General features: G+C 57.2%; 53 protein-coding genes and 1 tRNA gene (1 of these 54 running past the window's edge). 24 read left to right on the forward strand and 30 right to left on the reverse strand.

Features of this window, described 5'->3' with window-relative positions; translation table 11 throughout:
- Both pheT and mgtE read left to right on the forward strand, forming a co-directional pair.
- On the forward strand, positions 1-370 hold the 3' portion of the coding sequence (gene pheT / locus F8A88_RS03595; RefSeq protein ID WP_151149711.1) for a phenylalanine--tRNA ligase subunit beta. Its footprint begins 2,033 nt before the window's first position; the window shows 370 of its 2,403 coding nt (coding positions 2,034-2,403); its start codon lies off the left edge, out of view; the stop codon is at positions 368-370.
- A gap of 258 nt (positions 371-628) precedes the next feature.
- Complete coding sequence (gene mgtE, locus F8A88_RS03600; RefSeq protein WP_151149712.1) at positions 629-2,008, forward strand: magnesium transporter; 1,380 nt, start codon at positions 629-631, stop codon at positions 2,006-2,008.
- A gap of 55 nt (positions 2,009-2,063) precedes the next feature.
- On the opposite strand, the gene F8A88_RS03605 is transcribed toward mgtE, so the two are convergent.
- The 5 genes from F8A88_RS03605 to F8A88_RS03630 form a co-directional block, all read right to left on the reverse strand.
- Complete coding sequence (locus F8A88_RS03605) at positions 2,064-2,912, reverse strand: glycine betaine ABC transporter substrate-binding protein (protein WP_241667325.1); 849 nt, start codon at positions 2,910-2,912, stop codon at positions 2,064-2,066.
- A 25-nt stretch (positions 2,913-2,937) separates the two neighbouring features.
- The gene (locus F8A88_RS03610; RefSeq protein WP_151149713.1) at positions 2,938-3,774 is read right to left on the reverse strand and encodes an ABC transporter permease; all 837 of its coding nucleotides are present in this window, start codon (positions 3,772-3,774) and stop codon (positions 2,938-2,940) included.
- Complete coding sequence (locus tag F8A88_RS03615; RefSeq protein ID WP_151149714.1) at positions 3,761-4,963, reverse strand: quaternary amine ABC transporter ATP-binding protein; 1,203 nt, start codon at positions 4,961-4,963, stop codon at positions 3,761-3,763. The genes F8A88_RS03610 and F8A88_RS03615 overlap by 14 nt, the downstream gene beginning before the upstream one ends.
- A gap of 683 nt (positions 4,964-5,646) precedes the next feature.
- Positions 5,647-6,774: an iron-containing alcohol dehydrogenase family protein gene (locus F8A88_RS03625; RefSeq protein ID WP_161598331.1), complete on the reverse strand. Its 1,128-nt coding sequence runs from the start codon at positions 6,772-6,774 to the stop codon at positions 5,647-5,649.
- A 26-nt stretch (positions 6,775-6,800) separates the two neighbouring features.
- Entirely contained in the window at positions 6,801-7,634 is an 834-nt protein-coding gene (locus F8A88_RS03630) for a DeoR/GlpR family DNA-binding transcription regulator (protein WP_241667326.1), read from the reverse strand.
- A 147-nt stretch (positions 7,635-7,781) separates the two neighbouring features.
- On the opposite strand from F8A88_RS03630, the gene glpA reads away from it, so the two are divergent.
- From glpA to F8A88_RS03655, 5 genes are all read left to right on the forward strand, one after another.
- Positions 7,782-9,347, forward strand: a complete 1,566-nt coding sequence (gene glpA / locus F8A88_RS03635) for an anaerobic glycerol-3-phosphate dehydrogenase subunit GlpA (RefSeq protein WP_151149719.1) — start codon at positions 7,782-7,784, stop codon at positions 9,345-9,347.
- Entirely contained in the window at positions 9,344-10,651 is a 1,308-nt protein-coding gene (gene glpB / locus F8A88_RS03640; protein ID WP_151149720.1) for a glycerol-3-phosphate dehydrogenase subunit GlpB, read from the forward strand. The genes glpA and glpB overlap by 4 nt, the downstream gene beginning before the upstream one ends.
- 94 nt (positions 10,652-10,745) lie before the next feature.
- Positions 10,746-11,054: a MerR family transcriptional regulator gene (locus F8A88_RS03645; RefSeq protein WP_151149722.1), complete on the forward strand. Its 309-nt coding sequence runs from the start codon at positions 10,746-10,748 to the stop codon at positions 11,052-11,054.
- Positions 11,055-11,076: 22 nt separating this feature from the next.
- Entirely contained in the window at positions 11,077-13,284 is a 2,208-nt protein-coding gene (locus tag F8A88_RS03650; RefSeq protein WP_151149724.1) for an AsmA family protein, read from the forward strand.
- Positions 13,285-13,362: 78 nt separating this feature from the next.
- On the forward strand, positions 13,363-13,782 hold the full coding sequence (locus F8A88_RS03655; RefSeq protein WP_151149725.1) for an arsenate reductase ArsC: 420 nt from the start codon (positions 13,363-13,365) through the stop codon (positions 13,780-13,782).
- Here F8A88_RS03655 and F8A88_RS03660 read toward each other — a convergent pair.
- From F8A88_RS03660 to flgB, 7 genes are read right to left on the reverse strand one after another with little or no spacing between them, the layout of a single operon-like run.
- Complete coding sequence (locus tag F8A88_RS03660) at positions 13,779-15,110, reverse strand: FliI/YscN family ATPase (protein ID WP_151149727.1); 1,332 nt, start codon at positions 15,108-15,110, stop codon at positions 13,779-13,781. The two genes, F8A88_RS03655 and F8A88_RS03660, sit on opposite strands and share 4 nt — an antisense overlap.
- 1 nt (position 15,111) lies before the next feature.
- Complete coding sequence (locus F8A88_RS03665; protein WP_241667327.1) at positions 15,112-15,948, reverse strand: FliH/SctL family protein; 837 nt, start codon at positions 15,946-15,948, stop codon at positions 15,112-15,114.
- Complete coding sequence (fliG, locus tag F8A88_RS03670; protein WP_151149731.1) at positions 15,941-16,939, reverse strand: flagellar motor switch protein FliG; 999 nt, start codon at positions 16,937-16,939, stop codon at positions 15,941-15,943. The genes F8A88_RS03665 and fliG overlap by 8 nt, the downstream gene beginning before the upstream one ends.
- Positions 16,940-16,942: 3 nt before the next feature.
- A complete protein-coding gene (gene fliF / locus F8A88_RS03675; RefSeq protein WP_151149734.1) occupies positions 16,943-18,535 on the reverse strand; it encodes a flagellar basal-body MS-ring/collar protein FliF in 1,593 nt (530 codons plus the stop codon).
- A 59-nt stretch (positions 18,536-18,594) separates the two neighbouring features.
- The gene (fliE, locus tag F8A88_RS03680; protein WP_151150252.1) at positions 18,595-18,939 is read right to left on the reverse strand and encodes a flagellar hook-basal body complex protein FliE; all 345 of its coding nucleotides are present in this window, start codon (positions 18,937-18,939) and stop codon (positions 18,595-18,597) included.
- Positions 18,940-18,957: 18 nt separating this feature from the next.
- Positions 18,958-19,395 (reverse strand): flagellar basal body rod protein FlgC, encoded by a 438-nt coding sequence (gene flgC / locus F8A88_RS03685; protein WP_151149735.1) that lies wholly within the window; start codon positions 19,393-19,395, stop codon positions 18,958-18,960.
- Positions 19,396-19,806: a flagellar basal body rod protein FlgB gene (gene flgB, locus F8A88_RS03690; RefSeq protein WP_151149736.1), complete on the reverse strand. Its 411-nt coding sequence runs from the start codon at positions 19,804-19,806 to the stop codon at positions 19,396-19,398.
- A 433-nt stretch (positions 19,807-20,239) separates the two neighbouring features.
- On the opposite strand from flgB, the gene F8A88_RS03695 reads away from it, so the two are divergent.
- The 3 genes from F8A88_RS03695 to hflX all read left to right on the forward strand — a co-directional run bounded on the left by F8A88_RS03695 (position 20,240) and on the right by hflX (position 23,288).
- A complete protein-coding gene (locus tag F8A88_RS03695; RefSeq protein WP_151149738.1) occupies positions 20,240-20,803 on the forward strand; it encodes a tetratricopeptide repeat protein in 564 nt (187 codons plus the stop codon).
- 156 nt (positions 20,804-20,959) lie between these two features.
- Entirely contained in the window at positions 20,960-21,556 is a 597-nt protein-coding gene (locus tag F8A88_RS03700) for an IMP cyclohydrolase (RefSeq protein ID WP_151149741.1), read from the forward strand.
- A gap of 289 nt (positions 21,557-21,845) precedes the next feature.
- Positions 21,846-23,288, forward strand: coding sequence for a GTPase HflX (gene hflX, locus F8A88_RS03705; RefSeq protein WP_241667328.1), 1,443 nt, complete (start codon positions 21,846-21,848; stop codon positions 23,286-23,288).
- A 99-nt stretch (positions 23,289-23,387) separates the two neighbouring features.
- Here hflX and F8A88_RS03710 read toward each other — a convergent pair whose 3' ends face one another.
- From F8A88_RS03710 to F8A88_RS03735, 6 genes are all read right to left on the reverse strand, one after another.
- Positions 23,388-24,356 (reverse strand): cation diffusion facilitator family transporter, encoded by a 969-nt coding sequence (locus F8A88_RS03710; RefSeq protein ID WP_151149743.1) that lies wholly within the window; start codon positions 24,354-24,356, stop codon positions 23,388-23,390.
- A gap of 115 nt (positions 24,357-24,471) precedes the next feature.
- Positions 24,472-25,068, reverse strand: coding sequence for a glycerol-3-phosphate 1-O-acyltransferase PlsY (gene plsY / locus F8A88_RS03715; RefSeq protein WP_151149744.1), 597 nt, complete (start codon positions 25,066-25,068; stop codon positions 24,472-24,474).
- Positions 25,069-25,138: 70 nt separating this feature from the next.
- Positions 25,139-25,645: a 4Fe-4S dicluster domain-containing protein gene (locus F8A88_RS03720; RefSeq protein ID WP_151149746.1), complete on the reverse strand. Its 507-nt coding sequence runs from the start codon at positions 25,643-25,645 to the stop codon at positions 25,139-25,141.
- Positions 25,642-26,700: an FAD-dependent oxidoreductase gene (locus F8A88_RS03725; RefSeq protein WP_151149747.1), complete on the reverse strand. Its 1,059-nt coding sequence runs from the start codon at positions 26,698-26,700 to the stop codon at positions 25,642-25,644. The genes F8A88_RS03720 and F8A88_RS03725 overlap by 4 nt, the downstream gene beginning before the upstream one ends.
- A 34-nt stretch (positions 26,701-26,734) precedes the next feature.
- The gene (locus F8A88_RS03730) at positions 26,735-28,780 is read right to left on the reverse strand and encodes a ribonuclease catalytic domain-containing protein (protein WP_151149748.1); all 2,046 of its coding nucleotides are present in this window, start codon (positions 28,778-28,780) and stop codon (positions 26,735-26,737) included.
- 142 nt (positions 28,781-28,922) lie between these two features.
- Positions 28,923-30,197: an IMP cyclohydrolase gene (locus F8A88_RS03735; protein WP_151149749.1), complete on the reverse strand. Its 1,275-nt coding sequence runs from the start codon at positions 30,195-30,197 to the stop codon at positions 28,923-28,925.
- Between the two features lie 237 nt (positions 30,198-30,434).
- On the opposite strand from F8A88_RS03735, the gene F8A88_RS03740 reads away from it, so the two are divergent.
- The 9 genes from F8A88_RS03740 to F8A88_RS03780 all read left to right on the forward strand — a co-directional run bounded on the left by F8A88_RS03740 (position 30,435) and on the right by F8A88_RS03780 (position 41,924).
- Positions 30,435-32,147 carry a methyl-accepting chemotaxis protein gene (locus F8A88_RS03740; RefSeq protein ID WP_151149750.1) on the forward strand — a complete coding sequence of 571 codons (1,713 nt, stop codon included), beginning with the start codon at positions 30,435-30,437 and terminating at the stop codon, positions 32,145-32,147.
- A 187-nt stretch (positions 32,148-32,334) separates the two neighbouring features.
- Complete coding sequence (locus tag F8A88_RS03745; protein ID WP_151149751.1) at positions 32,335-32,724, forward strand: hypothetical protein; 390 nt, start codon at positions 32,335-32,337, stop codon at positions 32,722-32,724.
- Positions 32,725-32,827: 103 nt separating this feature from the next.
- A complete protein-coding gene (locus tag F8A88_RS03750) occupies positions 32,828-34,102 on the forward strand; it encodes an adenylosuccinate synthase (RefSeq protein WP_151149752.1) in 1,275 nt (424 codons plus the stop codon).
- Between the two features lie 11 nt (positions 34,103-34,113).
- Positions 34,114-34,950 carry a DNA polymerase III subunit delta' gene (locus tag F8A88_RS03755; RefSeq protein ID WP_151149753.1) on the forward strand — a complete coding sequence of 279 codons (837 nt, stop codon included), beginning with the start codon at positions 34,114-34,116 and terminating at the stop codon, positions 34,948-34,950.
- 186 nt (positions 34,951-35,136) lie between these two features.
- Entirely contained in the window at positions 35,137-37,194 is a 2,058-nt protein-coding gene (locus F8A88_RS03760) for an acyl-CoA dehydrogenase family protein (protein ID WP_151149754.1), read from the forward strand.
- A 58-nt stretch (positions 37,195-37,252) separates the two neighbouring features.
- Positions 37,253-39,094, forward strand: a complete 1,842-nt coding sequence (locus F8A88_RS03765; RefSeq protein ID WP_151149755.1) for a 4Fe-4S ferredoxin — start codon at positions 37,253-37,255, stop codon at positions 39,092-39,094.
- A gap of 91 nt (positions 39,095-39,185) precedes the next feature.
- On the forward strand, positions 39,186-39,998 hold the full coding sequence (locus tag F8A88_RS03770; protein WP_151149756.1) for an electron transfer flavoprotein subunit beta/FixA family protein: 813 nt from the start codon (positions 39,186-39,188) through the stop codon (positions 39,996-39,998).
- Positions 39,999-40,027: 29 nt separating this feature from the next.
- The gene (locus F8A88_RS03775) at positions 40,028-41,038 is read left to right on the forward strand and encodes an electron transfer flavoprotein subunit alpha/FixB family protein (RefSeq protein ID WP_151149757.1); all 1,011 of its coding nucleotides are present in this window, start codon (positions 40,028-40,030) and stop codon (positions 41,036-41,038) included.
- Between the two features lie 172 nt (positions 41,039-41,210).
- On the forward strand, positions 41,211-41,924 hold the full coding sequence (locus tag F8A88_RS03780; RefSeq protein ID WP_151149758.1) for a hypothetical protein: 714 nt from the start codon (positions 41,211-41,213) through the stop codon (positions 41,922-41,924).
- 338 nt (positions 41,925-42,262) lie between these two features.
- Here the strand turns inward: F8A88_RS03780 and F8A88_RS03785 are convergent, their stop codons facing one another.
- Positions 42,263-44,365 (reverse strand): mechanosensitive ion channel family protein, encoded by a 2,103-nt coding sequence (locus tag F8A88_RS03785; RefSeq protein ID WP_151149759.1) that lies wholly within the window; start codon positions 44,363-44,365, stop codon positions 42,263-42,265.
- A 310-nt stretch (positions 44,366-44,675) separates the two neighbouring features.
- Here F8A88_RS03785 and F8A88_RS03790 point away from each other — a divergent pair, with 310 nt between their 5' ends.
- Positions 44,676-45,023, forward strand: a complete 348-nt coding sequence (locus F8A88_RS03790; protein ID WP_151149760.1) for a NirD/YgiW/YdeI family stress tolerance protein — start codon at positions 44,676-44,678, stop codon at positions 45,021-45,023.
- Between the two features lie 72 nt (positions 45,024-45,095).
- On the opposite strand, the gene F8A88_RS03795 is transcribed toward F8A88_RS03790, so the two are convergent.
- From F8A88_RS03795 to F8A88_RS03845, 11 genes are all read right to left on the reverse strand, one after another.
- On the reverse strand, positions 45,096-45,899 hold the full coding sequence (locus F8A88_RS03795; RefSeq protein ID WP_151149761.1) for a DNA/RNA non-specific endonuclease: 804 nt from the start codon (positions 45,897-45,899) through the stop codon (positions 45,096-45,098).
- 239 nt (positions 45,900-46,138) lie between these two features.
- Positions 46,139-46,888 (reverse strand): sulfite exporter TauE/SafE family protein, encoded by a 750-nt coding sequence (locus F8A88_RS03800; protein ID WP_151149762.1) that lies wholly within the window; start codon positions 46,886-46,888, stop codon positions 46,139-46,141.
- A gap of 65 nt (positions 46,889-46,953) precedes the next feature.
- A complete protein-coding gene (locus F8A88_RS03805; RefSeq protein WP_151149763.1) occupies positions 46,954-47,328 on the reverse strand; it encodes a rhodanese-like domain-containing protein in 375 nt (124 codons plus the stop codon).
- A gap of 82 nt (positions 47,329-47,410) precedes the next feature.
- Complete coding sequence (locus F8A88_RS03810) at positions 47,411-47,722, reverse strand: ArsR/SmtB family transcription factor (protein ID WP_151149764.1); 312 nt, start codon at positions 47,720-47,722, stop codon at positions 47,411-47,413.
- 96 nt (positions 47,723-47,818) lie between these two features.
- The gene (locus F8A88_RS03815; protein ID WP_161598332.1) at positions 47,819-48,598 is read right to left on the reverse strand and encodes a substrate-binding periplasmic protein; all 780 of its coding nucleotides are present in this window, start codon (positions 48,596-48,598) and stop codon (positions 47,819-47,821) included.
- A gap of 68 nt (positions 48,599-48,666) precedes the next feature.
- Positions 48,667-49,617 (reverse strand): AEC family transporter, encoded by a 951-nt coding sequence (locus F8A88_RS03820; protein WP_151149766.1) that lies wholly within the window; start codon positions 49,615-49,617, stop codon positions 48,667-48,669.
- 58 nt (positions 49,618-49,675) lie between these two features.
- A complete protein-coding gene (locus F8A88_RS03825; RefSeq protein ID WP_151149767.1) occupies positions 49,676-50,062 on the reverse strand; it encodes a hypothetical protein in 387 nt (128 codons plus the stop codon).
- A gap of 273 nt (positions 50,063-50,335) precedes the next feature.
- Positions 50,336-50,683 (reverse strand): cupin domain-containing protein, encoded by a 348-nt coding sequence (locus F8A88_RS03830; protein ID WP_151149768.1) that lies wholly within the window; start codon positions 50,681-50,683, stop codon positions 50,336-50,338.
- 468 nt (positions 50,684-51,151) lie between these two features.
- Entirely contained in the window at positions 51,152-51,736 is a 585-nt protein-coding gene (locus F8A88_RS03835) for a hypothetical protein (protein ID WP_151149769.1), read from the reverse strand.
- Between the two features lie 60 nt (positions 51,737-51,796).
- A complete protein-coding gene (locus tag F8A88_RS03840) occupies positions 51,797-52,486 on the reverse strand; it encodes a hypothetical protein (RefSeq protein ID WP_151149770.1) in 690 nt (229 codons plus the stop codon).
- Between the two features lie 223 nt (positions 52,487-52,709).
- A tRNA-Arg gene (locus F8A88_RS03845) sits at positions 52,710-52,786 on the reverse strand.
- Positions 52,787-52,895: 109 nt separating this feature from the next.
- Between F8A88_RS03845 and F8A88_RS03850 the strand changes: the two genes are divergently transcribed.
- The 4 genes from F8A88_RS03850 (at position 52,896) to F8A88_RS03865 (ending at position 57,542) form a co-directional block, all read left to right on the forward strand.
- The gene (locus F8A88_RS03850) at positions 52,896-54,122 is read left to right on the forward strand and encodes a bifunctional folylpolyglutamate synthase/dihydrofolate synthase (protein WP_241667329.1); all 1,227 of its coding nucleotides are present in this window, start codon (positions 52,896-52,898) and stop codon (positions 54,120-54,122) included.
- A gap of 25 nt (positions 54,123-54,147) precedes the next feature.
- Complete coding sequence (selA, locus tag F8A88_RS03855; protein WP_151149771.1) at positions 54,148-55,545, forward strand: L-seryl-tRNA(Sec) selenium transferase; 1,398 nt, start codon at positions 54,148-54,150, stop codon at positions 55,543-55,545.
- Positions 55,546-55,573: 28 nt separating this feature from the next.
- On the forward strand, positions 55,574-56,953 hold the full coding sequence (locus F8A88_RS03860; protein ID WP_151149772.1) for an aminopeptidase: 1,380 nt from the start codon (positions 55,574-55,576) through the stop codon (positions 56,951-56,953).
- Positions 56,954-57,092: 139 nt separating this feature from the next.
- Positions 57,093-57,542, forward strand: a complete 450-nt coding sequence (locus F8A88_RS03865) for an MCP four helix bundle domain-containing protein (RefSeq protein ID WP_151149773.1) — start codon at positions 57,093-57,095, stop codon at positions 57,540-57,542.
- Positions 57,543-57,671 lie beyond the last annotated feature (129 nt).

Genomic DNA, 57,671 nt, shown 5'->3' on the forward strand with positions numbered 1-57,671 from the left:
CCATGCGCGCAAGTCCGTATGGATGGCGGACATGGATGCTGCCAAGCTGTGGAACATGGTGCGTTCGCACAAGATCAGCTTCAAGGAACTGCCCAAGTTCCCGCCGAGCCGGCGCGACATCACGGTCATTGGTCCCTCTTCCCTGCCTGCGGGCGCGGTGCGGGACGCCATTGCCGAAATCAAGGTGCCGCTGCTGGAGTCCATCCATCTTGTCGCGGAATATGCTCCCGAAGACAACAGCGAAGAGCGCAACCTCTCCTTCCGTTTGACGTATCGTCATGCCAAGAAGACCCTCAAGGACAAGGAAGTCGAGAAGCAGCACAGGCGCGTGGTGGATGAATTGCTCAAGAAGTTGCCTGTGCGCATTTAACCCATATATTCATGTTTTCAGTGGGCCGCCTGCAGGCGGCCCTTTTTTTTGTTTGCAAACCACGGGCAGTGGAAGTATCTACTTTTCGCTGCAAAGAATCATTAACAATGAGGAACACGATGTCCGAACCCGGCAGTAGTTGCCATGCTCGACACCGAAATACGGGAGCGTTCTTCCGGCTTCATCGCTGATTCCCCACAGTCGTGGGGTATTCGTTCATGCCGGTCACGTTTTCCGGCAATGCAAGGCGGATATTCCATGCGTAATTCTTTTTCTTCGGCAGAGCTTCAACGCCTGCTGCACACCAATGACCATAAAGGGCTTACGGCCCTGTGCGAAGCCGCACATCCGGCTTCCGTAGCTCATGCGGTTGCCGAATTCGGTCTCCGTGATTCGGTGGCGGTTTTCGATCAACTGCCGCTACACGTTGCGACCGATGTATTTTCCCATCTTCACACGGCCCATCAGGAGCGAATCATGGAAGGCTTGAGCCGCCGTCGATTGACGGGGCTTGTCTCTTCCATGCAGCCGGACGACCGCGCGGCCCTGCTGCGTTCTTTGCCTGACCGATGCAGGGATGCGATTTTGCCGGGGCTTGCACAGGCCGAACGTGACGACATACTGCGGCTCATGGCGTATCCTTCCCATTCGGCAGGTGCGGTCATGACTTCAGAATATGTTTCGCTTGCCCCGCAAATGAGTGCACGAGAGGCCATCGATACCTTTCGGCTTGTGGCGCCGGATCGCGAGACCGTCTATTACGCCTATGTGCTGGACGACGACCGGAAACTGGTGGGAGTGCTTTCCCTGCGGGAGCTCATTCTGGCCCGGCCTGAAAGTCTTGTTCATGAAATCATGAAAACGCGCGTGCTTTCCGTCCGAGCTGAACAGGACAGGGAAGAGGCTGTGGAGATCATCGCCCGCTACAATCTGCTTGCTCTGCCTGTGCTGGACGAACAGGACAGGTTGGTGGGCATCATAACCCATGATGATGCCCTGGACGTTTTGCAGAACGAGCATACCGAGGACATGGAAAAGTTCATGGCCATCGGAGGCCGGCACGAAACCGGCACCTATGTGAATACGCCGTCGTGGCGTCATTTCGTGAACCGGGCACCCTGGGTCATGGGGCTGGCTGTGTTGGGATTGGTTTCCGGCAGCATCATCCACAGTTTTGAGGATTCCCTGATGCATTTGGTTATTCTCGCCCTGTATATGCCTATGCTGGCGGATACGGGGGGCAACACGGGAAGTCAGTCGGCCACCGTAGTCATTCGTGCCATCGCGCTGGGCGAGGTGAAGCCCGGGGATGGCTTGCGCATCATGTTCAAGGAATTGAAGATATCACTGTTGTTGGCGGCAGTGCTTTCGGTGATGGCCTTCGGCAAGGTACTTTTGCTTTCACATGGCGTGGTACTGCCTGTCGGCATCTCCCTGTATTCCCTAGGGCTGGCTGTTGCCGTTGCCTTGGGGGTGCAGGTGGTTACGGCAACTCTTGTCGGAGCCATGTTGCCGATGATTGCCTCAAGGTTGCGTATGGATCCGGCGGTGGTCGCCAGCCCCGCCCTGACCACCGTGGTGGATATTACCGGGCTGCTCATTTATTTCACCACAGCCCGGCTGCTGCTCGGCGTATAATGAAAAAAGCCCCCGGCATCCTTGGACGCCGGGGGCTTTGTTTGCATGTTGTGTGCTACTTGAGCCAGGAATCAACCTGTTCCTTGTTCTCGTTGATGAAGCGCACAGCGTTCTTGTAGCGGTCGGCGCCCTTTTCCTGGTTCCAGGCCATGATCATCTGCAGCTGGTTGGCATCCTTGTAGGAGAACTTGTCCAGGAAAGCATAGACTTCAGGCATGTCTTCCTTGAGGCCCTTGCGGACGACGGTATCAATGTGTTCTTCCTCGCCCAGCACTTTCTTGGGGTCTTCAAGGTACTTGAGGTCCCATTTGCCGAACATCCAGTGGGGCGACCACGCGGTGACCACAACCCACTTGTTGTCGCGGATGGCGTTGGCCAGGGTGGCGGTCATGGTTGCGCCGGAACCTTCGATCAGTTCCATCTTGTCCAGACCGTATTCCTTCATGGCCTCTTCGGAAAGGGCCATCAGGCCTGCGCCCGGATCGATGCCGATGATCTTGCCGTCGAATTTGTCGGCATTTTCATTGAGCTGGGTGATGGAGTCGATGGTCACATAGGAGGGAACGGCCCAGCCAAGCTTGGCTCCGCCCACGATGGGACCGAGGTCTTCGACCTTGTCTTTAACCTTTTCGAGGTATGCGGCATGGGTGACGGGCAGCCATGCGGTGACCATGGCATCTGCGTCGCCGGTTCCCAGGGCCTGCCACATGGCGGCAGCGGCAACCGGAATGATTTCAACCTCGTAACCCATGCGTTCCTGCAATACAGCTTTAACCACATTGGTGCTGGCTGCGGCGCAATCCCATTCCACATAGGCAAGCGTGACTTTGCCTTTGCCGGCAAAGGCGGGGACGGAAAGGGCCAGCATCAGCAGAGCGACACAAAGCATTTTCATCAGTTTCATAAGTCTCCTCCGTGTAATAGTCGTTTTAGTTTCTTTTTTTAGTGCCAACTTTCTGCAGCACCCGGTCCAGAATCATGGCCACGATGACAATGCCGATACCGGCTTCGAAACCGTTGCCCATCTGCAGGCGCTGAATGGCTTTCCACACTTCTCCACCAAGGCCCTTTGCACCGATCATGGCAGCGATGACAACCATGGACAGGGCCAACATGACGGTCTGGTTTACGCCTGCCATGATGGTGGGCATGGCCAGTGGCAATTCCAGCTTGAACAGGCGTTGCGATCTGTTGGAGCCGAAGGCTTCGGCGCATTCCACAAGCTCTGGTGGAACCTGTTTGATGCCGAGGCAGGTCAGGCGGATGGCCGGGGGCATGGCGAATATGACCGTGGAGAAAATGGCCGCTACCTTGCCGAGGCCGAAGAACGGAATGGCCGGGATGAGGTAGACGAACGCCGGCATGGTCTGCATGACATCCAGCGTGGGCATGACGATCTTGTGAATCTGGCCGCTCATGGCCGCGCCGATGCCCAGCGGCACGCCGATGGCGATGGCGATAAGCGTGGCGATGAGCACGAGGGCTATTGTACTGACAGTAGCCTTCCACAGCCCGATGTTCAAAATAAGCAGAAGCCCGAACAGAGCGAACAGGCCAATGCTTTTTTTCTTCGAAAGGCGCCAGGCCAGCAGCGAAACAACAAGGATGAAGATGAGCGGCGGTACGGCCAGCATGGCGTCTTCCAGCACATCAAGACCGCTCTCCAGAACCGCGGAAAGGGCTTTGGTTGCAAAGGCGCAATGGTCCACCAGGAAGTTGATAAAGGCTTCAATGCCTTCTCCGAGGGGTATTCTAGGAATTTGCATCAATGTTCCCCCTTTCGGCGAGAGCGGCCAGCAGGCGGCCCCGGACGATGACGCCCTTGAGTTTTTTGTTTTCATCCACCACTGCGAGCGGATACGGCAGGTCGTAGATAATCTGTATCAGTTCTGCGGCCGGGGTGTCGGGCAACACTGTGGCAGGATCCTTGATCAGGATGGAGTTCAGGTCCCGTTCTCCCTTGGCCACCAGGTCGCGGCAGTCTTCTGCCGTAACCACGCCGACCACCTGGTGCGAAGCGTTGAGGGTGATGAGGCAGGAAATGGCGTTGGTTTTCATTTTTCGCAGAGCTGCTCGAGGACCATCGTTTTTCAGGCTGGCCACGGCTTCGGATTTTTTCATAACGGTTTCCGCAGTGAGCACCTGGGTGATGTCGGCAGTCTCGACGAATCGGGCCACGTATTCGTCGGCCGGATTTGTAAGGATATCTTCGGGAGTGCCTATCTGCACGATGGCGCCATCCTTCATGAGCACAATGCGGTCGCCGATCTTGAGCGCTTCGTCAAGGTCATGGCTGATGAAGAGAATTGTTTTCTGCATTTTGTCCTGCAGATTGATCAGCTCGTCCTGCATGTCGCGCCGGATGAGCGGGTCGAGCGCACTGAAGGCCTCGTCCATGAGCAGGATGTCCGGGTCCAGCGCCAGGGCGCGGGCAAGGCCCACTCGTTGCTGCATGCCACCGGAAAGTTGGGTCGGATACGAATCTTCCCAGCCATCAAGCCCGACCAGCGACAGGGCTTCCATGGCCTTTTCGCGTCGGGTCGCAGGGTCAATGCCTTCGATTTCAAGGCCGTATTCCGCGTTTTGGACCACGGTTCTGTGCGGAAAGAGCGCAAAGTTCTGAAAAACCATGCCCAACTTTTTTAACCGCATCTCTCTCAGTTCGTTGCGATCGAGCTGCGTGACGTTTTGTCCGTCGATCCATACGTTGCCCGAGGTGGGTTGAATCAGGCGGTTGATACAGCGAACCAGTGTGGACTTTCCTGAGCCGGAAAGTCCCATTACAACGACGATTTCCCCTTCTTCAACGGAGAAGGAGGCGTTGTTGACGCCCACGCCGTGTTTTGTCTTTTCCATGATTTCATCTTTGGACGCACCCGCTTCAAGCATTTTCATGACTTTCTTGGGAGCTGAACCAAAGATTTTGTAAAGGTTTTCAACTTTGATTTTACTCATGCACCATATCCGGTTTCAGGTTGTACCTAGCAAAAAGGCTAAAAAAAAGAAAAGATGAGAAAAAATACAGTAGGCTAGCAGGGGGGCTGCCGATCTTTCAGACCGCGCGGAAGAGAAACTAGATGAGAATGGCTTTCATGCTCGGAAATGAAATGGCCATGTCTGTATTTAAGATGTGTTGCAGTGTTTTTTGTAGTCACAATGTGTAACTGTTGCATTGTCTTGCTGTATTGTACGACCATTTTTGATGCAGTAGGTGTATGATACAGTATCTAGTGCGTGTTTTGAGGTCGATTTTTGTTTCTTTGTATAGCAGTCGAAAGTGTGTTGTTGCAGCTTGGTAGCGGCTCGATTTGACGAAGCGCATTGTTTTTTCAAGTTTATATTGAATAGATAAAATAAGAATGAATGTCAAATTGCAGTAAAAAACGAGATTTCACCTGACTGGAAGCAGTTAAGAGCGTTTGTGGGTGGTTGTGGGTGGTTATGGCCTTTTTACTTGATTTTCTGATGTAGCATTTTATTATGACGCGGATGTGGCCGGACTTCTTGACTTGATCCCGTGTGAGATTCCGGCAGGGACGTGCCGGATCGTTATAATTACGGCTTTCCTGAAATAAAAAAACCGCGATAAAAGCCTTGAACATGACTTTTCGCGGTTTTTCGGAACATATCGCCTGAATTCAATAGGTGAACAGCTCCCGGACCAGAGCTCGCGCGTCGGTTTCGTTCATCTCCCGGGGGTTGCATTGGGTGGAGGCAGAACTCAGCACGGCCTGCACAATCGTATCAAGATCGTTGAGGGTGCGGCCTTTGAAGGGGTTTTGCAGGCCAAGGCGCGCGAGAAGCGCGGCGATGCCTACCAGAAGATCCTGTCCGACAAGTGTGCTCAAAGTTTTGTAATCATGGGCCATTTGGGTGCGGTTGTAGTTGAGCACGTAGGGAAGGCATGCTGCACATGCGTGCCCGTGCGGAATGCCATAGCTGCCGCCGAGAGGGCCGGCCAATCCGTGCACAGCCCCGAGTCCTGACGAGGAAAAAGCCACGCCTGCCAGAAAGCTGCCTTGCAGCATGTTCCGGGCGGCGATGCGATCGGTGCCGCCGTTTTCAAAAAGTGCGGGCAGGTTTTCGTAGAGCATGGCAGTCGCCTTGAGGGCCAGCTTTCTGCTGAACCACGTGGCCTTGTTGCTGACGTATGATTCGATGGCCTGGGTGAGCGCATCCATGCCCGCATGGGCTATGACATGCGGCGGCAGGCTTTTGAGCAATGCCGGATCAAGGATGACCAACCGGGCCATCATGCGTGGCGAGCGTAGCGACTGTTTGATTCCGGTTTCAGGGTCGGTAATCACGGCCACGGTGGTGGCCTCCGCCCCTGTTCCCGCCGTGGTGGGAATTGCAATGAACGGCATTGAGGCCGCCGTGGCAGGAATCTCGGCGTCAAAAAGCTGGGCAATGGAATGTTGCGGCGCATGCAGGGCAGCGGCCTTGGTCAGGTCGAGAATCGATCCGCCACCAAGCCCTGCGATCCAGTCCACATTGCTTGTCCGTATTGCGTCAATGAGAGCCAGCAATTGCGTCCGGGTGGGCTCGCCGCCCGAGTATTCCCATGTTTCCAGTTCCATGCCTGTGGGTGTATTGGCCGTGATTTTCGAGACCTTGCCGCGCCGCCGCATGCTTTGCCCGTGAACGAGCATTCCTCGGTTGCCGAATTGTCGCGCCTTTGCCGCAAGCTGTTCGGCCTGGTCGAAGCCGGTAATCACTTCGCCGGGAAAGGTGGCCTGGGTGGGAAGGATGTCATATGTTCGCATAGTTTTTCTCCATATCGGACTGCGATTCATTCTTTTTTCATGTCGGCAATGTGCAGGGCCACCCCGGCTTCATGCAACAGTTTCTGCTCCCGTTCGTTCGGATTCTTGTCCGTGAACAGGGCATCCACCTGCGTGATATGTCCGATGCGGGCCATGGCTGTTCTGCCGAATTTGCTGTGATCCGCCGCCAAGAGTGTTCGGGTGGCATTGGCGATGATTGTGCGCGATATGTGTGCCTCATGGATGTCGAAATCGAGCAGATGCCCGGATTCGTCAATGCCGCTCAAAGTCAGGATGCCGTAGTCCACACGAAAGCTGTCAAAATATTCCAGCGTGGTTTCTCCGGTCAGGCCCATGTCCCGACCACGCATGGTACCGCCCGCCACCATGATTTCGAAGTCCTTTCGGTCTTTGAGGATAAAGGCCACGTTGAGGTTGTTGGTGACGATTCTGAGTCCTTTGTGTGAGGACAACGCTTTTGCGCATTCCTCGGCCGTGGTGCCGATGTCGATGAACAGGGAGGCGTTGTCCGGTATGTGTCTGGCCAGCAGCCGGGCCAGCGACTTTTTCCCCCTCCTGTGCAGCACCTTGCGGTCTGTGTAGGCCAGGTTTTCAACCGTGGTGGGCAGCCCGGCCCCGCCGTGGTAGCGTTGCAGCAGTTCTTGTTTTACCAGCCGGTTGATGTCGCGGCGCACGGTTTGCGGAGTAACAGAAAAGCGGTTGGCCAGAAACTCCACGGAAACGAATCCCTGCTTGCGGGCCAGTTCCAGAATTTCCGCATGGCGTTTGGAGAGGGGGGGATCCTTTTGGGGTGTCTGGTTCGTTTTTTTGCTTTCAGGTGTTTTCTTACTCATGCTCATGAATGTATTTCTTTTCGGAAGCGAAAACAACAATTACATTTGTGTTTGAAACCGAACATATTTTCATTGACTTGGTGTTCACCTTTGCTACTTTTTGCGTGTGCATGGCCGGAGGTCTTGTGGTTCCGGTCGAAACAGGGAGTATTGATGCAAACGCAGGTGTTGATCATAGGGGGCGGCGTGACCGGGGTAGGACTTGCCCGCGATCTGGCCTTGCGCGGAGTGGACTGCATTTTGGCCGAGGCATATGACCTGAACGCCGGAGCCAGCGGTGCCAACCATGGCCTGCTGCACAGCGGTTGCCGTTATGTTGCCAGCGATCCGCATTCCGCTCGGGAGTGTCATGAGGAAAGCTCCCTGCTCAGAAAGCTGGCTCCCCATGTCGTGGAGGAGACAGGCGGGTATTTTGTTGCCGTGCCCGGAGACGATGAACGATACATTGCCGATTTTCCAGGCAGGTGCCGTTCCGCGGGAATTCCGGTGCGCTCCCAGGACGTGCCCGCGGCTCGGGAGCAGGAACCGGAACTGGCCGGAAATGCCGTGGCTGTTTTCGAAGTGCCGGATGCAACCGTGGACCCTTTTCATCTTGTTCTGGATACGCTCACCCATGCGCGCGAATTGGGAGCCCGTTTTCTGGGCCATACCCGTCTGGAAGGATTCGAGATGCGGCAGGGCCGGGTCGAAATCGCCCGTTTGCGCAATACGCGTAATGGCAGGGAATATCGGGTTCGGGCCGACCAGATCGTCAATGCGGCCGGTGCATGGGCGGGCGAGGTCGCTGCCATGGCGGGTGGCAACGTGGCCATGCGCTGCGTCAAGGGCACCCTGCTGGTGACGCATGATCGCATGACCCGCCGGGTGATCAATCGGCTGCGGCCTCCGGGAGATGGCGATATCCTCGTTCCCGGTGGTACGGTCTCCATTCTGGGCACCACGTCCGTTCGCGTGGAATCTCTTGACGATATAGCACCTACCGTGGCCGAGGTGGACGTGAACGTGGAGCAGGGGAGCGCCATGGTTCCCGGCCTTGCCTCCACCCGCTACATTCGCGCCTATGCGGGTGTGCGTCCATTGCTCCTCGAGCAGGACGACAGCAGCGACCGCAACGCCAGCCGAGGCGTGGCCCTGCTGGATCACGAGCGGGACGGGCTGCAGAATTTCGTGACCATAACGGGCGGCAAGCTGACCACGTTCCGGCTCATGGCCGAACAGACCGCTGATTTGGTCTGCGCACGACTCGGTGTGCATGCTCCCTGCCGTACCCGGACTACGCCGTTGCCTGCGGCCGAGCCGTGGCGTTGGAACGAGGCCGGGCTGGCCCGCAAGGGGTGGCTTTCCGAACATGAGCCGGGGGATGTTCTCTTGTGCGAATGTGAAATGGTTCCCCGGAGCGGGGTGGATGCCATTCTGGATATGGCCGCCGAAGAGGGTGAAGCCACGGGACTCAAGGCCCTGAACCGGCGCAGCCGTGTGGGCAAGGGGGCGTGTCAGGGAACGTTTTGCGGCCTGCGGCTGACGTCCTACCTGTATGACCGGGATGATCTTGATTCGGACGAGGGTATTGTTCAGTTGCGGGATTTTCTGGAGGAACGCTGGAAGGGACAGCGTCCTGTCTTGTGGGGGCCTGCCGCGGCGCAGGCTGAATTGCAGGAGGCGCTGTATTGCGGGCTCATGGGGCTGGAACTGCCTTCAACGGACAGGGAGGGCGCATGAACCCGGAAATCCGGTGCGACCTCATGGTGGTGGGATCCGGGATTGCGGGCATGGCCGCTGCCGCCTTTGCGTCTGCGCGGGGATTGCGCGTGGCGCAGGCCGGATTGGCCACGACCACCATGTTCGCCTCGGGATGTTTTGACCTGCTGGGGGTATCTCCTGAAACCATGAAGCCGTGTGATGATCCGTATGCGGCCATTGGTGAGTTGCGCGCCAGCAATCCTGCGCATCCGTATGCCCGCATGCACGATGATGCAATTCGCGCGGCGTTTGGCGAATTTCTGGATTTTTGCGCAGGGTGCGGGGTTTCCATGCATGTCCGGGAAGGGCGCAATATGCACCTTCCCACTCCGGTGGGCAGCGTGAAAACCACATATGCCGTGCCCGAGAGCCTGTTGCACGGCGTTCGCGTCATGGAGGACGAATCCCTCTGTCTGCTGGTGGATGTGCGCGGGCTCAAGGGCTACAGCGCCCGTCAGGTGGCGGCTGCGTCTCAGGGGTTGATCAATGTGTCCGGGGTTGCGCGTGTGGAATTCCCCGGTTTTGAAGACAATGCCGACGTGTATGTGCGGCAGATGGCCCTTGCCATGGAGAACCCGCGTATTCAGGAGGAGCTTGTTGCCCGGATTGCGCCGCACGTGCGCAAGGCCCGGGCTGTGGGACTGCCGGCCATGCTCGGCCTTGCCCGTTCCTCCGAGGTTTTGCATGCGGTGAGCGACGGGCTGGGTGTGCCTGTTTTCGAGATTCCGACCATGCCGCCGGGTATAGCGGGGGAACGCCTGAAGACTGCATTGGATGAAGGGTTGCGGGCCAACGGCGTGCGCATTTTCACTCGGCAGAATGTATTGCGGGTACGGTCGGATTCAGACAGTTTCCGGCTTGAGGTAGGCTCGGATTGGCCTGTGCACAGGGTTGCGGCCCGGGCCGTGGTCTTGGCCAGCGGGCGTTTTCTGGGGCGCGGTCTCGTGGCTGAAAGACTCGGGATTCGCGAACCTTTGTTCGATATTCCGGTTGTCCAGCCCTCACACAGGGATCAATGGCACGCACGGCGGTTTTTTGCACCGGAAGGGCACGCGGTGAACCGGGCGGGAGTTGTTGCGGACGATGATTTTCGGCCTGTGAACGAAAGCGGCGCCTGTGTGCATGAGCGGTTGTACGCAGCCGGGGCGATCCTTGCCCATCAAGATTGGATGCGGGAAAAGAGCGGAACCGGTATCGCCGTGTGTTCAGCCTATCGTGCGGTAAACGCACTTGCCCGGGAGAGTGGACTTGCGGCCAAGGGCCAAAGCGGACAACACCAGTAATCGGGGACACGGGTGCGTCGTTATTGCGGAAGCATCGGAATGTGCCATTTGTATGCCCTTCCCCCGGCTTCCATCGTCTGTTATCTTTCCATGCATGAGTGATCTTTCCGACTTCAAGCGATACAAAATCGGCCAGGCAGCCAAAATGCTTGACCTCAAGCCATATGTGCTGCGTTTCTGGGAAGGGGAATTCCCCGAGCTGGACCCTATTCGCACGGATACCGGGCAGCGGCTGTATGCTGAGGAACATCTGGAAATAATACGAGAGATAAAGCGCCTGCTGTATGATGAGGGCCTGACCATAGAGGGAGCCCGCAAGCGGCTCGAAGATCGCGAACGACACGACCTGTTGCGCGACGTGCGTACCGAGTTGCTGGCAATTCGTGACATGTTGGGTAAATGAATTTCGTGAAGGGAGGTCGGCAATGGCGTTCAGGAGCAGATGGGTTGTGATTACTGCCGGATTGGTTGTCGGTTTTCTGGTATTGGCTGCTGTGCTGGCGTTCACGTTTATTCGTCCCCGGCAACTGGCCGATCTTGCGGTGGCCCAGGTTCGTTCACAAACCGGCAGGGATCTGGATTTCGGCGGAGAGTTGAGTCTTTCGGTTTTTCCCTGGCTGGGCGTTGAGGCCTCGAACGTCACGCTGGGCAATGCGCCGGGATTCGGGCCGGAGCCCATGATGAATGTTGCTCAAGTCGAAGTACGTGTGAGGTTGCTGCCTCTGTTGCACGGCGATATGGAAGTTGGGCATGTGGTTCTTGAGGGCGTGGATCTGAATTTGGCCCGCAACGCCAACGGCGTTACCAACTGGGCCGATCTCGTGGCCAGGGCGTCCCAAGAAAAATCGGGTACGTCTTCATCGCAGCCCTCGTCGGCGAAATCCGGATCGGATGGTGTCAAGGCCTCGCCCGGAAAACAGACTTCCCTGCTTGTGCAGGAAGTGACCATGCGCGGAGTCAATCTGAAATGGGACGACCGCAAGCAGGGCAAACAATATCATTTGCGCGACGGCAGCCTGGAGTTGGAAGGGTTCAGGCTGAACCAGCCGTTTGATTTCACGTCGTCTTTCTCGTTTGTGCTCAATGATCCCGAATTGGAAGGATCTGTCCGTTTTGCGGCCAGTGCGCGTCTGGACCTTGAGCGCAAGCTGTACTCCCTGATCAACGTGGATTCCCAGATAGGGGCCAAGGGCCCGGGGGTGCCGGGTAAATCCCTGGAGGCCGATCTTCGGGCGCAGGGCATTGTCGTCGATCTCAAGGGCAATACGCTCAAAGCCGAAAAGCTTGCGCTGGATGCGTATGACGTCAATGCCCGGGCCGATCTTGCCGTTACCCGCCTGAATGCCGACCCCGTGATCACCGGAACGGTTTCCCTGTCCGAATTCGACGGCAGAAAGCTCATGGAGACTTTGGGTATCGTTTCTTTGCAGACAGCGGACGCTTCAGCATTGTCCTCTCTTGCCGGAAATTTCGATTTTCGTTTTGATTCCAAAACGTTGGCCGTATCCAGGTTCGCCATGAATCTGGACGGTTCCACTGTTGGCGGTTCGTTTGGCATCCGCAATTTCCCCAATCCCGCATACGATTTCGAACTTGCAGTGGATGAGTTGAATGTGGACCGTTACCTGCCACTCGAAACGAATTCCGGAACCCGGAAAGCCGAATCGGGTGAAACCGTTCCCAGCGGGAATGGGACCAACGCGGCAACCGTCCAAAAAAAGAAATCCGAGGAATTGTATCCCGTAGATGTTTTGCGCGGACTGGACATCCGGGGCAGGGCAGTCGTCGATCGATTGACGGTGAAGAATCTCAAGTTCAGCGGCGTGAAGGTCAAGCTGGTGGCCGAGAACAACCGTATTTCGATCGATCCCTTGCTGCTTAACGGATACGAGGGCAACGCTGATGCCGTGGTCGTGGTGGACGTTGCCGGAAATACGCCGAGGACCGACCTTGTGGCCGAAGTCAAGCATCTTCAGCTTGGGCCATTGCTCAAGGATTACAACGGAGAAGATTCCCTGCAGGGCAAAACTTCCTTGTATGCGGCACTTGGCGGGGACGGCAATACGCTTTCCGCGTTGAAAAAGACTGTTGACGGCAAGTTGTCCTTCAAGCTGCAAGATGGTGTTTTCCCGGGGGTGAATGCTTTGGATTTGGCCAAGAGTACGCAGAATTCCAAGGAGAAAACAGGGACCATCGAATCCGACGATGACGACAAGACAAAATTCGGAACGATTTCCGGTTCGGCTGCCGTAAAGGACGGACTGGTTTCCAACCGGGATTTGACGGTCATGGCTCCCAACCTGCGTGGCAAGGGCGAAGGGACCGTGAACCTTGTTTCCTCCAAGATCGATTATCTTGTTCACGTCAAGCTGGTTGCGTCCTCCAAGGGGCAGGGCGGTGCATCCTATGCCGATACGCCGGGAATCCCCGTGCCCATCCATGTTGGCGGTACTCTTGAAGACCCGTCCTATTTCGTGAATCCGGCCGAGTATATAAAGATGCTCGGTTCCGGTGTCGCGGACACCGTGGGTGGTGTGGTCAAGGGGGCCGGAAGTGTCGTGAAGGGCGTTGGAGAAGGCGTGGGCGGGTTGATCAAGAGCATCATTCCGAACAAGAAAAAGTCGGCCCAATAGGATTTGTCACCTGATTGAAACAGTTGCCGCCTGTTTTACGTCCATATTTGTGTATTGTCCCTGGAAAAGGAGCGACTCATGAATATTCTTTTCCTGTGCACGGGCAACTCGTGCCGGAGCCAGATGGCAGAGGCGTGGGGCAAGCGTCTGTGGCCGGAAATCGGTTTCTATTCGGCCGGGGTGGAAAGACACGGACTGAACCCGCATGCTGTTGCGGTAATGGGGGAGGTCGGGGTCGACATGGCCGGTCACAAGTCCAAAATGGTCGACGACCTGCCTGATGTGGCTTTTGATTACATCGTGACCCTGTGTGGGCATGCGGCCGAGAACTGTCCGTTTTTTGCCGGAGGCGGCACGCGGGTGCATCGGGGATTCGACGACCCGCCTTCTTTGGCCGCGGCAATGTCGAATGAAGAGAAACAGTTGGACGTGTATCGACGTGTTCGCGACGAGATCCGCGAAATGGTGGCAGGCATTCCCGGGAGCCTCGAAGACTAGCCGTCTTTCTTGTCTTTTTTCCCTACCAGAAGATTGAGGCGGGCAAAGGAATCTTCCAGCGTGCTCTGTTCGCCCACGAGTTGCTGCAGATAGTCGTTGATGGGGCCGACCATGGAAATGGCCTTGTCCACCTCCGGGTTGGCGCCTTTCTGGTAGGCACCGATATTGACCATGTCTTCCACGCGTTTGAAGGTGGCCATGTGCCGGAGCATTGTGCGGCTGTCCCTTTGTGCCTGATTGTCCGTGATGTCGCCGCGAACACGGCTGACGCTCTTGAGCACATCGATGCACGGGTAGTGGCCCATGTCCGCAAGTTCGCGGGTCAGCACGATGTGGCCGTCCAGAATGGACCGCACCGCGTCCGCAATGGGTTCGGTAAAGTCGTCGCCATCCACCAATACGGTATAAATGCCGGTGATGGAGCCTTTACGGCTTTTGCCCGCACGCTCGAGCAGTTGCGGAAGCTGGGCAAAGACGCTGGGCGTGTAGCCGCCTCGGGTGGGCGGTTCGCCTGCGGCCAGACCCACTTCCCGGCCCGCCATGGCGAAACGGGTCACCGAGTCCATCATCAGCAGTACGTCCTTGCCCTGATCCCGGAAATATTCGGCGATGGCCGTGGCCGTGTGTGCGGCGCGCATGCGGATGAGCGGGCTTTTGTCCGAGGTCTCCACCACGAGTACGCTGCGGGCCATGCCTTCCTCGCCCAGTGAGTTTTCCATGAACTCCACCACTTCCCTGCCGCGCTCGCCCACCAGTGCGATGACGTTGATGTCCGCCTTGGTGTAGCGCGCCATCATGCCCATGAGCGTGGATTTGCCCACGCCCGAACCGGCCATGATGCCTACGCGTTGGCCTTTGCCCAGTGTCAGGATTCCGTTGATGGCACGGACTCCCACGTCCAGCGGTTCGATGATGCGCGGACGCGAGAGCGGGTTGGGCGGATCCCGGTGCAGGGGGACGTAGCTTTCATGGGCTATGGCTCCGGCTTCGTCGAGAGGTTCGGCGAATGCGTTGACCGCGCGGCCGAGCAGTCCCGGTCCCACGGGAACATGGGGCGGGGTGCTGGTATTCCGGATCAGGCTGCCCGGGCCGATGCCGCGCATGTCCGAATAGGGCATGAACAGGCATGCGCCGTCGCGGAAGCCGACCACTTCGGCAGGGATGGGCGCGGATTCGTCGTCGGGAATGAGCTGGCAGACCGAGCCGAGCGGAGCCTTGATGCCGTGGCCCTCGGCGATGAGTCCCACGACCTTTGTGACCTTGCCGAACGTATGGCACGGGTCAAGGTCATCCAGAAGATTGATGCAGTCCTTGCAGTCCAGGGCCATTTCAGTCCCCGTCGTGCGCCGCGGCATTTTGTGCTGTGTCGTCGTCTGCAGCCGGATCGGAGCCGGATTGCCGGTCTTTTTCGTCCAGCGGGAGAACTGTCATTTCGTCAAGGATGGGTTCCACGGTTTTCCAGCGGGCGTCAACGGTGTTTTCCACCTTGCCTTCATTGGTTTCTATGATGGCGCCGCCCATTTCTATGGCCGGGTCTGTCTTGAGTTTCCACTGCTTGACGGCCGGGTTGCGTTCCTGAACCTGCGGGAGCAGGGCGTCCATGAGTTCCCGGTCTTGCGGCGAAACACGCAGGGTCAGGGTGCGCTGTGTTTCTATGCGTTCAATGGCCTGGTCCAGAAGGTTTTCCAGCACCTCCTCGCGCCGGTCATTCAGTTCCACATGCAGGACCTTGTCCACGGTCATGCGGATCAGGGTGACAATATCCTGACGCCGGGCATTCCAGACTTCTGCTCCCTGGGCCGACACCGATGCCAGCACGCCTTCCATGCTCTGGGAAATGCCGGCCACGTGCTGGTCGAGTTCGGCCTGCGCCTGGGCAATGCCTTCCTCATAACCTTCATGCCGGGCGTTTTGCTTCATCTCTTCGGCTTCGCGCATGGCCTTGGCAAGGATGTCCTTGGCCATGGCCTGGGCCTTGGAGCGCACCCGGTCCATGTACTCGCTGTCGACACTGTCGTCCCAGACGAGTTTTTTCTTGCCTTCGATGTCCTGCACGCTCATTTCGTCCGGACCGGGGGAATCCATGCCCACGATGACGCGGCCGGTGATCTTCCCGTCCAGAGAGCGATTGCCCTGTTCGGCATCGATGCATGTGGTATCAGACAAAGACATCTCCGCTTCCCCTGCTGATGACTATCTTGCCCTCGTCCTCCAGTCGGCGGACGGTCTTGACGATATTCTGCTGTGCCGCCTCGACTTCCGAGAGCTTCTTGGGCGGCATGATTTCGAGGTCTTCCTTGATCATTGCGCTGGCGCGTTCGGAAAGGTTCTTGAAGAACTTGTCCTTGAGGTCGTCGGATGCGCCCTTGAGGGCCACGGTGAGGTCCTCGTTGGAAACCTCCTTGAGCAGCTCGCGGATGCCGATGTCGTCCACCTGCTTGATGTCCTCGAAAACGAACATGAGATTGCGGATGTCTTCGGCCATTTGCGTGGACTCTTCCTCGATCTCGGAGAGCACTTCCTCTTCGGTGTTTCTGTCCACCGCGTTGAGGATTTCGGCCACCGAACCGACGCCGCCGACCTTTTTGCCTTCCTTGCCGCCCATGGCGATGAGCTGGCTTTGCAGAACTTTGTCCACTTCCATGAGCATGTCCTCGGCAACGGCTTCGAGTTTTGCCAGTCGCATGAGCACTTCGGCCCGCACGCCCGCCGGAAGGTTCTGAATGAGTTCCGCGGCCTGATCCGAGTGCAGGTGGCCCAGAATGAGAGCCAACGTCTGCGGGTGCTCGTTGCGCAGGATCTGGGCGAGTATGCGCGGGCTGACGTTTTCCAGTTCCTGGAAGGGCGTGGGCCCGGTGTCCAGATCCAGACTGTCCATGATGTATTTTGCGGTTTCCGCGTCCAGCGATTTGGTGAGCAGGCGTTTGACCTGTTCCGGACCGCCCACGAGGAGTTCGGCGCCGTAGGCAAGGGCTTCGTTGTACTCCTTGAGCACTTCCAGCACCTGTTCCTTGGGCACGGAGTCGGTTTCGAGCATGGCCTTGGATACTGCGGCTATCTCGGCGCGCTCCATGCGCTTGAATACGTCCGCCGTGAATTTCTCGCCCAATGCGAGCAGCACGATGGCGGTTTTCTGGGGTCCGGTGAATTCGCTCACGGTCTATGCCTCCTGCGTCAGCCAGTTCTTGAGCAGACGTACGGCCTGGTCCAGATTCTCGTCCGAAAGCTGGATGGCATGGGCCTTGGCGTTTTCCAGTCGGCGGGAGGTGTCGAGCAGTTCCTCGTCCACTTCCTCTTCTTCCAGCGCCAGCCGTTCGGCGCCGGGGAGTCCGGCCATTTCTTCCACTTCCTGTTCGGCGACGCGCGGCCTGATAAGGGCCATGATGACCGGCCGCACGACCAGGATCAGGAAGAGGAAGATCAGCACGCCGTTGAGGAAGGGCTTGCCCAGCCGCTGCGCGTATTCCAGCATGGTGCGCATGAGGGTCTGGCTGTCCAGGTCCTCGGGGGCGCCGAAGGAGATGTTGGATACCTCGATGGCGTCGCCGCGCAGGGTGTCAAAGCCCATGGCCTTGGACACCAGCTCGCGGATGCGTTCCATCTCTTCGGCGGAGCGGGGCACATAGTCCATCTTGCCCGTTTCCTCGTTGGCCACGTACGTTCCGTCAACGATAACCGCAACGCTCAACCGTTGCAACTCGCCGACAGGAGCCACGATGTTTTCTTCCTGCTTGTTGATTTCAAAGTTGGTGGTGCGGGATTCGCGGTTGGAATCCTGGGTGGTGCGCGAACCGGTGTAGCCGTCGCCGCGGAAGTTCACGTCCGGTTCGCCGCCGGCCAGGGAGGCCGCGCCGCGGGTGGATTCCTCGCTGCGGGTTTCGGAACGTACCACCGAGCCATCGGGATCGTAGGTTTCCTTGCGGATTGTCTTCTGGCTGAAGTCGAGGTCCGCGTTGACGCGGGCGATGACCTTGCCCGGACCCACGACCGGAGTCAGCAGTTCCTGCAGGCGCATTTCCATCTGGCGTTCCATGTTCTGCTTGAACTCCAGCTGGGTGTTGGACATGGAAACTCCCGTGTCTTCTTCGGGAATGTACAGGGGGCGGCCCTGCATGTCCGTGATGGTGATGCGTTTGGGGTCAAGCCCTTCCACGGCCATGGCGATCAGGTTGACGACGCCGTTGACTTCCTTGGGCTTGAGCTTGCCGTTGTCCTTGAGTTTCAGGATCACCGATGCGGTGGGCGGAACCTGATCTTCAATGAACAGGCTCTTCTGGGGAATGACCAGGTGGACCCTGGCCTTTTCCACCATGGGAAATTCCGAAATGGTTCGCGCCAATTCGCCTTGCAGGGCGCGCTGGTAGTTGATGTGCTGCACGAAGTCGGTCTGGCCGATCTTCACTTCGTCGAAGATTTCGAAGCCGATGCCCTGTCCGTGCAGGTTGCCTTCGCCCGCGATCTTCAGGCGCAGTTCATAAACACGGTCGGCCGGTACCATGATGGTCTGGCCATTGTCCGAGAGCTTGTACGGCTCCTTGGCCTGCTGGAGCATGCTCACGACCTTGTTGGCGTCTTCGGGGTAGAGCTTGGTGTACAGGACCTTCCAATCCGGCCTGTTCATCCAGTAGATCATGAGGATGAACGCGATAATGACGGAAAGGGCGAGGCCGGCAATGAGCATGCGCTGGGAAAGCGTTCTGTCCGCCCAGAATCCGGTGGCCTTGTTCATCAGTTCTTTCAGTGCCGGAGGCATGGTCTATTCTCCCGAAGTTTGTGGTTCCGCTGGTTGCGTCGAAATTTTCGTGTGTATGCCTAGAACTGCATCCGCATGATTTCCTGATACGCGCTCAGGACCTTGCCGCGGACAGCGCTGGTCATGTTCATGGCCAGTCCGGCCTTTTGCATGGTGATCATCAGTTCATGGACGTTGGTGTTTTCACCGGCCGCGAATGATTCGATCATGGCCGTTTTCTCGCTTTGCATGTCGTTGACCTTGTTCAGGGACTGTTTGACAGTGTCTTCGAACGAGGTGCGCGGTTCCTGCGGCTTGGCAAGGCCGTCGGCCACCGTGTTTTCAATGTTCTGCTGCCGCTTGTTGCGCTGCAGGGTTCCCATGTTGTTCTGGTAGGCCTGAAGGGCCGCGCTCTTGTTGATCATCATGGTCGGTCACTCCTGCTATTGCCCGATGGTCAGGGCTTTGTTGAACATGTTCTTCACGGTCTGGATGGTCTGCACGTTGGCCTCGTAGCCGCGCATGGCCGTCATCATGTTGGTCATTTCCTCGACCACGTTGATGTCGGGGTAATAAACGTATCCCTGGTCGTTGGCGTCCGGGTGGTTGGGGTCGAAAACTTCCTTGAACGGACGCTGGTCCACGGTCACGCCGTTGACACGAACGCCGTGCAGGTCGCGGTTACTGGCGTCCTGCATGGCCTTGTCAAAAGGCGAGTAGACCGGGCTGGACTCGAAGGACACGCTTTTGCGGCGGTAGGGGCCGCCTTCCATGGTCCGCGTGGTCCGGATGTTGGCCAGGTTCATGGAGATGACGTTCAGGTGCGAACGCTGCGCCTTGAGCCCGGACGAACCGATGTCGAGTGCGCTCATGAAATCCATTTACTTGGCTCCTTCGCTGATGATTTTTTCAAGCCCTGTGAAATTCTTTTTGATGACGCTGGTCAGGGCGTTGTACATCAGGTTGTTCTTGGCCATGGCCGCCACTTCCTTTTCCATATCCACGGAATCTTCGCCGTACACGTAGCGGGGCTTGAACTCTTTGAGTTCGTCGCCCTGGAAGCCGTTGGGATCAAAGGCCGCGGGCATATGCATCTTGTCCGTTTTGGTCAGCTTGCCTTTCATGTTCAGAGCCAGCGCGGTCTGCAGCTGGTCCTCGAATTCGAGTTTTCTGGGCTTGTATTCCGGAGTGTTGGCGTTGGCGATGTTGCCCATGACGAGATTTTGACGTTCCAGTCGCAGGTCCAGCACCTTGGCTGTCACGTTGATATGTGTTCCGAACATTTCTTTCATTTTCTTGATCCTCCGGACTGTTTTCTCGCTGGTCCCAAGTTGGGCGGCAACTCTTTCCGCCCCGGGCTCACCACGACAAGCAACTAGTGTTCCATTTTGTTTAAGTACTCAAAATAATATATTTTATTGTCTAGCAATAGCCTGCTTTGGCTGTGGGCACAGGAAAAATGTCAAAAGCACGGCATTTTGCGAAATGATGATTGAACCGGAAGAAAAGTGCCTGTTTGCAAAAAAGGATATATTGAAAGGGGTTGCGTGACGTGTTCCTGTTTATATTCAATTATTGTGAATGGTTATCTGTGCTGGTGCGGGGTATTTCGATAACGGTTGCAGTGTGTTGGCATATGGATTGCATGAGTTTTGGCCAAGCCAGTTTCGGCTGAATGAATTTCCCGCCCGTAACAGGGCAAAGGAGAAATGGAGGGGAAATGCAATGAGTGGTCATCTGGATTACGAAATCAACAAGGAACTCGGTGAATGCTACCTGTTCATGGGTGAACTGGAGAAAGCCGAGGAGTACTACAAGAAAGCCATAGGCTCCAACGGCGTGCATCCCGACCCGTATCTCGGGCTTGCCACCATCGCGGTACAGCGCGGCGCTCTGGAAGAGGCCTTGTCCCTGTATCACAAGGCGCACAATGTCGAAGCCACGGACAAGAGTTTCGCCGGCATCGGTCTTATTGAGCTGGAGAATGGCAAGCATGAAGAGGCATACTCCATGTTCACCCAGGCTCTGGACAAGAATTCCGAGTGCATGGTGGCATTGTTCAGCCTGATCAGGCTCGGACACGAGATGGAGCGCCTTGAGGACATTATTCCATATCTCAAGAATTTCCTGGAGATTCAGCCGGACAAGTTCGAAGTGCGTTATGCGCTTGCCGGATGTTACGTCTGCCTTGATCGCAAGGATGAGGCCCGGACGGAACTCGAGCGTATTCTCGAGGCTGACCCGGCCAACGAGCAGGCTCTGGAACTGCTGGCGCAGATCCAGGCATAACAAAGGTCTCCCCTCCCCGTTGGTTTCCCGTCCTGCCCCAATGCGGCGGCAGGGCGGGGGACCAGCCTTTGACAGGAGAGCATTCTGTTCGGTGGATTTTCTTGCCTTTGGGCGGCAAATCTGGCACGTCCTCCAAAAACATATTGGAGGGGTGTCATGGACGCGTTGCCCATCAAAAGAGCATTGTTGAGTGTTACCGACAAATCCGGGTTGGCCGAATTTGCGTCGTTTCTTGTGGAAAAGGGTGTTGAACTGGTTTCCACGGGCGGAACAAGAAAAATGCTGCAGGACGCCGGACTGCCCGTGACTCCGGTCAGTGAAGTCACCGATTTCCCGGAAATCCTCGGCGGCAGGGTCAAGACCCTGCATCCGAATATCCATGGCGGCATTCTTGCCGACAAGGACAATCCCGAACATCTGGAAGTGTTGCGCGAGTTCAATATCGAGCCGTTCGACATGATCTGTGTCAATCTTTATAATTTTGCCGAAGCCGCCCGCAAGGGGCTGGCCCTCAAGGACGCTGTCGAGCAGATCGACATTGGTGGTCCGTGCATGCTGCGCGCCACGGCAAAGAATTTTCACAGCATCTGCGTGGTGCCCGGTGTGGAGCATTACGACCGCATCCGCAAGGAAATTGAGGATAACGGCGCGATTTCACTTGCGCTGCGCAAGGAGCTGGCCACCGAGACTTTCAGCATTACCAGCAAGTATGACGCCATGATCACTGAATATCTTGCCGGGCATGACGCCTAGTTTGATTCTGTTTCACAATGAAGAGGCCGGGAGCGGAAGCGGGATGCTTTCCGTACCGTTTCCGGCCTGACCAGCAAGCCGCACGGCGGAGGCTCTCATAGCCCAGAAAACGCAGGGAAATACCCAGGGACTCAAGCCCAGCCAACTCAAGGCGCTTAACCGCCTGTATTCACGACGCTATCCCGTTCATGAAGGATACACGCTGGAACAGGCTCGCGAACTGGCCCGGCTCAGCCATGAGATCGGTCGCCAGATAGGGCTGCTCATCGACCGTCAGGGACGGCCTTCCATGGTGCTTGTTGGTGACCCCACCTCCATCTATATCCCCGAATTGCCGCGTTCGCGCACCGGGGCCGGCCGTTTGCGCGGGCTCCGGCTCATGCACACACACCTTGCCGGGGAACGGCTGTCGCAGGAAGACCTTATGGATATGGTTTTTCTGCGGTTGGACAATGTCATGTCACTGTCCCTGTCCGGCAATGAGCCGGAAAGCGCGGAAGTGGCCTATCTGCTGCCTCCCAATGCCGAGGGGCGCAACTATGAAATGCTGCCTTCCAGTCGTTGGGACCGGCTCGACGTGGATCTCGATGCCACGGTGCAGGCCCTTGAGGACGAATTCGCCCGCGTGCAGGAAGGCGTTGAGGTGGACGGCGACGGAGAGCGCGCCCTGCTGGTCAGCGTGGACACCGCGCCGAAGCCGGCTCAGGAACGGGCGCTTGACGAGTTGGCCGAACTGGCCAAGACAGCCGGACTTTTGCCCGCCGGGACCATGATCCAGCGGGTGCGCAAGCTCAATCCGAAGTATATTCTCGGGCGCGGCAAACTGGCGGACCTCGAGGTGCAGGCTTTGCAGGCCAACGCCTCCATCATTCTTTTCGATCAGGATCTCGCCCCGGCTCAACTGCGCAACATTGCGGACGTGACCGAGCGGCGCATACTGGACCGCACCCAGCTCATTCTGGATATTTTTGCCCAGCATGCCACCAGCCGCGCCGGGAAGCTGCAGGTGGAGATGGCGCAGCTCAAGTACGCGCTGCCGCGTCTTGTGGGACGCAATCGGGCCATGTCCCGGCTCATGGGCGGTATTGGCGGCCGTGGACCGGGTGAAACCAAGCTGGAAGTGGACCGCAGGCGTGCCCGCGACCGTTTGACCAAGCTCAAGAAGGAACTGGCCAATGTGCGCAAACAGCGCGGCCAGACCCGCGAACGTCGGCACAAGGCGGGATTGCCCATCGTTTCTCTGGTGGGTTACACCAACGCTGGCAAATCCACGCTGCTGAATACATTGACCAACAGCGAGGTGCTGGCCGAGAACAAGCTGTTCGCCACGCTTGATCCCACCAGCCGCCGCATCCGTTTTCCCAAGGACCGCGAGGTGGTGCTGACCGACACCGTGGGATTCATCCGCCGCCTGCCGCCGGACCTGAAAGAAGCGTTTCAGGCTACGCTCGAGGAATTGGAATCCGCCAATCTGCTGGTGCTGGTGGCCGACGCCTCGCATCCCGAAGTGGAGGAACAGGTGGAAGCCGTGCGGACCATCCTGAATGACATGGACATGCAGGACGTGCCCACCGTGCTTGTACTCAACAAGTGGGACAGCCTGACGCTGGACGAGCGGGAAGTGATAACCAACATCTTTCCGGAAGGCATCCCGGCCGTGGCTCTCAAACGCAGGTCGTTGGAGCCCGTGGTGGAGGCCATCCTCGCGGGGTTGCCTCGCTCACGGTATTGAACCCGGCGATTGATAATCTGTCATGAGAACGGCCCGGAGCATCGGAATGCTTCGGGCCGCTTTTTGTTATTTGCCGGATAAATGCGGGTTCGCCCGTCGTCAGCTTTTCTTTTTTTGTTTTTGTTCAAAGGAACATTCTTCGCCGGTTTCTATGACTGTCTTGCACAGGCCGCCCACTTTTTTCCCGTCCCAGGAAGCCGCGTCTTCCAGCGGTTCCACATGGATGGTTATCTGGGCGTTGGGCAATTTTTCGTGAATGGCGTCTTCCACGCGCAGACACAGGTCGTGCGAATATTGCACGCTGCGTTCACCGGGCAGGAGCAGGTGGAAATCGATGAAACGTGCGGAGCCGGCCTTGCGTGTGCGCAGGGCATGGTAGGCATACTGGCCGCCGATGTTGTCGGAGATGGCTTGGGCTATGGCACAAATCTCATCCTGGGGCAGGGCATCGTCCATGAGGCCGCCCATGGAACGTTTGAGCAGGTCGAGGCCCGTGCGCACGATGTTCAGGGCCATGATGCAGGCGATGATGGGGTCAAGTATCTGCCATTGGGGCGCGACCAGCAGAATGGCCAGTCCGGCCACGAGCCCTACCGAAGTCCATACGTCCGTGAGCAGGTGTTTTGCATCCGCTTCCAACGTAATGGAATCGAACCGTTTGGCCGCGCGCAGCATGAGTTTGGCCGTGACAAAGTTGACCACGGACGAGAGCAGGGCCAGCCCCAGTCCCAATCCGAGGTTGCTAACGGCCTGCGGATTCATGAAACGGTCGACTGCCGCATAGCTGATACCTACGGCCGCAATGGTAATAAGCATTCCTTCAGCCCCGGAGGCAAAGTACTCGGCCTTGCCGTGCCCGTATGTGTGCTGCCGGTCTGCCGGGCGCAGAGCCACGGTCAGGGCGATAAGGGCGAGAATGCCTGCGGTGAGGTTGACCAGCGTTTCCATGGCGTCGGAAAGCAGCCCCACCGAACCGGTCATGCCCCAGGCGCCGAATTTCAGCCCGAGCGTGATCAGGGATGCGGCGATGGAGTAGTAGACATAGTGCTTGGGAGAGGGCGAAGCCATGGTTGTCCTCGGGGTTTGTTTTCAGTTCATGTTGATGGATGAGAATAAAGAAGGCCGACAGTGACCGTCAACCGCAAAAAAAAGGTCCCGAATGTTCGGGACCTTGTCTTGCTGTCTAGTCTTGATTGCTTTTTTTTGTGCGCCAGGGTTTTTCCTCACCACGTGCCAGTCGCTGGATGTTTTCCCGATGTCGCCAGAACATGAGCACCATGAGGATGGTCGCCACAGGCAGCAGGTGGATATTTCCTGAAAGCAGCGAGAAAAGGGGCAGGCAGACCGCAAAGGTCAGCGAGCCGAGGCTTACGTAGCCGGAAAGGGCGATGACCGCGGCGCAGGCGGCCACGGCAAACAGGGCCGGCCAGAACGAGGCCGCGAGAAAGACGCCGATGGTGGTGGCCACGGCCTTGCCGCCTTTCCAGTTCAGGAAAGGGGAGTACACGTGGCCGAGCACAGCACCGAGCATGATGATGGACAGAAGAATCCAGCCTGCCCCCCATATGTTGGCCATGATCACCGGGATCGCACCCTTGAGAACATCCAGCACGAGTACGGCAATGCCGTAGCGTGTTCCGCAGAGCCGGGCCACGTTGGTGGCTCCGGTGTTGCAGCTGCCGTCCTTTCTGGGGTCGATGTTCCGGAACGTTTTGGCAATGTACAGCCCGAAGGGCAGCGAACCTATGAAGAATGCAAAAAGAATCAGAACGATGGACATGTTCCACTCCTTGAATATTCACGAAAACAACGCATGGACAATACCTGTTTTGGGCAATCTTGAAAAGCTGTCAGGCCTTTCGGCGTACTGCCGGGCGGATGTGCTCGATGACCCGTTTGAGACTGGCCTCGGATTCCTCGGTGGCCAGGTGGTCAACATCTTCCCGGTCCACGAACATGACCGCACCGCACGGGCACATCTCCACGCAGGCCGGGGCCATGCCAAGGTCGCGCCGGGATGCGCACAGGTCGCATTTGCGCACGGCAACTCCCGTGGCCGTAGCGAAAATGGCGCCGAACGGACAGGCCAGAATGCACTGGCGTGTTTCGCAACCCCGGCAGAGCATGGTCTGCAACACCAGTGCCCCGTCCCTGTCGCGGGCGATCGCGCCTTTCTTGCAGACCTTGGCGCAATGGGCGTCCTTGCAGTGGTGGCAGTACAGGGGAACCATGAGACCGTCACGGGTCCGGGTCATGTGGATGCGCGGCTTGTCGTTGATAAAGCCGCACACGGCCTCACAGGTTTCGCAGCCGATGCATTTGCTGTAGTCGATGAACAGGGTTTTTTCCGAACTCATGAGCGGCCTCCCTTGTAGCGTTCCTGCTCAGAGAAGCGCGCGTCCGGATCATGGCTTTGCATGTCCAGCCAGTTGGCCAGCGAGCGGGCAGCCTTGAGGCCGGATTCCACGGCCTTGCCGACCTTGCTCGGGCCGCTGAGCACGTCGCCGGCCACAAATACGTTGTTGATGGCGGTCATGTTCAGCCAGCGGACATCGCCCTTGCGGATGTTTTCCAGCCCCAGTTCCCCGGCAAAGGGCGGTGTTGGGATTTCGCCGATGGCCCCGATCACCGCGTCCGCGGGCAGGGTCTTTTTACCGTCAGGACCTTCGATCTGCAGTTCCTTCACGTGGTCGTCGCCCTGAATGGAGACGGGGGAACTCTTGTCGATCCATTCGGCCCCCAGTTCGAGGAGGCGGTCTATTTCAAACGTGCCGCAGGGCGCGTCCTGTTTGGTGCGTCGATAGACCACGGAAACCTTGGCCGCTTCAAGATGCAGGGCCGCATGGGCCGCGTCCATGGCAGAATGTCCCGCACCGATGACCACGACGTTTTTGCCGGCAACGTCCGGTGTGTGCATGTTGCGCGTGTCGTAGCGGGCGGCGCGGATGGGGAAAAGGAATTCAAGACCGGAATACACGCCTTCCAATTCCTCGCCCGGAATATTCAGCCTGCGGGATTTCCATGACCCCGTGCAGATGATAACGGCGTCGTGCTCTTCCACCAGTTCGCCCAGTCCGATCATGTCCCAGGAGAAATGATCGCCTTCCTCTTCGTGCAGGGGAGCCGAGCAGCAGACTTTGGTTTTACAATGGAAATTGACGCCCAGTGTGCGTTCAAGAATGCGCACGCCCGCGTCGATGCGTGCGGAAGGAATGCGGTGGCTGGGAATGCCGAAGGTCATCAGGCCGCCGGGTTTGGGCAACTTGTCATAGACCTCCACCTGATAGCCCATGCCGCCGAGGTAGCCCGCAGCGGCAAGGCCGGAAGGTCCGGCCCCGATGACCGCCACCTTGCGCCCGTTGGGCGGCAGTGGGGTATGGCGCAGAAAATTGAAGTTCATGGCTTCGTTCATAGATGATTTCTCCGAGGATGGTGCGGGCCGCTGGTCAGTCTTCCAGGGCTTCGGCAACCTTGATTTCATTGGTCAGCGGATCGATTCTTCCGAAATTGATCTGAAAACGCTGGCCCGGGTAGAGTTTGTCCCCCAGCAGTTTGCGGGGCACGCGAACATTGATTTGCAGTTCCGGCATGGCAAGGTTGGGCAGCGGACCGTTTTCGTCCACCACAATGGCCTCCCGAAGCTTTTTGCGTTCGCGGGAAAGATAATGCAGCTTCCAATAGCGCGGGCGGAACCGTTGTACCTGCGAGACCGCACTCATGCGCGGGGAAAGGTGCGTGAGCAGTGATTCCAGCCTGTCGGTATCAAGCCGGGGCTCTCCTTTTTCCAACATGGAGCAGACCTGGGCCATATTCACGAAATCAAGATACCTGCGCAGGGGGGAGGTGATGGACGTGTACGCAGGGACGCCCAGCGCGGCGTGGCGTTTGGGCTGCAGTTCCGTTTGTGCGGGCAGCAGCAGGCGGACTCGGGGCAGTATTTCCGTGGGGTCCGTGAAGATTCCCGCAGCCTCTGCGGGCAGGGCAATGTCCTGCGTGCGGTGCAGCAGGGGGACATTGTTTTCCTGTCCCCACAGGGCCAGGCCGCAGTTGGCCAGTATCATGAATTCGCTGACGATGAGTTCGGCTTCAGGGCAGGCTTCCTTCATGGTCACACAGACCGCGGCGTCGTGGCCTTCGCCTTCCACCGTGACGATGGGTTCTGGCTTGCGGATGATGCATGCGCCGTTGGCAATGCGTCCCTTGATCAGCAGGCTGGCCAGTTCGTGAGCAAGGGCCAGATGTTCATCGCCGTTTTCCGACAGGACCCGTTCCGCATTTTCGTAGGTGTCGTTTTTCTGGATGCGGACCCAGCCGAGGCGCGGTGTTGCCGAGCGAATGGCCCCGTCCGGATCAAGGTCAAAGTCGGCGATCATGGCCGGCCGGTCCTGCCCTTCGAACAGGCTGAACAGCCCGGTGCCCAGTTCCTCGGGCATCATGTGGGTGGAGCCTTCGGGAAGGTACAGGCTGGATGCGCGTTCGAAAACATCCTTGTCCAGCTCGGAGCCGAAGTCCCAGCAGAGCATGGGACGGGCAAGAGCCAGCTGCAGCCGATAACCGTCTTCTGTGCGGCTGACGTGAAATGCATCGTCGATATCTCTGGTCGTGCTGCCGTCAATGCTGACGAAAGGTGTGTCTTCCGGTTCCGTGCGCAACGATTCGAAGCATCCGAACTGTTCGGAAAGTGCCTTCTGATGACGTTTGCTCCAGTCATTGCCCCATTCGTATCCGGCTTCGTCCAGCAGATAGTTGTGGTGCGGCGGGAGCACTCCCCATTTTTGAGCCAGCAACAGGGCAAGGTGGGGTATGTCCGGCAATCCCTTTCGTACCGCGGTCCAGATCTTTTCGCTTTTGTCGTCGGCCTGCTTGGCGATCTGGTCCAGCAGGAGCTGTTTGAGCCGCTCGGTCACGTCGTCGTCCATACGCGGCGTTTTTGCGTCGCAGCCGTGCATGCGTGCTTCCCACAACGCCTTGAACAGGTCTGATCCCGCCCGGACCACGGCTTCCCGTTCCTTTTCCTCGGCCTGCGTCTTGAGGCGCAGCTCAACGGTCTCTTCGGGATAGATTTCAAAGTAGGGCGGCCGAAACTTGAAATGTGTTTTGGCGGAAAGCATGGCCCGCCCCAGGGCTGCCAGCTGATCCGGCCCGGCATCTTCCCAGAGCAAGTCCGCAAACCATTCGAGCTTGGCCTTGTCCAGTTCTCCCTGTGCGAGGTCCCAAAGTTCCATGACGTTCAGTCCGGCCTGTATCTCTCCGCGCCGTTCCTGATGGGCGTTGAGCCTGTCCTGGATTTCCTGCCGGCTGCAACCGGGATCGTGCCCCGGACCGTACCATGGCAAAACCCGTGCGGCAGGGAGTTTCATCTCCCTTTTGTTGATGGTCCATATCCTGAGCTTCCCGGACTGTTCTTCAAGAACCCAGGCCAGTTGCGGCTGGTCACCGTGCATGAATTCCACCACGGCTCCGGGGCGGATATGGGTCAGCGATTTTGACATGTACTCCTCTGCGTGCTGCGGCTGGCGGACAGGAAAAGGCTTCGCGGGGTCCCTTGGGTCCCCCCGCGAAGCCGAATAGGTTGTATCGTATTCCGAGCCGGAATTCCAGCCGTGTAAACAGGCTGATTTTCAGGCTGGCCGATCAGTGCTTGAAGGAGCGTTGGCCGGTGAAGACCATGGCCACCTGCGGGGAGGCCTCGTTCACGGCCTGGATGATCTCGTGGTCGCGGATCGAACCGCCGGGCTGGGCAATGGCGGAGATACCTTCGTCGATGCACAGGTCCACGCCGTCGCGGAACGGGAAGAAACCGTCGGAAACCGCCACCGAGCCGGGCAGTCCGCCCCGGGCCTCTTTGGTTTCGGCCTCGATGGTTTCGAGCTCCTTGGCCATTTCCGCATCGTTGCGCGCGGCCAGCTTGAGCTCAAAGAGGGATTTGCCCAGTTTGGAAAATGCAAGCATGTCCGCATATTTGGTGTAGGCCTTGCTGATGGCCAGCATGACGCACCCCACACGGTCCTGCTCGCCGGTGCCGATGGCGGTGGTAGTTCCGTCCTTGACAAAAAGCACCGAGTTGGAGGTCACGCCCGCTTCAACGGCCCATGCAAAGAGCAGGTCGTCCGCTTCCTTGGCCGAAGGTGCGCGGGCCGTAAAGGATTCTCCGTCTTTTTCGGCGGCAGCGGGAATGAAGTCCCCGGTGGAGAGAATGCGGTTGCGGAAGGAGAATTGCACGACCATGCCGCCATCCATCAGTGATTTGATATCCAGGAACGGGTCCTTGCTGAACGAAGCCAGTTCGTTGATGCCCGGAATCTCGAGTATGCGGAGATTTTTACGTTTTTTGAGCTCTTCCAGAGCGTCGGGCTCGAATTTGGGTGCGGCGACGACCTCGAAATAGGCGTTGTTGATGATGTCGGCCGTGGCTTTGTCCAGCGTACGGTTGACCACGATGGCTCCGCCGAAGGCCGCGATGCGGTCGCACTCGAAGGCCCGCTGCATGGCCGTGGCCAGCCCGTCTTCGGTCCACGCCGCGCCGCAGGGGTTGTTGTGCTTGAGGATGACGGCCGCAGGTTTTGCCGAAAGGTATTGCAGGATGTTCAGCCCGTTGTCCACGTCCGTGAGGTTGATCTTGCCGGGGTGTTTGCCCGCCTGCAGCATGTTGGATTCATTCAGGGCGGAAACAAGTCCCATGCCCGGACCGCGGAAGCGCACGCCGCCGACTTCGAGTTCGCTTTTCTTGAGTTCGAACAGTGCCGCGGGCTGGTCCGGGTTTTCACCGTAGCGCAGGCCTTTGGTCTCGCCGTCGATGTCCCAGGTCCGTTTGGCAAAGACCATTTCCTGCTCGCCGACTTTCAGGGTCAGTTCGTTGGGAAACGGGTCCTGTTGCAGGGTCTTGTACATGTTCTTGAGATCGCTCATTGCCATAATCTCCTGTAATTCAAGGGTGGATGCAGGGCCGAGTGGAACGCTTGGCGGTGCGTGAATTGGTGGGCACATAGCACAGCCGACAGGGGGCGGCAATTGGGTGCTTTGGACCATAAATATTTTTTTTCTGCATTTCGGGGGAAGATTATCATTCCTTAAGAACAGGCAATTGGTGATTATGTCAGTAGAAGTGGCTTTTTTGCTAGTTGACCTTTTTGGTTAGGAGGGGAGATGAAACGATTCAAGGATTGGGGGCTGTCATCGAAGATTTTGATCCTGTTCGTAGGAATGGCAGCAGCTGTTCTTGTGGGTATGGTCTTCTATTATCTGCCTTCAACGACAGAGGCGTTGATGAAGGAGAAGCGCCAGGCCCTTTCGAACACGGTGGACGTGGCTTATACTCTGATTGAGGACTATGCCGCAAAGGCCCGCTCCGGTGCCATGAGCGAAGAAGAGGCCAAGAAAACGGCCGCCGAGGAAGTGGGCACGTTGCGCTATGATGAAAAGGAGTATTTCTGGATCAACGACCTTGTGCCGATCATGATCAAGCATCCCATGAAGCCCGAACTCGACGGTCAGAATCTTGCCGGGATCAAGGATGTCAACAATGTATACCTGTTCAAGGAAATGGCACAGGTGGCCCGGAACAAGGGTGAAGGTTTTGTCGAATATGTCTGGCCCAAGCCCGGTGCGTCCGAACCGCAGCCCAAGCTTTCGTACGTGAGACTTTACAAGCCCTGGGGCTGGGTCGTGGGAAGCGGTCTGTATATTGATGATGTGCGAGATCAGATGAATTCCATGCGGCTGAAGATTCTTGTTCCCACCATCGTGTTGCTGGCGATCATTTTCACCCTCGTATTGCTGGTGGTGCGTTCCATTGTTCGACCCTTGCGACAGGCCGTGGATATCTCGGAAAGAATGTCCCAGGGCGATTTGAGCATGGAGGTTCCTCCGAGCAATAGCGACGAGGCTGGGCTTGTGCTCAGATCCATGAATAGCATGGTTGACAGGCTCAAGCAGATTGTTGCCGAAATTTCGCAGGCCACGGAAAACGTGACTGCGGGCAGCGAGGAGTTGGCCTCCGCCTCCATGGAATTATCGCAGGGCGCAAGCACGCAGGCTTCGGCCGTTGAGGAAGTCTCCGCCTCCATGGAGGAGATGACTTCCAGTATCAGCCAGAACGCGAGCAACGCCAAGACCACGGACGGTATTGCGGTCAAGGCTTCTGCAGACACGGCCCAGGGGGGCGAGGCTGTCCGCAATACTGTCTCGGCCATGAAGGAGATTGCCGAAAAGATTTCCATTGTCGAGGAAATTGCGCGGCAGACAAACCTCTTGGCCTTGAACGCGGCCATTGAAGCGGCCCGGGCCGGCGAACATGGCAAGGGTTTTGCCGTTGTGGCCGCCGAGGTTCGCAAATTGGCAGAGCGCTCCGGACAGGCCGCAGCCGAGATCAGCGAGCTTTCCTCGGACAGCATGCAGGTGGCGGAAGAGGCGGGCGGACTGCTGGAACGCATCGTGCCCGACATCAACAAGACCGCCGAGCTTGTTCAGGAGATAGCCTCAGCCAGTGATGACCAGAATGCCGGGGCCGAACAGGTCAATACCGGCATACAGGACCTGAACAAGGTCGTGCAGCAGAATGCCTCGGCCTCGCAGGAAGTGGCCTCCACGGCAGAAGAGCTTTCCGGACAGGCCGAGCAGCTTCAGGAAACGTTGCGGTTCTTCCGTTTGGATTCCGCCACCATGAGTATGTTGAACCGGGGCAAGAAGGCGGGTGCTAGAAAGCCCTCTGTCGCCTCTCCCAAGGCACTGGGCGCAGGCAAGGGGGCAGCCGCTTCCGGGAAGAACCCCAATCCCGCGGGTCCTGCCGGAAGCGATTCCGGCGCAGCCGGCGGTGGTGTTGATTTGACCATGGATGACGAGGACTTCGAACGGTTCTAGCCTTTGCGCCATCCTTTGGCAGCAACAACAGGCCCTTGCCTTTGGCAGGGGCCTTTTTGTTGAACCCGCCGGGATTCACGGAATTTTACGTTTGGCGGGTCTGAGGGTTTTCTGTTATGGGTTATTCCGTGCGCGTGCGTCATATGCTCCGCACGGCAAATTCGCATTGTGAGGATATATATTAGTAATGGCTGAATCCTATCTGGAAAAGGCGCTGGTCAAGCTGGCGCGGCAATTGAATGCCTATGACGAGGCGTCGCTCATGAGCCTGTGGGAAAAGTATGCCGAACAGGTTCGGCGTTTCGAACCCACCAAGCGTTGGGAAGAATCCGTTATCATGTTCAACATGATACAGTCCGTGCGCTTCAAGAACCAGCTTTTCAATTACAACTGGGCGCAGTCGCGGGAACCCGGTGCAGATATGCCGACCGATCTGGCTGCATTGACGGCCCCGGAAAAAAAGAAACGGCCTGTCCCGGAGTCCGTGCCACATGCCGTGGACAATGCGGATGACGACGATGTCCGCGATCGTCACAAGGGCAAGGTGCTCAAGCTGACCCCCAAGGATCGGGGCTGACCCCGGGTTGACAGTTTCTTCTCGAATTCATTAACGCAAATTCTTTATGACTAAGTGCGCAGGCCGTGCATGTTCGGCGGCGGCGTGTTCAAGGAGCAGAAATATGGCCAATATTGTTGTTTTCGGGTCCCAATGGGGGGACGAGGGCAAGGGCAAGATCGTTGACATGCTGGCTGAAAAAGCCTCTGCCATCGTTCGTTTTCAGGGCGGCAACAATGCCGGGCATACGCTGGTTGTGAACGGCGAACAGTGCATCCTTCACCTCATCCCGTCCGGCGTGCTGCATGCGGGCAAAAAGTGTCTGATCGGCAACGGCGTGGTGCTTGATCCCGTGGTTTTCTGCGAAGAGCTGGACAAACTGGCCGAGCGCGGTATCGACGTTTCGCCCGAGCGCCTCATGGTCAGCAAGAAGACCCACGTGATCATGCCCTACCATCGGGCAATGGACGTTGCGCGTGAATCCACAAAGTCCGACGCCAAGAAGATCGGCACCACCGGGCGCGGCATCGGCCCTTGCTACGAGGACAAGATGCACCGTTGCGGCATTCGTGCCGGAGATTTCATCAACAAGGACTTGCTGCGCGAAAAGATCGACAAGGCCCTTGAGGAAAAGAACGTTCTGTTGCAGCACCTGTATGACGAACCGGCCATTGACGCCCAGACCGTGTATGACGAGGTCCTGCCGTACGTGGATCGTCTGGTTCCGTATCTTGGCGACGTGTCTTCGGCCATTCAGGACACCAACGAAAAGGGCGGCATGGTCCTTTTTGAAGGTGCACAGGGAACGCATCTGGACATTGACCACGGAACTTATCCGTTCGTGACCTCCAGCAACACCGTGACCGCGAACGCCGCGTCCGGTTCGGGCTGCTCGCCGCGGGCGCTGAACCGCATCGTGGCCATCGTCAAGGCCTACACCACCCGTGTGGGCGGCGGTCCTTTTGCCTCCGAGCTTTTTGACGCGGACGGCGACTACATGCAGACCAAGGGCGGCGAGTTCGGTGCAACCACCGGGCGCAAGCGCCGCTGCGGCTGGCTGGACATGGTCGTGTTGCGTGAATCCGTGCGCCTCAATGGTCCCACGGAACTGGCCATCACCAAGCTGGATGTCCTTTCCGGCCTCAAGGAACTCAAGATCTGCGTGGCCTACAAGTACAATGGCGAGGAGATTTTGTATCCCCCGCAGGAACAGAACGGCATGGCCTCCGTGGAGCCGGTGTACGAAACCCTGCCCGGGTGGGACGAAGACATCACTGCGGCCAAGTCGTGGGACGACCTGCCCGACAATGCGCGTGATTATCTCAAGCGCATCGAGGAGTTGTCCGGCGTGCCCGTGGGTTTGGTTTCCGTTGGTCCCGACCGCGCACAGACGTTTTAGGAGGGCGGCCGGTGTCCGGAGTCGCTGATCCGATTCAGACCCTTGCGAACCAGCAGGAGGCCGTGCGCCGTCTGGACGCGCTGGCCGGTGATCCCCCGCAGAGTATTGTTGTCGAGGGCGGCACTGCCGACGAGCGTGTTGCCCTCGCTCTTTATTGGGCCATGAAGCTTAATTGCCGAACCGGGAATCCGCCGTGTGGCACGTGTCCGGCCTGTCGGCAGATCGTTGATCTGGCTTTCAACGACCTGTTGTTCTTCGATGGGCGGGAAGGGCTGATCAAAGTGGACAATGTCCGTGAGGCCCGACCGGTATGGGGGCAGCCCCCCAACGGCGACGGCTATCGGGTCACCATATTTGCCGAGGCCCAGCAGTTCATGACCGAATCGGCCAACGCGCTGCTCAAGTCGCTGGAAGAACCGCGCCCCGGCAATGTGTTCATTCTGGCCGCACCGCAACGAGAACGGCTGCTGGAAACACTTGTTTCGCGCAGTTGGGTGGTGACAATGGCCTGGCCGGACATCCGAACCAACTCCCCGGAAATCAACGAATGGACAGCCGCCTTGACCGGTTTCTGGCGCAGCGGGCGGGGGTGGTTTGAGCGCACTTCGCCCAAGGGTGCCGTGGACAAGGATATTGCCCTTCAGATTGTTTTGGGCATGCAGCGGGAGTTGCGTGAATGCCTTCGCGGAGAATGTGCATCTCCGGTGGCCAGGGCCATGTCCTCATACGGTCCTGCCGGGTTGCGGCGTATTGATCTTGCCCTGTGTCAGGCGCAGGAGGCTCTCAATACGCAGGTGCCGGTCAACCCTGCCCTCGTGCTGGACTGGATTGCCACCCGTATGGTGTGATTTTTTTTCTGCCCGGTGTCCGCAGGTGGGCGCACATGGATGAAAGCAAGGCTGGGCATGGCTTAAACGATGGTTTGAAACGGCAAAAAACTTTGACTCAAATCGTTGCATGCCCTATCTTGCACGCTTGCAACTTCGTCAAAATGCCTTTTGTCTCATTATCAAAACAGGAATCAGGATTAGTACATGTACACACTGCGTACCCTCCCCGGAGATGATGTCCGGCAGATCATGTGGCGTTATGCGGATCGGTATGATCTGCAAATGTCCGTGCAGTCCGCCCGCGGCATAGCCCGTACCGTGGTTGCCAAGCTCGTGGCCGAAGGCGCACGCAATACGCACGAATGGACGGATCAGAAAGCCGAACTCCTGACCGCGTTCGACCAGTCCGGTCTTACCGCGTTGTTTATGGACCCGCATCAGGGCGGTTTCATCGAAGGCCCCAAGAATCTGGCCCTTGCATTGGCCGCGTTCGAACTGGCTTGGGTTGACGGCGGCGCAGCCACCTGCTCCTTGGCCACCAACCTTGCCCTGGCCCCCATTCACGAAAAGGGTACGCCCGAACAGCGTGATACCTATATGGGCCAGTGCGTGCCTCCCCAGCCGGGCGAAGACAGGGAAATACGTCGCGGCGCGTTTGCGCTGACCGAACCCCTGCCGTACATCGGCGTGGACACGGGCGTCATGTGTGGCAAGGTCCGCGTTGCCGAGTGGAACGACGAAGATCCCATTCTTGAAGTGGACAAGCGCGGCCGGTTCATCACCAACATGGATTTCGCCAACTTCGTGACCGCCGCAGTGGAGTCCGACGACGAGCGCATCAAGAGTTCGTGCATGATCATCCTCGAAGAGGAAGACGAAGGCACCTATGATCGCGGCGCGCCGACCCTGAAGATGGTGCACCAGCTTTCCTCCACCCGCGACCCGGTGCTCAAGCTCCGCGTTCCGGCCAGCCGCATTATCGGCGGATTCGAAATCAAGGACGGGACCATTATTCCCAAATACAGCCACGGCGAGATCATCGGGTCCGTATTCCATCGTACTCGTATTCCCGTGGGCCTCATGACCATGGCCAAGCTGATATCCGCAGTGGAGCCGGTCATCCGGTACCACCGCAAGCGCTTTCAGGGCGGCGACGCCGCCAAGGAAGGAACGCCGCGTTTCGACCACGGCATCCAGATGAACGAAGACGCACTGCAGCGCCTGGTGGACGTTTGGGCTTCGGGCGAAGCCGGATGTTCCCTCGGGTTTGCTGCCTCCCGCCTTGCCGATGCCTTTGATCCCATTGAAAAGGCCAAGGAAAAGCTTTTCGAGGAGCAGGGAGTTGTCGGTCCGCGCAAGCAGATGATGGCTCTGCGCAAGCTCAAGGACACGGTGCAGGAGTTTGTGGAATTGGAGCATTTGCCCGAATCCGAGCGCGATGCTGCACGCTATCAGGAGCTCAAGGACGACACGTTGGTCCAGTTCGCCTACATGGAAGCGTTGGCCGGTATCCTTAACCCGGCCACCAAGCTGTGGTGTACGGGCGTGGGCGCAACCGTCATGCGCGAGGCTGTGAGCCTTGTGGGCGGTTACGGGATCACCGAGGATTGTCCGGGATTCCTGATGCAGAAATGGACCGACGCCCAGCTTGAGGCCACCTATGAAGGCCCCGAAGCCGTCCAGCGTCGTCATATGTCCGTGACCATGACCAGCGACGTGTTCCAGGCCACGGTTTCCGCGTGGATCGGCCAGTTGCGCCGGGTGGAATCCGATAATCCGGGCATGGGAGCGGAAGCGACTGCCTCGGCTCTTGAGCTTTGGCAGTGGACCCTGAACCATTTGCAGAACACCAAGGATGCCGAAGGCCGCAAGCTTTATCACAACAAGCGGCAGGGCGTGACCTTCCCCATGGCCGATGCTTTGGGATGGTTGCTCGGACCCTATTACCTGATTCTCGACATTCTCGAACTCAAGGAAAAGGGTGCCATGAATCCGGTGCTGGCCGACGGCATTGATGATCTGGTGGCCTTTTACATGGATATGGCCAATGTTCAGGCTGCCCGTGCAGCCGGTGAGGCCGCACGTATCTGTACCGAGTTGGTCTACGGCTTCGCCAACGGCGCGCCCGAAGGCGTGGAGCCGTTCGCGGGACTCAAGGCCAAGGTGGACGCGGGTATGGCCGGGGCGCGTCTGTCCAAGGACCGCGCAGGCAAGGCCCTGTCTGGAGTCATGATTCCTGAAGCATTGGATTATCCCCTGTAATAAAAGTAAAAACTACGGATGCCCGGCCCGGCCGGGCATCCGTTTTTCGAGAGAGCCAATGAGCGACACCGTGCAACGCCAGGAAATGGAAGCCGACATCGTTTGTGTCGGATTTGGACCGGCAACCGGTGGTTTCTTGACCACCCTTGGCCGTGCTCTTGTGAACGAGGACGGAACCCCGCTGGCCGAGAGCAAGGTCATGCCCGGAATGCCGCCGCAGGTCATCTGCTACGAGCGCGCCGACGACATCGGATTCGGCGTGTCCGGCGTGGTCACCAAGGGCCGTTCCATCAAGGAATCCTTCCCGGATCTCGATCTTTCCCAGATTCCCATGGCCCACGAGGTCACCGAAGAACGCGTGGCCTATTTGCTGGACCCCATCGGTGCGAGCCGTCGCAGCGCCCCGGTCAAGGTGGCGGACGCGGGCCTCAAGTTCGTTGCTCGCGATCATGCCGTGGAATTGCCGTGGATTCCCGAATTTTTGCAGAAACATGGCGGCATGGTCCTTTCCATGGGCCAGTTCAACCAGTGGGTCGGTTCCCAGGTCATGGGTTCGGGTCTTGCTCAGATTTGGCCGGGAACCCCGGTGGCCGAGCCGCTCCTGAACGGGCGCGCTGTCAAGGGCGTTCGTCTGGTGGATCAGGGCGTGGACAAGCAGGGCAATCCTGATGCCGGATACATGCCTGGCATGGATGTGAAGGCCGCCCTGACCGTGGTGGGCGATGGCCCGGTGGGCTCGGTGGGCCAGTATCTGGACCGCGAACTCGGTCTGCCCGAGGGCAAGCACCAGCGCGAATGGGCCGTGGGCATGAAGATGGTGGTGCAGTTGCCCGAGGGCTGTGAACTCAAGCCCGGCACCGTATTGCACACGCTGGGCTATCCCGAGCCTGAAATTTTCGGATTCATGTACGTGTACCCGGACATGTCCGCCTCGCTGGGTATTTTCGTGCCATCGTGGTTCGACAATCCGGTGCGTACGGCCTACCGCTACATGCAGCACTGGATGATGCACCCGTATCTGTGGAAGCACCTTGAGGGCGGCACCCTGCGTTCGTGGGGAGCCAAGTCCCTTCAGGAGTCTGGTTTGCAGGGAGAGCCGTTCCTTGCTGGGGACGGATTCGCGCGTATTGGCGAAGGTTCCGGCTCCACCAACGTGCTGACCGGATCGGGCGTTGACGAGGCATGGGCCACGGGCGTGCAGCTTGCCGAAGCCGTGATCGAACTGATGCGGGAGCGCAGGCCGTATACCCGGGAAAATCTCGAATCCGCTTATGTGCAGCGCCGTCGTGAAAGCTGGGTGGGCGAGGAGGCGGAACAGGCCGCCAAGGCCCGTGACGGCTTTACCTTGGGTTTCATTCCCGGCATGTTGGGCATGGCTCTCTCCGGACTGACGCGCGGCACCATCAATATGCCCGGACGTTCTCGCAAGCCGTGGGAGCGCATTCCGCGTATTGAGGAATATTTCAAGGGCGTTGTCACCGAGCAGGAGTTGATTCAACTGCGCAAGGAATGCCAGGCCAAGGGCGCGAGCCTGCATGACGCGCTCATGGACCGGGCCGGATGGCCGGAAGTTCCGCTGGACGGAAAACTGTTGGTATCGCATCAGGATGCCCTGCTCATGGGGGGCAAGGTGGTAGCCAATCCGGGCTATGCCGATCATGTGACGTTTGCGGATTCCTATGCCTGTTCGGTCTGTACCGAGCAGGTCTGTTCGGAAATCTGTTCCGGGCAGGCCATCAGCGTGAATCCCGAAGGAGGGGCGCCGTTGTTTGACCGGGAAAAATGTGTGCATTGCGGAGCCTGCCTCTGGAATTGCAGCAAGCCGCATCCCGAGGATGATGAGAACACCAACGTGCAGTTCGCCGCCGGGTCGGGCGGTTTGCATTCTGCGGAAAACTAGAAGATTGCCGGACCGGCAGTGCCGGAAACCGGATGGATACTGGCGGGCGGAGTTGGTCCGCACTGCCGAGCCAAGCAAGGAGTAAATACCGATGAGCAACGAATTCCACATAGTGGTTTGCGGTTCCATTGTCCCGGACCCGTTGCAAACCCTGGAACCCGTTCAGGGAGCACAGGGCCCGGAACTCAAGAACGAAATGATGCTGCCTGCTGTTCTGGACCCGTGGGCCGGACATGCCCTGTACGAGGCCGCCAATCTTGCGGCCAAGAATCCGGGCAGCAAGGTTTGGCTGGTGAGCCTTGGTCCCAAGGCTAAATTGCAGCAGGTGATGATGAATATTGCCCAGAAGGTGCCGTTCGAGCTTGTTTGTGCGGACGGATCGGCCTCCGGGTTCACAGACAGTTTCGAAGTGGCCACGGTTTTGGCCCAGTCCATTGAAGGTATTCAGGGGCTGGATAAATCCAAGCTGTTGGTGTTCGGCGGCTGGCAATCCGCTTCCCGCGGTTCCGGTGCGGTCATGCAGATGCTGGGCGAGTTGCTCGGCATAAGCGAACAGTTTCAGGGTGTGGACAAACTTACGGCCGGCGATGACGGTTCCCTTGAAATCATGGAGCGCATTGAAGGCGGCGCATATCAGGTTTCGGCCTGCAACGGCACGCCCGCCGTGTTGGGTTGGGCCACCGGCGAACTGCCCGAGCCGCCCAACAACCCGCAGGTGGGCATGCAGAACATGCGTCTGGTCATGCCGGCGCTGCAGCAGGCCAAGCCTGCGGACGTGGTGCAGGGGTCCTCGCTGGCTTTCGCTGCTGTGGAATTGCCGCAGCAACGCCGCGAAACCCGCGTGGTCAAGGACATGCCGGTCGAAGACATGGCCCGTGAAATCGTAGAATGGCTCAACAGCTAGCCAGCACCAAACAAAAGGATTGATCGGATATGAGTACGATATTGTATCTGGCGCATACGGAAGCTGACGGAACGCTGGCCAAGATTTCCCGCGAAGCCCTGACCGCAGCCCACCAGCTTGCCGCTGGAATGGGTGCGGAACTGGCCGTGGGGCTTGTAGGCGAGGACGTGGGAGCTGCTGCGGAATCCGTGGCAGGCTGCAAAGCCCGTTTTCTGGGCGTTTCCGGCGATGCGTTTTCTCAAGGCCGCTATGCTTCAGACCTGGCTGCGGCCGAGGCGCTGTTCAAGGCGGTGAATCCCGATATGGTGGTTGCCCCGGCGTCGTTCCGTTTCAGCCGGGCCATTCCCGGACTCGCGGTTCGCGTGCAGGGCAGGGTGGACACTCACCTGACCGGCCTTGAAGCCAAGGACGGGAAACCCGTTGCTAAACGCTGGTTCTACCGTCAGCGCATGGTGGGCGAGTTCTCGCGTGACGAGCGTCCGTGGATCGTGACCGTTGACGCGGGGTGTTTTGAGGCCTTTGAGGAATCCGGAAGCGCTGATGTTGAACTGGTGCAGGTTTCTCTGCCCGAGATGCGTACCACCGTTACCGGAATACAAGCTCCGGACGCGGACGAACAGACCATTCGCCCGGATGCCAAGACCCTGCTTGTCGCTGGCGCAGGCTGGACCAAGAAGCAGGCTGACGGACAGTCCCATGTGGACGTGGCTGAAGAGGTCCTCATGCAGTTCCTCGGAGCTACCAAGGCTTCCCTCGGTTCTTCCAAATCGCTGGTGGATATTTCCGGTGAAGGGCAGGCCGTGATTTCCTTCCTTACGCATCTGCATCAGGTTGGGCAGACCGGCTCGACCCCACGGCATGCCAAGGGCTTGGCTACCTGTTGCCACGGTGAGGAACCGCATGTGGTGGGTTGGCGCTTCATCAACGAACGCCGAGCCATCAATACGGACGCCTCCTGCGGCTGGGCGCAGGGCAAGGCAGATGTCCTGTATGTTGCCGACGCCTTTGAGCTCATGAAGAAGGTCAACGAACTGCTTTGATGTTATTTTGAGCTGAAGAATACCCTCCCGGCCCCGGTACGCTTGACGTTCGGGGCCGTTTTCTTTGCGTGAAAGACGTTGCACCTGATTGATTCCTTGCCGAAACGATTATATGTACAACGAAACAAAATGAAATCCCGACCCTTGGGTCGTATTTCACGGAGGCCCAACGATGAGAAAGATATTGTTTGCGGTTTGCATATTCATGCTTGCCCTGTCCGGTTGCCGTTCCGTTGGCACCATGACCAGAAACATCACTGGTTCCGACGATGCTCTCGTGGCACAACTGTCGGAGGAGCAACTGGCTCCGGTGGACGAGGCTCGCTTTCACCTTAATGTCGCCAATGAAGAGGTTTCGTTGTCCGAACTCAAACAGGAGCTTGCGGATTACCGTGCCGACATTGCCGCCTTTGAACTGTCTTTGGCCAAAAACAGGCAGGAACGGCAGGAAATCGAACTGGATATCGCACAGGAAAAGGCTTTGTCGCAGGCTGGAATGCGTGAACCGGGAGAAAGTGCCAAGAATCTTGCGGCATACAACGACGAGCATATGTCAAACGAGTCCAAGCGCTATGATATTGAAGCCAAGATCAAGAAGGTGCAATTGCGCGTTGAAGATTTGACCGCTCGTATTGAAGCGCAGGAACAGCGCGTGGCCTCCATGAGCTATTCCACGCCCGTGGCATCGCCGGTTGCGCAGCCGCCCACGTCCGACGCGAGCACCCCGTCGGATGCCGGATCTGGCACTGTTGATGCCGAGGTGAAATCGCAGGATTCCAAGGAGGGTGTGGAGCTTCCGGATTACCTCAAGGTGGAAGAGGATTCGGAAACAACCAACGGCGGCGACAATGGATACGAGGTTGAGGAAGGCGCTCTGAGCAATTAAGCGGACGATAAATAAGAGAACCAAAGGCCTCTTTCGAGAGGCCTTTTTTTGTGGATGGCATGAGGCAAGGTTTAAAAAAAAATCGGCTTCCCCGAGCCAATCCCGGAAAAGCCGTTTCTTCTTAATCGCAAAAGAAAGAAGGATATTCTAGTTTAAGCAACTGGCGTGCCAAGAACTGTATGGTTTGACGTATTTCCTTATAGGTCTGAAATACCACACTTTTGTATCGGCAACAGGCTGCCTGCATGTCGGTTTTGTTCAACAGCGGGTAAAAAAACTTGAACGTTCCATGTTTTTGCCGGGTCGCAATTCCACTATTTGTACTTCTGAGCCGCACACTACGTGTTCTTCTCAGAATGTTGCCTGATGACCATGCTGGCGGCTTCCTTGCCCAGTGCATTTGCACGCCGTTCTCCGCCCATGTCTTCGTGGTTCGGAATTGGGGCCGCCATGGTTTGGATGGTCTGTGTGGGAAAAGCGAATTCGACGCCGATGGTTTCGGCCAAGATCATGAAGTCCAGAATCAAACGTTCGCGCAGGGCGAGTTCTTCGCTTTTCTTTTCCACGTCCAGATGCATGTTGATCCTGATGTCGATGGAATGGCTGCCCAGATCATATACGCTGACGTGCCGATGGCTCGGCTTTATCTTGTTGTTTTCATTGAGCAAAGCCTTGATACCGCTGACGTAGGCCACGAGCTTGTCCGGCGGAGTGTCGTAGGTCAGGGAGAGCAGGGTTTTGAATCGCCGTGATTCCCGTTTGCCCATGTTGTCCACTGCCGATGTTATGAACGTGGCGTTCGGAATCGTGACGAGGGACGACTCGCGGGTTCTGATGGTGGTGCTGCGAATGCCTACGTTTTCCACGACCCCGCGAATGTTGTTCACCTGGATTCTGTGGCCGTTGGCAAAAGGCCGCGAGGTGATGATCATTATTGTGCCAAAAATGTTTTCAACCGTGTTTTTGCTGGCCAGAGCCAGTGCCACACCACCAATGCCGAGGGCGGCGAGGACGCGTGTGCTGTCCTGGCCAAACAGGGCTGCAACCTGAAACAGACCGATGAGACCCACGACAATGCGGAGCATTTGCCCCATGACAAGAATGAATGTTCCTTGTGAACGCGAACCGGATACATCGGCAAGCCAGCGGCTTGTGAACATGACGGCCTGACAGCCTACCAGTGTTGCCGAGAGCGTGAATGCGGTCCTGATGCAAAGAATGGTTATGGAGGCGAAGAATTCGTAATCAAGCACCAGTTCGGCATACATCTCCCATAAGCCCGTAAGGAAGAGAATCTTCATGGGCAGGGCCAGGGAGTTCACTTTGTCTTCAAGGTACAGTTGCGGCTTTTTTGCCTTGAGCCAGAGCATGATGATGTGACCGTTTTTGTGCCCGAGTCGCCACGCCAGGGGAGAGAGGATCAGCACGATGACCAGAGCCAGATATTTCCACAGATTGATCCCGAAAACAGGCTGTTCCATGGCAGGGGCATGTTGTTGGATGAAGTCGTCCAATCGAACCGTTGTGGTCAGGTTGGCTCCCAGAAACGGGTTGATGCCCTGCTTCAGAGCATCGGCGATTGTTTCGTCGTAGATGTCCTTGACCACATCCAGCGTTTCCGGACTGAATTTCCAGGATTTAAGACCGTCCTTGTCGGTAGTGATCTGCATGCCGATGGCGCCCAGACCGTTCCTGTGCAGGAAGGTTGGAGCCTTTGACGATTCGGACGTGGCTGGCAGGTCGTCCACGTCCACGGCGGATTCCAGCGTCAACACGCGATAGAGCATAATGGCCAGGTTGGGTCCTTCCGTAACCTGTTTCGGCGGTGAAAGTTCGGAAAGGTCCAGTGCCTGCGTTGCGTCCTGCAGGTTGTATCCTGCAAAATTTTCCACCCCGGCGATAAGGGTCATCATGCTGCGATACGGAGAAACGAAACGGGGATTGAACTCGTCGCTGTCTTTCCCCAGGTTTGTGACCTTTTCAAGGCGGTTGCGCAGATGCGCGTATACTCTGGTCAGGGCCGGCTGACAGATGCTTTTGTCAGAAAAGCGCCATTTCCCCTCCGAATCCTTGCGGAGTGTCAGCGGCAGGGGAGTCCCTCGCCCGTCCTTGATGTACACGACCGCGGTGTCGCTGTCCTGCGGGGCATCGGGGATGGCTTCGTCCATGTCGAGACCTTGATTTTCCAGTACAAAGAAAAGGCGGGATATGCTTTTTCGTATCAGGGATTCCTTTGGGCCGTTTTCGGTGAAGGCAATGTATTGATCCAGAGGGGGCTTGTTCCCCTTTCCTGCTTCATCACTGATCATGGCTTCCATGAACGAGCGGAACAGTGTCCGCAAGCCGTCAGCATGGTGGGTGTTTGCTGCCTGAGCATAATTGGGCAGCAGCAAAACAATGGCAACGGCGAATGGGACAAATACGGAGGGCAAGCGTTTCATGTAGGTATGTCTCCTGTGTCGAAGTACTTAATTCATATATAGTTGCGAACAAATGTGCGCAACCTGAATTCAGGCACGCCTGTGCGGTCTTTTGTTTCTATTGCTGGGAATCATTACCCGTTTTTGTCATGTTCTATTTCTCACAAGTTTTGATTGGTCAATCAACCAAAAAATACTTAAATCAATTAAAACAGTAGCTTAAGCGTTAAAAAAAATGTAGATTTTGTTTTTTTGATGTATTAGTACTGGAATCAGTCGTGGTGACTAATATATTTCAACTCTCAACGAGAGAGAAGGTAAGGTAATTATCATGAAGCGTTTGAGCATAATCGTTCTTTTGATGTTTGCGGTGGTCGCAGTGGCCGCCATGGCCGATACCGACAAGTCCGTGGCCAGTCCGGTGGATACCGTGGCCAAGGCCAAGAAGGCCGATCTTGAAACACGTGCCGTTCTTGACGGCAAGGTTGTTCGCAAGGTTGCCGACGGCGAGTATGTTTTTTCTGACGGAACCGGAGAGATTCGTCTGCAGGTCATGAATCCGGCGCAGTTGGAGATGGCCATGGCCGATTCCGAAGCGACCGTGCATGTGGTGGGCCATGTGGCTCAGGACATGATGATGACGCAGGTTACCGCCGACGTCATTTCCATTCAGGACTAACACGTTTTTGGTTGATGGTTTGCCGGGAGGCGGGAGTGTTGTGCCCGCCTCCCTTTTTTTGCGTTGTCAGTGCTAGTTCATCGACGGCAGTTCGAGTGAGTTCTGGCTTTCGACTCTTTCTTCGATTTCATCGTCCAACAGGGGGAAGAAATCAAGGCAGGTGCATTTTTCTATTTGATTGACCGTTGCCCGGTAATCATCCTCGTCAGCGCTTCTTGCTGTGTCCTGCCCGAACATGTATCCCGTCACCAGTATCGGTTCGTCCTCATCTTCCTGTTCAATGGCGATGATCTTCCAGTATCCTGTGGGGATGCGGTGGGTCATGCTCGCGTTTGGCAATTTTCCCCATATTTGTCCGTACAGGGGACCGGTCATGACGTATACGGTTTCATCTTCGGCAGCCAACTTGCGAACGCGTACTTCCACACGCAGCCATGCTCCCTGGTTCAGGTCCGATTTCTGGGGTGTGATGTTGGAGAGGAAATTTGTTTTTCTCCAATATGCGGTGTTGCTGAAAGAACCGAGTGGGGCCTGGTGCCCCCGGTCAACGTCCAGAGTTGCGTGTGCTCCCTGATAGTCCGAGGGGACTAGAGTCTGGCCGTTGGGGATATTCGGGTCCTTTTTCCAGACACGTTTGGTTTTGCCGGCCGGAGTGAACATGTCTTTTTCCAGCTTGTAGGCCACCCATGTGGCAAATTTGGTCATGCCGTCGTTGCTCAGCTTGTAGATGGTGTGATCAACGGTCAGGTTTGTCGTAGGCGCGCCCGTGGGGTCGCCATAGATCGTGAAGTTCGCCTGTGCCATGACGGGCAGAACGACCAATGCGCAGAATCCCAGCGTTGCGCCCCATATCAGGGACAGTTTGCGTTGCATCATGATGCCTCCTTGAATGTTCGGGTTGCGGATGCTCGAAAGGAGAATCCTGTCATATCTTTTGCACGATATTCAGGAGGCGTTTAGTGCCAGGTTGTTATCAGGGGGCGGTGTTTTGCCGTGCTCCCCGTGTGTGAACATGGGGCCTTATGGATTGGTGATGGATGGGCAAAAAAGAGCCGGTGACTGTGTTTCAGTCGCCGGCCTGTGCTTGTTCGGATGAGGAGGGGGGGATGGTGGAGTCAGAGAGTGGACCACGCAAGTTTGACGGCCAGCAGAACAAGGCAGCCCCCCAGCATCCTTTTGACTGTCTGCGGTTGGATGTTCGAGTGCATGAACCGTGTTCCGAGATAGCCGCCCGCCCACGCCGCGAGTCCTGCCAGGGCCAGCAGTTTCCATGAAACAGACCCCATTGCCGCATAGGCCATGAATGCGGAAAATGAGGAAAACGGCACGGCAAGAGCCGTCACGGTGGTCACCTTTTTGGGGTTGAAGCCCTGAAGAATCATGAGCGGCGAAATCACGCCGCCGCCCCCCACCCCCAGCAGGCCGGAAAGGAATCCAGCCAGAACGCCCGTAAGCAACGGACCCATGACCGGACGATCCTCACGGTATTGGTGCGCGTATTTCGAGCCCTTGAAAAAGAGCATCATGGAACCGGAGAAGACCAGAAAACCCATGAACATGAAGAGAAGTGTCCTCGTTGGCAGATGGTGCCCGGCCCATGCCCCGAACGGTGCGAGCACAAACGAGGATATTATGATCGGAAGACCCAGACGGAAATCCAGCCGTTTGGCGCGGATGTTTGAATACGTGGCACCAAGCATGCTGACGCAGTTGACGAAGAGCCCTGTCGGCCGGGCAAGGTTGAATGGAATGCCCAGCCATGTGAGGGTGGGGATGAGTATGATCGCAGAGCCGACCCCGCCCAAAGCAAAAAGAAAGCTCATGCCGAATGAGAGAATGACGATCGCGATTGTGAGAGTGTCCATTGTTTGATTTCCGTTCGAATATGAATGTGGCCTTTCCCGGCGTTGTGTCGGAAAAGGCCGTGAAATTATGCCTTGGCCAGCGGACCCGGTTTGAATTTTTTGATCATGTCTTCCATGGACGCGCTCAGTGCGCGCACATTTTCATAGCCCTGCGCGAGCAGGTAGGTGTATGCGATCACGCCGCGGAATTCGGAAGAGCAGAACGGAACGATGAGCTTTTCCTTGGGAAGTTCACCAAGGCGGTCGGGCAGTTCATTCAGTGGAATGTGCTTGGCAAAGGGAAAGCGGACATATTCCACTTCCTTGTCTGTGCGCACGTCCAGAAGGATGACGTTGTCGGCGTGGACCTTTTGGGCCATGACGTCCACGTTCATGCTGTGGCTGCCCGATCCGAAGAATTCGAAATTCATGTCCTTGAGTATGGCGTTCAGGTTTTCCATATTTTACTCCTTGTGGTTGTATTGCAAAAGTCTGGTCTTTTCGCATGATGTTTGGCGAAAAGACCAATTGATAGACAAAAAATTATTGGCCGCCCGCCTTGAGCACGGACTCCATGCAATGGAAAAACGTAAGTACGCAGGGGACCTTGAGGCTGTAGTACACGTTTTTGCCGCGTTTTTCGTCTTCCACGATCCCGGCATTCTTGAGAATGCTCAAATGTTTGGAAACAGTGGAGATGTCGTGCCCTACAAGTGTTGTAAGGTCGCAGACGCATTGTTCACCGTGGGCCAAGGCATCGACCATCATCAATCGGGAAGGATGGGCCATGGCTTTCATGATTGCGGCTCGTTGTTCATAGTGGGCCGCGTCGCATTTTGTTGTGTGTTTGTTCATGGTATTCATTTGGCGATTAGGCCAAATGTTTTGTGTTGTCAACAGTTCCGATGTGCGGTGCGGAGTGGGGGGCGAATCTGTTCTGGGGGGCAGGAGCTAGTGGGCAGGACTGGGTGTTTTCGGGACGACCAGATCAATATACTTTTCGTACAGGTTTCGATATTCTAGTGTTTCTTTGAATGCAGAGAGTTCCTGACTGAATTCGTTTACGAATTCTTCCGATACATTTTTTTTGTTGAAAATGATGTAGAGGCCCGACTCCTTGACTATCAAATGCCGTATGGGAACGATGTTTTTTATGCCCAGCTTTTTGCGCAGATACAGGCCGTTGGCCAGTTCGGCCACGGTTGCGTCCAGCCGGCCTGCGGAAAGTTTCTTGAAATTCGTCTCATCGTTGCCGACTGTTTCCACCCGGCTGTTCGTCTGGATGAATTCCCAGAATTCGGGGGTGTAGCTGTATTGGCGCACTGCGCCGACCCGCATGCTTTGCAGCTCCTGCATCGATTCGATTTCATACCCCTTGCGGACCCATACCACCCAGGGCGAGCTGATGAGCGGTTCTTCGGGGTAGAGTGCGTATTGTTTTCTTTCCGGCGCGTAGTTGGCCGAGAAGAGGGCGTCCATGGTCCCGTTTTCGAGCATGGCAAGACACCGACTCCATGGGAGTGCGGTTATTGGGTGTTTCAGGGGGATGCCCATGCGTTGATACACCGCTTTCACGATTTGCACGGAGTATCCCGTGAGTTCGGTGTCCTGATACATCTGGTAGGGGGGCCAGATGTCACAGGCCAGCCGGTTTACCTGTCCGCCGTACCCAGCTTGGGGATATGCGACTGACAGGAAAACCAGCATGATCCATGTGGCAAAAGATTTCATATTGTAACCATACAGGCCGCTTTTCCGGCTGTACATTATTGTCTGTTCTGAAGTGATGTGGCCGCCCCCTAAGGCAGGACCGAGAACATCAGCGGGATGGTTGCCGCGCTGAGTGCCGTGGTCAGAAAGACCATGCGCGAGGCCAGCGGTGCATCGCAGCCGTAGGTTCGGCAGAGCGCCACCGTGAGCAGGGCGGAGGGCATGGCCGCTTCCAGCACCAGCACGTGCACTTCCCATGTATGCACGTGCATGAAGAGTGTCGGGAGCCAGATCAGCAGCGGCTTCAGGATCAGTTTGTTGGCGGCGACGAATGCTCCGATCATGGCCACGGAGGCAATGCCCCGGAATTTGAGCAGCACGCCCACAAGCAGGGTGACCATGAGCGTGTTGGCGTTTCCGACCAACCGGAGCCCCTGTATCACTGTTCCGCATATTGGATCATCCGTGGGCAGCCTGAAGCCGGACCACAGCAAACCGGCCACCACGGAGATGAAGATGGGCGAGCGGAAAAAGGCGAGGGCGGCCTTGAAGCGTGCGCCGGGGGCGGTCGCTTCGCTGCCGTAGTAGATGGCGATCATGGTACCGATGGTGAACAGGGCCGGGCCAACCCCGATTTCCGAGACCATGACGGCCTCGGTCATGGCGGCGGTGTTGCCGGGGAACACCTGGCTGATCAGCGCATAACCGAGCAGGGAAGAGCTGCCGAACCCGGAAACGAGAATCATTGCGCCGGATGCGGCCCGGTCCAGCCGGAGCAGCCGCGCGCCGATCCAGCCCAATGCCAGAGCCAGAATTTCCGCGCAGAGCATGATCAGCGCAAACCAGCTTTCCGACCAGTCCACGGTGGTGTGCGCCAGCGAGACGAATATCAGGGCCGGGAGCGTGCCGTGGGTAACCAGCTTGGCAAAAATGCCGCCGTGTTCTTGCCTGACAAATCCCTTGTGTCGGAGAAAAGCGGCAAAACCGATCAGCCCCAGCAGAATGATCACGGATGTGATCAGGCGGGAATAAATGGTCATGGTGCCTCACGTCGTTTTGTTTTGGTTTTTCTTTTCCGGCCGGAGCAGTTTGCGGCGGTTACTCGTCATTCGGGGGGTGTTCTTTTTCGCATTGGCAGGCAGCCAGCTGCCGGAATTTCTGGCCGGGCAGAATGGTGCCCATAATGATGGTGTGCGGCATGCGGATGTCCTGCAAGGTGTTGCAGAACATTGGGCCGAGCACTTGCGGGTCGTGCCGGTAGTTGAATTTCAGAACAACGCGCAATGTTTCGTAGTCTTGCCACATGACATCGGAAACATCGTTGAATTGGCCAAGCCTGTGCCGGATTCGCGTCAGCTCGTCCTGTTGTTGGTGCACTCCATGCAGTTGCCAGGAAACGAATCCGGCCACGAGTGCCACAAGGAACCATACATTGAAGATGACACGGAACAATGCCTTGGACATTGCTTTCAGGAGTTCGAACACGATTATCCTCCCTCTGGCAGACACGTTGTCTTTACGGTTTTACCCTCTCATTACATAAAAACGGCAGGATTGGATATGCGAATTGTTTTGGCTTTCTTTCTGCAACGGAAACAAAAGAGGGAGGAACAGGGACGTTGCCCGTTTTTTTCGGCAATAGCGTGGCCCGGTATCGGCTGTTTGAATAAAAGCGGCCCGTGCCGGAAACGGATATGCTTCCGGGGACGGGCCGTATCGCGATGCGTGGCAACGTGGTGCCAGCCAAAGGGCGAGCGTTTAGATTTCAGGGGCGGTCTTGGGCACCAGGCAGACCAGAACCAACGGTTCATCGCCGGTGTTCACGAGGTGATGCTCCTCGTCCGGGGCCACGTAGACCACGCTTCCGGGGCCGACGTCCATCTTCTCTCCGCCCTTGTCGATGGTCCCGGTGCCGGAATAATAGAACTGCTGGTGCTCCCACGGATGCGTGTGCATGGGAATTTGCGCGCCGGGCTGTAGCTCGATGACGCGCATGCAGAAATTGACGTCGTCGTCGGCCTTGCCGATGACCACCCGGCCGGAAACGCCGGGACCGGCCACGGGCAGGTCCTGTGCCGCAACATCCGTATAGTGAATGACCTTCATGCTCGTTACTCCTGTTTTTCGTATTGTATGATAATTCAAAGACAACCGTGCCCCGAAGACCCGATAACCGAGGCGTGGGACAAGCCGTCTGGATGTGTATTTGCCGGAAAGAAAAGTAGCACAAGCCTTGGGCGCAGGCCAAGGTCGTTTGTCTAACTGTCCATGTTGGAAATGGCGTTTAGGGGATCAATTGGGTGGACCGACAAAGTGAATTCATTTTTAGTATCGGCGCCAGATGAAGGCGTTCATCGACTCTGACAGCTATGAAATCGTGTCCTTAAAGAACGGGTGGAGATCGAGGCTGCCGAAGCTGAGAAGAAAGCGGAGGAGCAGGCCAAGCGTCACCACTCTACGAAGATGCGCGGGGGGCCTGTATACGGCAAGTAAAATTTCCAGCGTCGAGGACAGGTACTCCGTTCGGCGTTTCGGATGCACAAGGAGGGGGAGGTAGACCGCCCCAGCGCCCCGTTACGCATAGCGATTTTTTATTTCTACAGCTAAATTTTTTATGGCATTGAATGACCATTGGTAGGAAAAATGATTTTCCACTCGGACATCAATAATTGTTCCTTGGTGGCTTACAGTCGTGAAAACACTTTTTTTAAGGTCTTTCCCATAGAACTTTGACAGGTGCTTTATTGTCGACGCGCCATGCGCCACAATTATCTTTGGTTGTATTGTTTCTATGAGGTAATCGAATAAGGTCGTGTCTCTGTATGTTGCCTTTAACTCGTTTTCACGGGCGGATGGGAAAGGAAAAATATTTGTTTCCAAAACTTTTAATGGATTTGCATATTCAAAAAAAAGTTCAATTCTCTTTCTTGTTGGGCTAAATTTTCCATGGCGTTCTATATACTTTGTAATCCAGGATTCCTTATCACAACCTTTTTTTGGGGACCAATAGTCCCAAAAGCTGGTGGTCGTCGCGGGGTTTATGCCTACCAAAAAAATATCACAGCCAAATGGAAAACCTTTACATAGAAAAGGACGTGCTTCTGGATCATATCTTGTAAGCTCTTTAAGTTTACGATCAAAGGCTTCTATATTTTTCATATGTCACGAGTTCTTTAGTATATTGCTTCAGGTTTTTTTTTGATCATGAGCTGCAATATTTCAATTCTTTAGTACGCTGCATGCTTCTTCAAAGATCAGGTCTAGCTGATCTTGGCATTGATCGCTTGTAAACAGTTTAAACGTGGATAAATGCGGTAACCTTAGCAAGTGGACCGGGGCTTCGGTTCCAAACCTATCGAGTGTTGCCGTTATCTTTCCCCAATTGGTCTGAAAGGTTTTGGTGCTGATTTTGGGCGCCTTGTATGCGGATGAAATCAAAGAGCTAACCCTTTTGTGGGTTTCCGGGTCAATACAGACGAATAGTCTCGGTTTAACATGGCTCAGGACCTTTCCCCACAGGTGCTCTGCGAATATAAAAGTCTGTTTTTTATCGGCCAAATCTATCAAGCGAGGAGACCTGAAAGGCACGAAATAGCCACAAAGGGATTGCTCAATAAGTTGATCCCGATCAATGGACAACGCACCTTTTGCAATGATTTTCTCAAAAAGTAGCTGTATCTGTCTCTGCAGATTGGCTTGCCCTGGTTTTGCACTGCCCTTCCATTTTTCTACCAAGTACGAAGAGCCATTTTCACAACTTTCCCATGAATGCCCTTCAGGGATTGTTTTGCCACCGGGGTTCAAAGTGATCAGTGCGACGAGAGGATTTTTTAATGAGTTTTTACTGCCGTTTAAGAAACGCCAGCCTAATTGATGATTGCTGTTCTCATAAAACCGTTTAATCATCATTATGTATTCATCGAACCAATCTATATACTCCACGCAGGCCCTTTTGCATTGTTTGTTGTTGAATTTTTATGGTGTCACCCAACCATTGCCTTTGACCATTGTCAACGTCCAGAGGGCTAACTGGAATTTTTAAGCAATCGAAAGCACATGGCTTTATGGTTAGGAGTGTGTCTAGAAGAAAAACAAAGGGGACTTGCGACCATGCCGCAAGTCCCTGAAATTTTGGCGCGCCAGGGAGGATTCGAACCCCCGACCGTCGGCTTAGAAGGCCGATGCTCTATCCAACTGAGCTACTGGCGCATGGAGGTGATTTTAGTAATGCAAGCCCGGCCGCGGGGTCAAGCAAAAGGTTTTCGGACGCGGGCTTTCCTGTTATGTGGCTTGCCGACACAGTGCAAAGGAGCCGGACGTGCCGCATTTCGAATCATATGCCCGGGTGTGCGAATACATGGACAATCTCGGGCTGTTCAGCATGGACATGGGGCTGGGCCGGATGGAGTCCTTTTGGGAACGGCGGGGCGCGCCCGGCGTGCCCGTTGTGCATGTGGTGGGCACCAACGGCAAGGGCTCCACGTCCACGTTTCTCGAATCCATTGCCCGCGAAAACGGCGTGCGGACCGGGCTGTTCACCTCGCCCCATCTGGTGACCCCGCGCGAACGGGTGCGCATTTGCGGCCGCATGCTGGAGCCGGAAGACTGGACCCGGCTGGCCAACATGGTGCTGGCAACGCCCGGCGGTGCGGATCTTACCTATTTTGAATTTCAGACCTGTCTGGCCATGCTGGCCTTCATGGACGCGGGCGTTGATCTGGCCATAATGGAAGCCGGACTTGGCGGGCGTTATGACGCCACCAACGTGTTTGCGCCGGGGCTGACCCTGTTCACTCCGGTGGGGATGGACCATGAAGCCGTGCTCGGCAGCACGCTGGAAGCCATTGCGCGGGACAAGGCAGGGGCCATGCATGCCGGAGGCACGGCCATCACCGGGCCGCAGGAACCGGAAGCTCTGGCCGTGCTGGAAGAGCAGGCTCGCGCGGTGGGTGCAACCTTGCTGCACGCTTCGGATTTGATCGGTTTGGTTCCCGGAACTCTGGGTCTGCGCGGACCGCACCAGCAGGACAATGCCCGGCTGGCCTTGTCCGGCTGGCAGATTGCAGCCGAAATGTTTGGTCGCGATTCCGACCCCGAGGCCGTTGCCGCAGGGCTGGCCCAAGCGTTCATTCCCGGCCGTTTCCATTGTGTGCGCCCGGACGGGCTGCCTGATATCGTGCTGGACGGCGCGCACAACCTGCACGCGTTCAAGGCCCTTGCCCATACGTTGGAGCAGGAGGGCGTCCGCCCGCAGGCCGTGGTGTTCGCCTGTATGGCGGACAAGGATATTTCATCCATGGTTCCCCTGTTGCGGTCTATGAGCGATGGACCGATCCTTTGCCCGGCCATGCCGTGGGAGCGTGCAGCGCGGCCCGTTGATCTGGTTAAGGTGCTCGGCGGCAAAGCCGAGGCCACGGACGGCATGGCAACGGCCCTGCAACGGGTCGCCGACCTGCCCGGGCCGGTCCTCGTGTGCGGCTCCCTGTATTTACTGGCTGCATTTTATGAGTTATATCCTGAATTTCTCAGTCGAAATTCTCGCTAGAGCGCGCCGCGCAAGGAGCAACAGGATGTCCCGACTCTTTCAGCACCTTCCTTCGGTGGACCCGATTCTGACGGCATTGACCGACGATTCCACACTGGCGGCCCTGCCTCGGCCTCTGTTGCGTGAGCTGGTCAACGAATTTCTGGACATCAAGCGCGAGGAAATCCGTTCCGGCGTTGTTTCCGAGCCTGAGGAACTGGCGTTCGAGCGGCTGCTTCCTGCCGTCATGGCCATGGTTCGCGTCAAGGCCCGTCCGCATTTTCGGCGCGTGCTCAATGCCACGGGCGTGGTCATTCATACGAATATGGGCCGTTCCCTGCTTGCGCCCGAGGCCGTGCAGGCCGTGGTGGAAGCGTGCGCGCGCTATTCCAATCTCGAATTCGACCTCGCCACGGGCGAGCGGGGCAGCCGTTATTCCCACGTGGAGGAGTTGCTGTGCACCATCACCGGGGCCGAGGCCGCCGTGGTGGTCAACAACAACGCCGCAGCGGTCATGCTTATGCTCGACACGCTGGCCAAGGGGCGCGAGGTCATTGTCTCCCGAGGGCAGCTGGTGGAGATCGGCGGCTCGTTCCGCATCCCGGACGTGATGGCCAAGAGTGGCGCGACCCTGCGCGAGGTCGGGGCCACCAACCGTACCCATGTGCGTGATTACGAACAGGCCATCGGCGACAATACCGCCGCGCTCATGCGGGTGCACACTTCCAATTTCCGCATGGTCGGATTCACGGGCGAGGTGGACCTGCCGAGAATGCGCGAGCTCGGCGACCGCTACGGACTGCCCGTGCTGGAGGATTTGGGCAGCGGCACGCTGTTTCCTCTGGAAAGGGCGGGCATGCCGTCCGAACCCACGGTGCAGGAAGTGGTGCGACAGGGGGCGGATATCGTCAGTTTTTCCGGAGACAAGGTTCTGGGCGGCCCGCAGGCGGGCATCATCGTGGGGCGCGAGGAGTGGATATCGCGCATCAAGGTCAATCCCATGAACCGCGCATTGCGCATCGACAAGATGACCCTTGCCGCGCTGGAGGCCACTTTGCGCCTGTATCTGGACATGGACAGCGCGCGCACGGCCGTGCCGACATTGCGCATGATCACTGCGGAATACCGTCAGCTTCGCTCCCGTGCCGCGACCTTGCGCCGCACCTTGGACCGTGCCGTGGGCGAGCAGGTGGAAACGTCCGTGCGCCGGGGGGCATCCCGCGTGGGCGGCGGCGCATTCCCGGAGCGCGACCTTGAAACCGCGCTGGTGGCCGTGGTGCCGAAGAATATTTCCGTGGATGAACTCAGGCAGCGGCTTCTGGCCACGGACCCGCCGTTGGTGGGCCGCATTGAAGATAATGCCTTCTGCCTTGATCCGCGAACATTGGCTTCCGACGAATACCGGCTGGTTGCCGAGGCCCTGAATCAGGCCCTGCGGCAGTGACCGGGCATATGACAATACAGGAGAAATAATGAGCGATACCACCAGTGAACTGGAGCATAAGCCGCAAAGCGCGTGGAAGGTCTATTCCGCGCCCGGACACCGCGACGCCATGGACGCCATGGCCCGCGAATACGTGGACTTTTTGAGCCGCTGCAAAACCGAGCGGCTGGTCATGGACTATGTGCGGGAACGGGCTGCAGCCGCCGGGTTCAGCGAGGATTTCTCGGCTGACGCGGTCATGCGTATCCAGCGCGGCAAAACCGGATTTCTGGCCCGCAAGGGCAAACGCCCGCTTTCCGAAGGGTTTCGCCTTGTGGGCGCACACGCCGACTCCCCGCGTCTGGACCTCAAGCAACGCCCCTTGTACGAAGACACGGAAATCTGCCTTGCCAAGACCCACTATTACGGCGGCATCCGCAAGTATCAGTGGCTGACCATGCCGCTGGCCATGTATGGCGTGGTGGTCAAAAAGGACGGGGAAATCGTGCGCATTGCCGTGGGCGACGATCCTGCGGACCCGGTGCTGACCATCACCGATCTTTTGCCGCATCTGGCCTACAAGGAAGTGGAGAAAAAGGTTTCCGTGGCCTTTGAGGCCGAAAAGCTGAACGTTGTTCTTGGCCAATGCCCGGTCGATTCCGACGGGGAAGACGAAAAAGGCTTGGTCAAGAAACGGATTCTCACGTTGTTCAACGAGCGGTACGGCATTACCGAGGCCGATTTCATCAGCGCGGAATTGCAGGTGGTTCCGGCTGGTCCGGCCCGGTTTGTGGGGCTGGATTCCTCGCTTATCGGCGGGTACGGGCAGGATGACCGCTCCAGCGTATTTTGCGGACTGGAGGCATTGTTGGCCGAGACAGAACCGGAATATACGCAGATCGTCCTGTTCTGGGACAAGGAAGAGATCGGTTCGGATGGTGCCACCGGGGCCAAGTCCCTGTTTTTCGAGTACACCCTTGAAGAGCTGGTGGACGCATGGGAACCGGGAACCCGGCTTTCCCGCGTGATGATGAACGGTCAGGCCCTTTCTGCCGACGTGGCCGCCGCCGTGGACCCGGACCACAAGGACGTCCACGAAGAACGCAACGCCGCATACCTCGGGTACGGCCCATGCTTCAACAAGTTCACCGGCCATCGGGGCAAGGTGGCTGCCAACGATGCGCACCCCGAATTCATTGCCCGCTTGCGCGGTCTGTTTGATGAGGCGGGCATTCCGTGGCAGATGTCCGAACTGGGCAAGGTGGACGCCGGAGGCGGCGGCACCGTGGCCAAGTATCTGGCCGTGTACGGCATGGACATCATCGACGTGGGCGCTCCGGTGCTTTCCATGCACAGCCCGTTCGAGCTGTGCAGCAAGGCGGACATTTATGCCACCACCTTGGCGTTCCGCGAATTCCTGAAATCCTGATTCTGCAGAACGGGAACGTGATCAATATGAAGCCCCGGCCATAAGGCCGGGGCTTTTTTCGTGGTCATGTAACGGATTGCTCCAGGCCGCCGACTTGCCTTTCATGTCACCAATCCTCAATGCGAAAAGGAAAATGAACATGAAACGTACTGTATCGTTTGTCGTTGTGTTGTTGCTTTTTCTGACGGGATGCGCTTCCGGCGGATATTCCGATGGGCGCTCCGGGGGACGTTCCGGCGGGCGTCCTCAGGCCATGGAGCCGCCCCGCGCCGAAGATCAGCTTGCCGAGCTGCAATCCGTTTTGACTTTGAATCCCGGTCAGGTCGAGAAGATTCGTCCTGTCATCGAAGAACATCATGCGGAAATGGAGGCCATGTTCGAGCGGGCGCGCAAGGGCGGGCGGTCTGCCATGATGGAACTGCGGGATGAGATCAAGTTGCAGCACGATATCCTGCGCGATGCCCTTGAACAATTCCTGACTCCGGAACAAATGCAAAAGTATGACCAATTCATGAAGGAAAAGGAGCAGGCGTTTCAACAGCAGGGGCCGGGGCGCGGTGGTCCGGGCGGCGGGCGCGGCCATATGTGAATTTTTTGTTTGCATGGGCTCAAAAGTCGCGTATGCTTCAATCGAGTCCAAAGGAATGGTTTATGTGTAACTCCCCAACCAACCTGTAGTCATTTGACCGCGGAGTGTTTTCGGGAAATTCGCAACAAA

The organism is Pseudodesulfovibrio senegalensis (assembly GCF_008830225.1).
GTDB classification, from domain to species: Bacteria; Desulfobacterota; Desulfovibrionia; order Desulfovibrionales; family Desulfovibrionaceae; genus Pseudodesulfovibrio; species Pseudodesulfovibrio senegalensis.

Coding starts and splice junctions, on each gene's coding strand:
- mgtE (WP_151149712.1), top strand. CDS start 629: ATGCGTAATTCTTTTTCTTCGGCAGAGCTTCAACGCCTGCTGCACACC.
- F8A88_RS03605 (WP_241667325.1), bottom strand. CDS start 2,912: ATGAAACTGATGAAAATGCTTTGTGTCGCTCTGCTGATGCTGGCCCTT.
- F8A88_RS03610 (WP_151149713.1), bottom strand. CDS start 3,774: ATGCAAATTCCTAGAATACCCCTCGGAGAAGGCATTGAAGCCTTTATC.
- F8A88_RS03615 (WP_151149714.1), bottom strand. CDS start 4,963: ATGAGTAAAATCAAAGTTGAAAACCTTTACAAAATCTTTGGTTCAGCT.
- F8A88_RS03625 (WP_161598331.1), bottom strand. CDS start 6,774: ATGCGAACATATGACATCCTTCCCACCCAGGCCACCTTTCCCGGCGAA.
- F8A88_RS03630 (WP_241667326.1), bottom strand. CDS start 7,634: ATGAGCATGAGTAAGAAAACACCTGAAAGCAAAAAAACGAACCAGACA.
- glpA (WP_151149719.1), top strand. CDS start 7,782: ATGCAAACGCAGGTGTTGATCATAGGGGGCGGCGTGACCGGGGTAGGA.
- glpB (WP_151149720.1), top strand. CDS start 9,344: ATGAACCCGGAAATCCGGTGCGACCTCATGGTGGTGGGATCCGGGATT.
- F8A88_RS03645 (WP_151149722.1), top strand. CDS start 10,746: ATGAGTGATCTTTCCGACTTCAAGCGATACAAAATCGGCCAGGCAGCC.
- F8A88_RS03650 (WP_151149724.1), top strand. CDS start 11,077: ATGGCGTTCAGGAGCAGATGGGTTGTGATTACTGCCGGATTGGTTGTC.
- F8A88_RS03655 (WP_151149725.1), top strand. CDS start 13,363: ATGAATATTCTTTTCCTGTGCACGGGCAACTCGTGCCGGAGCCAGATG.
- F8A88_RS03660 (WP_151149727.1), bottom strand. CDS start 15,110: ATGGCCCTGGACTGCAAGGACTGCATCAATCTTCTGGATGACCTTGAC.
- fliF (WP_151149734.1), bottom strand. CDS start 18,535: ATGCCTCCGGCACTGAAAGAACTGATGAACAAGGCCACCGGATTCTGG.
- fliE (WP_151150252.1), bottom strand. CDS start 18,939: ATGATCAACAAGAGCGCGGCCCTTCAGGCCTACCAGAACAACATGGGA.
- flgC (WP_151149735.1), bottom strand. CDS start 19,395: ATGGATTTCATGAGCGCACTCGACATCGGTTCGTCCGGGCTCAAGGCG.
- flgB (WP_151149736.1), bottom strand. CDS start 19,806: ATGAAAGAAATGTTCGGAACACATATCAACGTGACAGCCAAGGTGCTG.
- F8A88_RS03695 (WP_151149738.1), top strand. CDS start 20,240: ATGAGTGGTCATCTGGATTACGAAATCAACAAGGAACTCGGTGAATGC.
- F8A88_RS03700 (WP_151149741.1), top strand. CDS start 20,960: ATGGACGCGTTGCCCATCAAAAGAGCATTGTTGAGTGTTACCGACAAA.
- hflX (WP_241667328.1), top strand. CDS start 21,846: ATGGTGCTTGTTGGTGACCCCACCTCCATCTATATCCCCGAATTGCCG.
- F8A88_RS03710 (WP_151149743.1), bottom strand. CDS start 24,356: ATGGCTTCGCCCTCTCCCAAGCACTATGTCTACTACTCCATCGCCGCA.
- plsY (WP_151149744.1), bottom strand. CDS start 25,068: ATGTCCATCGTTCTGATTCTTTTTGCATTCTTCATAGGTTCGCTGCCC.
- F8A88_RS03720 (WP_151149746.1), bottom strand. CDS start 25,645: ATGAGTTCGGAAAAAACCCTGTTCATCGACTACAGCAAATGCATCGGC.
- F8A88_RS03725 (WP_151149747.1), bottom strand. CDS start 26,700: ATGAACGAAGCCATGAACTTCAATTTTCTGCGCCATACCCCACTGCCG.
- F8A88_RS03730 (WP_151149748.1), bottom strand. CDS start 28,780: ATGTCAAAATCGCTGACCCATATCCGCCCCGGAGCCGTGGTGGAATTC.
- F8A88_RS03735 (WP_151149749.1), bottom strand. CDS start 30,197: ATGAGCGATCTCAAGAACATGTACAAGACCCTGCAACAGGACCCGTTT.
- F8A88_RS03740 (WP_151149750.1), top strand. CDS start 30,435: ATGAAACGATTCAAGGATTGGGGGCTGTCATCGAAGATTTTGATCCTG.
- F8A88_RS03745 (WP_151149751.1), top strand. CDS start 32,335: ATGGCTGAATCCTATCTGGAAAAGGCGCTGGTCAAGCTGGCGCGGCAA.
- F8A88_RS03750 (WP_151149752.1), top strand. CDS start 32,828: ATGGCCAATATTGTTGTTTTCGGGTCCCAATGGGGGGACGAGGGCAAG.
- F8A88_RS03760 (WP_151149754.1), top strand. CDS start 35,137: ATGTACACACTGCGTACCCTCCCCGGAGATGATGTCCGGCAGATCATG.
- F8A88_RS03765 (WP_151149755.1), top strand. CDS start 37,253: ATGAGCGACACCGTGCAACGCCAGGAAATGGAAGCCGACATCGTTTGT.
- F8A88_RS03770 (WP_151149756.1), top strand. CDS start 39,186: ATGAGCAACGAATTCCACATAGTGGTTTGCGGTTCCATTGTCCCGGAC.
- F8A88_RS03775 (WP_151149757.1), top strand. CDS start 40,028: ATGAGTACGATATTGTATCTGGCGCATACGGAAGCTGACGGAACGCTG.
- F8A88_RS03780 (WP_151149758.1), top strand. CDS start 41,211: ATGAGAAAGATATTGTTTGCGGTTTGCATATTCATGCTTGCCCTGTCC.
- F8A88_RS03785 (WP_151149759.1), bottom strand. CDS start 44,365: ATGAAACGCTTGCCCTCCGTATTTGTCCCATTCGCCGTTGCCATTGTT.
- F8A88_RS03790 (WP_151149760.1), top strand. CDS start 44,676: ATGAAGCGTTTGAGCATAATCGTTCTTTTGATGTTTGCGGTGGTCGCA.
- F8A88_RS03795 (WP_151149761.1), bottom strand. CDS start 45,899: ATGATGCAACGCAAACTGTCCCTGATATGGGGCGCAACGCTGGGATTC.
- F8A88_RS03800 (WP_151149762.1), bottom strand. CDS start 46,888: ATGGACACTCTCACAATCGCGATCGTCATTCTCTCATTCGGCATGAGC.
- F8A88_RS03805 (WP_151149763.1), bottom strand. CDS start 47,328: ATGGAAAACCTGAACGCCATACTCAAGGACATGAATTTCGAATTCTTC.
- F8A88_RS03810 (WP_151149764.1), bottom strand. CDS start 47,722: ATGAACAAACACACAACAAAATGCGACGCGGCCCACTATGAACAACGA.
- F8A88_RS03815 (WP_161598332.1), bottom strand. CDS start 48,598: ATGAAATCTTTTGCCACATGGATCATGCTGGTTTTCCTGTCAGTCGCA.
- F8A88_RS03820 (WP_151149766.1), bottom strand. CDS start 49,617: ATGACCATTTATTCCCGCCTGATCACATCCGTGATCATTCTGCTGGGG.
- F8A88_RS03830 (WP_151149768.1), bottom strand. CDS start 50,683: ATGAAGGTCATTCACTATACGGATGTTGCGGCACAGGACCTGCCCGTG.
- F8A88_RS03835 (WP_151149769.1), bottom strand. CDS start 51,736: ATGAAAAATATAGAAGCCTTTGATCGTAAACTTAAAGAGCTTACAAGA.
- F8A88_RS03840 (WP_151149770.1), bottom strand. CDS start 52,486: ATGATGATTAAACGGTTTTATGAGAACAGCAATCATCAATTAGGCTGG.
- selA (WP_151149771.1), top strand. CDS start 54,148: ATGTCCCGACTCTTTCAGCACCTTCCTTCGGTGGACCCGATTCTGACG.
- F8A88_RS03860 (WP_151149772.1), top strand. CDS start 55,574: ATGAGCGATACCACCAGTGAACTGGAGCATAAGCCGCAAAGCGCGTGG.
- F8A88_RS03865 (WP_151149773.1), top strand. CDS start 57,093: ATGAAACGTACTGTATCGTTTGTCGTTGTGTTGTTGCTTTTTCTGACG.